The organism is Nodularia harveyana UHCC-0300, from assembly GCF_034931085.1.
Classification (GTDB): Bacteria; Cyanobacteriota; Cyanobacteriia; order Cyanobacteriales; family Nostocaceae; genus Nodularia; species Nodularia harveyana.
The window spans coordinates 1-57,671 of sequence record NZ_JAYGHG010000010.1 but is presented as its reverse complement, the minus strand read 5'-3'; the positions used below and the strand labels follow the sequence as shown (position 1 = coordinate 57,671).

Sequence of the window (57,671 nt, the reverse complement as noted above, 5' to 3'; positions counted from 1 at the left end):
TTTAAGTTTTGACTAGGAACTTCATCTAAGCCATCTAGTAAAATTAGTAATTTACCTTGTTCTAAAGCCTTAGCTGTAAATTTCTCTGGAACTGGAAATCCGCAAATACGAAATTCTTCAATAATAAATTTTTTAATATCAATCTCACTCGATGCAAACCTTTTCAATTCAATAAAAACCGGAATACAATCATGTTGAAATCCTCCTTTTTTACCTTTGAGTGCTTCCAATCCCATTTTTCGTAAAAATGTAGATTTTCCCGCACCTGGTCCACCCAAAACCATCAAATATTGTTTTTTATTTGCAACTTCAATCCCTACTTCTTTCTGACAGTCCTGAGAATCAAGCTTCCGACTTTTCCCTTCTCGATATAATTCTTCTAATTTTTCAATAGATTCAAAACCACGAATAGCATCATCATTTAAAAACTGCACTGCTGTATACACAGATTCCAGCTTCACAGGTTCACGCATTCCCAAAACTTTGAGAATACCGTGTCTTTCCTGATAATTCTGTCCATATTGGTGGGAAGCACCAAAAATCAGTTGTTTTGTATTTTCATCCAGGTTTTTACCAAACATTCCCAGAAATTTACCACCAGTTCCCCAAAGAGATTGGAAAATGGGAACAGCGACACCGCTAACCGCAGATGCTAATAAAGGTTCAAATCCTGTCATAATCCTGAAATTAGTGAATATACCTCAAAATATAACTTAATCAGAAAAATGAGTCGCATTTAAAAGAGGATTTAGGGGTTGAAATTTAATTTCAAATATGTTATTATAAATTTGATAAGGAAGAACCATCATAAAATAATTAAGTGCGTGACGCTACTCCTAAGACAATTTGAACACCTGACTCTGCGAGGTTTTTGTGAGTCGTGATTTTTAGGCGATCGCATAACATAGGATTATAACTGACTTCAAAACAGCAAATATATGCTAGAAGCAACTGAGTCTAGCTACTTACCTGTTTATCCAAATTTTGGTGAACATCTGACAATCAATTAAAAAAGTGAATATAGTCTGCTGTGGTCTAAACTAGAAAGTCTACGCTTTTGTGGAGGTAGCTAAATTCCAGCGATCGCCCGATAATAGCATCAATGCCTGTTTCATCTGCGTAGCTATAGAGTTATAAAATTGTCCTATAATTATGTAGTATTGCTAGCCTAAATAGACTGCGATCGCATTACGATTTAGTCACTTTTCTGTTTTAAAAGTTTTATTCTAGAAAATTCTGGTTAAGATAGTATATCTGTTCTACTCAGACTCCCACCCCAAGATTCCAGACATCCATATAATTCCTATATTTAGAGGTTCCTAATGGCGATTAACACCGATACTTCCGGCAAAGAAAAAGCATTAAATATCGTACTCAACCAGATTGAGCGCAGCTTCGGTAAAGGAGCAATCATGCGCCTGGGCGATGCAACCCGGATGCGAGTAGAGACAATTTCCACAGGGGCCCTCACCTTAGACTTAGCATTGGGTGGAGGATTACCCAAAGGACGAGTAATTGAAATTTATGGGCCAGAAAGTTCTGGTAAAACCACCGTAGCCCTACACGCCCTCGCAGAAGTCCAAAAAAATGGTGGTGTCGCCGCCTTCGTTGATGCTGAACACGCCCTTGATCCTACCTACGCTGCGGCTTTGGGTGTAGATATTGAAAACTTGTTAGTTTCCCAACCTGATACAGGAGAATCCGCTTTAGAAATTGTGGATCAGCTAGTGCGCTCCGCCGCCGTTGATATTGTCGTCATTGACTCAGTAGCCGCCTTAGTACCTCGTGCCGAAATTGAAGGTGATATGGGTGACATCCACGTTGGTCTTCAGGCCAGGTTAATGAGTCAAGCCCTGCGTAAAATTACTGGTAATATAGGTAAATCTGGCTGCACAGTCATCTTCATCAACCAGTTGCGGCAAAAAATCGGTATTACCTACGGTAGCCCAGAAACTACAACTGGTGGTAACGCCTTAAAATTTTATGCTTCAGTCCGCTTGGATATTCGCCGAATTCAAACCTTAAAAAAAGGTAGTGATGAATTTGGTAACCGAGTTAAAGTCAAAGTCGCCAAAAATAAAGTAGCCCCACCCTTTAGAGTCGCGGAATTTGACATTATCTTTGGTAAAGGAGTTTCCACCTTGGGCTGCTTAGTTGACTTAGCCGAAGAAACAGGCGTAATTGTTCGCAAAGGAGCTTGGTACAGTTACAAAGGTGATAACATTTCCCAAGGTCGAGATAACGCTATTAAGCACTTAGAAGAGAAGCCTGATTTTGCTGCCGAAATCAAGGAATTGGTACGTCAAAAGCTAGATATGGGTGCTGTTGTTTCCGCTAATTCAGTATCCAAGGCTAATGAAGAAGAAGAAGATAGTGAATTAGAAGAAGAAGAATAAAACTTATACACAGCCTGTCAATACGGCAATATCCCATAACAGACTGGACTAATATCAGTTCAGTCTTTCCTATTTCCAATTATAATAAACCGCGTTTACCATTAGGTCGGATTGTCATCCAATTAGTTTTCGCTAACTCCAGCTGCTCATCAGAAACCCTCGCACCAGTCAGGTTAGCACCACACAAATTAGCTCCTCGGAGATTAGCATTGCTGAGGTAAGCATCACTGAGGTCTGCGCCACGCAGGTCTGCGCCTTCTAAATTAGCATGGTTGAAGTAGGCTTTGCTAACATTAGCATCCCTGAGATTTGCTTTAGTCAGACTAGCTCTACCAAAGTCACTATTGTGGAGATTAGCACCTTGGAGATTAGTACTTTGGAATTGGGCGGAATGAAAATTTGTTTCAGATAAGTCAGCACCCGGTAATTTCAGAAAACTTAAATTGTGCAGAGCAAAATCTCGTCTTCCTTTTAAATAAGCCGTAAGTACACTTTGGGCATCCAATTTCCGCTTTTGATAATTTTTACGCTGTGAACCGAGATTAGAGTTATTTCCCAATTTTGGGGATTTTCCCTTGTAAAGTCCATGACGCACTCCGTCTCCTTCTGCATTCTTGGCTCGTCTAGCCCGAATTGCTGCAGCTACTTGTGCTGCACTTCCTCCACTATTAGACCCAGCAGGGTTTTGGGGTGAAATTTGAGGATTATTTGGATGGGGATGTATTGGATCTTTCAGACTAGGATCGGATTTAACCAACAAACCCTGGGCTAAACTGTCTAAATAGGGTTCTATATCTAAAGCTCTTAATACTTCCTCTGCTGACTGGTAGCGATGGCGTACTGACACATCTAACATTTTTCGCAGTACATTTTTGAGATGATCATTAGCTTGCACCAAATGCTCCCATACAATTTCCCCTGTTTTGGGATTGTAATCTAAATCTTTAGGTGTTTTACCACTCAGTAGATAAATACAGGTTACCCCCAGGGCGTAGATATCACTGGCATACACTGGACGCATTGCCATTTGCTCTGGAGGGGCGAAACCAGGAGTACCAATGGCATAAGCTGTTAATGCTGTTTGTTCCGATGGATTTAATGCAGCTTGGCTGACTTGATTTTTGACAGCGCCAAAATCGATCAGTACCATTCTGGCATCTTGAGTCCGGCGAATCAAATTGGCTGGCTTGATGTCACGGTGAATTACTTTCTGCTCGTGGATGTATTGCAACAATGGCAAAACTTCACTCAAAAACTGCTTGACTCCCGCCTCGCTTAAAGTACCATTCAGCTTTACCTCTTGTTGAAGAGTCGCACCACTAATATATTCTTGAATTAAATAGAATTGTTCTTTTTCTTCAAAATAATCGAGTAACCTTGGTAATTGGGGATGATTACCAATCTTACCCAGGGTTTTAGCTTCCCGCTCAAATAACTCTCGCGCCATCTGCAAAATGTGTGGTGCGTTTCCTGAAGGACGTAGTTGCTTAATTACACAACTTGGTTCTCCGGGTAAGGCCTGATCGTTAGCTAAAAATGTTGCTCCGAAGCCACCTTGACCTAATGGCTTGATCACACGATAGCGATCGCGCAATAATAATGGTGAGCCACAAGACTGACACCTATGGCTATATGGGACGTTTTCTGGATTTGGACAGGTAGGATTTAAGCAATAGCTCATGCACTGTCAACTCGCTGCACGAATAATGACTGGAAGCGTTACACACTCCTTTAATTATTAACACTCACCATTCAGTCTTGCTAGGTGATTTTTGCGGTAAATTCCCAGAGAATTTACTCAAGTTAACTCGGAATTACGCAAAAAAATTATCAAAAAAAAATTGCCTATGATACTTACACTCTCAAATAGTGTCTAGGCTCCATTCTCTAAAAAACTCAATATTTAGTCCCCATATTCTAATCTATCTCAATATCACTAGTAAATATACTTTATTTTAGGCGGTTATATAAATTTTTTTAACGGTTTTATTGCCTGACAAATTCACTCATCTCCGCTATAGTTGAATATATGTTCATGTGTTTGCTATAATCAACCAAAAGTGAAGGAGAAAAATATGACTACCATCAACCAAATGAAATGTGCTTGTCCCAATTGCCTTTGTATCGTTTCACTAGAGGATGCCATCAATAAAGATGGTAAATACTATTGCTCTGAAGGCTGTGCTGAAGGTCATAAGACCATTAAAGGCTGTAATCATAACGGCTGTGGCTGTTAACAACCTGCACAGCATATAGACGGATGGCAATTCCGCTATCGCTGGTTAAACAATGCTGAGTGCTGAGTAAAGATACCCACTCTAGGGCTAATCATCTAAATCTTAATTATTTTTCTACTCAGCACTCAGAACTTATAGACTAGATAGCACTTCTCGCGCAGCAGCCAAAGTCTGTTCAATATCGGCTTCGGTGTGAGCCAAAGAGGTAAAACCAGCCTCAAACTGAGAAGGTGCTAAATAAACACCGCGTTCTAACATACCTCGATGGAAGCGACCAAATTTAGCCATATCTGATTTTTTGGCATCTTCGTAGTTATGAACTGGCCCAGAGGTGAAAAATAAGCCAAACATAGCGCTAATGTTACCACCACAAACTTGGTGACCAGTTTCCTGGGCAATTTGCACCAACCCATCTGCTAACTTCTGAGTAATTTGATGGAGATACTCATAAGTACCAGGCCTCTGTAACAATTCCAAAGTTTTAATCCCAGCCGTCATTGCTAAAGGATTACCCGAAAGAGTTCCTGCTTGATAGACAGGACCGGCGGGAGCAATCATGGACATAATATCCCGACGACCACCATAAGCTCCCACTGGCAAACCACCACCAATCACCTTACCCAAGGTTGTTAAATCTGGTGTGACACCAAATTTTTCCTGAGCGCCACCGTAAGCAATCCGAAAGCCTGTCATTACTTCATCAAATACCAGTAACGCCCCATGTTCATGGGTAATTTCTCGTAAACCTTCCAGAAAACCTGCATCAGGAGTAATAAACCCAGCATTGCCCACTACTGGTTCTAGAATCACACCAGCGATTTCGTCGCGGTTTTGTTCAAACAGGGCTTTAACAGCTTCTAAGTCATTGTAAGGAGCTGTCAGCGTACTGCTAGTGGCTGCTTTAGGTACTCCTGGTGAATCTGGTAAGCCCAGTGTAGCCACACCAGAACCAGCCTTGACTAGGAACATATCGGCGTGGCCGTGGTAGCAGCCTTCAAACTTAATGATTTTCTCCCGGTTGGTGAAAGCCCGCATTAATCGCAGCACTGCCATACAAGCTTCAGTGCCTGAATTCACAAATCTCACCATTTCGATGCTAGGAACAGCATCAATTACCATTTCAGCCAGTACATTTTCTAGTAATGAAGGAGCGCCGAAGCTAGTACCTTTTTCTAAGGCTTCATGGAGGGCTGCGATTACTTGTGGATGGGCATGACCACAAATAGCTGGTCCCCACGTCCCTACATAATCAATATATTTGTTGTCATCTACATCCCAAATGTATGCGTCTTTAACATGGTCAAAAACAATGGGTTGTCCCCCTACTGATTTGAAGGCACGAACTGGAGAACTCACTCCTCCTGGCATAAGATTTTGGGCGGCGGCAAAGATTTCTTGTGATTTGGTGGTTTTAATTGTGGTATTTACCAAAACTCTCTCCTTAATGTGGAAAATAAAAAGCTCTATCTTAGGATAGGGTGAAAAACTGTTTAGAAATTTTACCTTATAGCGTTATCCGTACTAAGAAACTCAGAATATATTATCTTAGTCCAATCTAGGCTAGCTTTGAGAAATCGACACTAATTCGCACTATCCTGGTTTTAACTTGCCTATCCATTAGTGTGGTCAAGATGGAGTTTGCTAGAGATATGAATGCTTTTATTTGAACTAAATGATTAAGTTTAATTTTACAGAAGCATACCATCTGCTCTATTCAGAATGGTATCGTGAATCCATGAATAATGTTTAATCAAAAAAAATTAACTGGTATGTTTTCTACTGATCCGCATTCACTAGTACAGTCTATTCCTGTTGATCAGATTTCCTATGATGAACGGGGTTTGGTGCCGGCAATTATCCAAGATTATTTGGATGGCACTGTGTTAATGATGGCGTGGATGAGTCAGGAGTCATTACAAAAGACTTTAGACACTGGAGAAACTTGGTTTTGGAGTCGTTCCCGTCAGGAGTTATGGAATAAGGGGGCGACTTCTGGACATATTCAAAAAGTCCAAAGTATTCGTTATGACTGCGATAGTGATGCATTGCTGATTGGAGTGGAGCAGCTAGGAGATATTGCCTGTCACACTGGTGAACGCAGTTGTTTTCATCAGGTAGACGGTAACATTGTTCCTCCACCAGGGGATACATTATCTCAAGTATTTCAGGTGATATGCGATCGCCGTGACCATCCTGTAGAGAGTTCTTACACCTGTAAGTTATTGGCTGGTGGCGATAACAAAATTTTAAAGAAGATCGGTGAGGAAAGCGCGGAGGTCGTAATGGCCTTTAAGGATAATGAGGATGATGCGATCGCCGGCGAAGTCGCCGATTTACTCTACCATACCCTAGTTGCCCTAGCACATCATCAAGTCGATTTGAAGTCAGTATATCGCAAATTACAAGAACGTCGGCGATAGAAGAAGCAGGGGAGCAGGGAGCAGAGAGCAGGGAGCAGGGAGCAGGGAGCAGGGAGCAGGGGAGCAGGGAGCAGGGGAGCAGGGAGCAGGGAGCAGGGAGCAGGGAGCAGGGGAGCAGGGGAGCAGGGAGCAGGGAGCAGGGGAGCAGGGAGCAGGGAGCAGGGAGCAGGGAGCAGGGGAGCAGGGAGCAGGGGAGCAGGGAGCAGGGAGCAGGGGAGCAGGGGAGCAGGGAGCAGGGAGCAGGGAGCAGGGGAGCAGGGAGCAGGGAGCAGGGAGCAGGGGGGAAAAAATTTCCCAATGACTAATGACCAATGACTAATGACCAATGACTAATGACCAATGACTAATGACTAATATTTTGTAATTCTTATCATTCTCGAAAATTTTCCTCACCAATTCCACAGGGTTTCCACAGCAATACTGGTAGTTTTCCACAGGTGTTCTACGAGCTAATCAGTAATTGCAGCTTTCCTGGGGATTGTTGATTCCGAAAAGCCAGGAGCCTAAGTTACTGAGTTATTGTAAAGTTAAGTAACACAAATTGAGCCATAACCCTGATTATTGCGTCAATATTTGTTTTACATCCCACCGGATGTAACATTTCGTAGCATTGACAAACCCACCCCCTCTTGGCGCACAATGATGCGACTGGCTTTTATATTCTGTTCAACCACTGACACCAAAAATCACCTCAAATACTAGTGGTGATTGTCAGGTAAATGCAGAACTATCTCAGTTGAACCTCCTATCAGTGCCAGCAACTCGTCTCTCTTCATTGACCTCAGAGAAGGAAAAACTCATGAACACAACAGTTAGTCTATTGACAGAAATTCCGGGAACACTCGATGAATCCCTCAAAAATTACTTAGAAACCCACCCCGATTGGGATCAAAAGCGAGTCATGACTGCTGCTTTGTCCCTGTTTTTACTTCAAAATGGGGAGAGCGATCGCCGCGCCGCTCGTGTATATTTAGAAACCTTGTTTCATAATTGTTAAAGATAAATGCCCCTGCACCAATTAGCCAGCCATCAAAATGCTGGTAAGTCGGTGGGGAAAACATTTATGACTATTTGATTCTGGCTCCTGCCTGAGCATCTCATAGATGTAGATCAAAGATGGCAAGGGCAAGATCAATTAATAGCCTATTAATCTCAAAATACTTATAGCTAAAGTAGGTAGGCTGGAAAACTTACAAGTTTGTGATTGGCAGTAAAATAAAGTAGAAGGAAGCAACAACCCTAATGGGAAGCTACACAAATGCCAAAGTCAGAAACTTTCGACATTTTGTCACACAACAGAGTGTATGCCTCCGTACCTACTTAGTTACTTAATCAAGCATTAACCATCGAAAACTCCACATCTCAGATAACATACTCAGGAATGGGTTTCCAACTTTGGCGAGTGCGTAGGGCATTCAAACTTATATCCTACACCACGTACAGTTTGAATTAACGCTGGTTGGCTAGCATCAATTTCAATTTTCTTGCGAATTTGACCGATGTGTACATCTACAACCCGTTGATCACCAACATATTCATAATCCCAAACCTCTTGAATCAGTTCTGCACGCCGCCACACCCGACCAGGATGGCTAGCTAAAAAATGTAATAAATCAAATTCTAAAGCAGTTAAGGGTATCGATTGGTTGTTCAGTGCCACTTCCCGTCGAGCAGGATCAATCATTAACTTTTCAAATACTAGGCGCTTTTGTTCAGCAGTAGTCACAATTCGCTGTCGTCTCAAAATTGCCGCTACTCTAACTTCTAACTCTCCCAACCCAAAAGGCTTGGTGAGATAGTCATCAGCGCCTTTAGAAAAACCGCGAATTTTGTCGGCTTCGTCGGCGCGGCTAGTCAGCATCAACACAAAAACACCATTACGACTTTGCATTTCCTGGCAGAGGTTAAAACCTATGACATCTGGTAAATTTACATCTAAAATTACCAAATCAGGGTTAAATTGCTCAAACAGGGCTAAGGCTGTTTTACCATCCTCAGCAGCCTCTACCTGATAGGTCTGCTTAATCAAAAAGCGTTGGATTAAATTTCTGACCGCAGGGTCGTCATCAACTACAAGAATCTTGGCGGGAGCCATGACCATCACTTTGCACAAAAATTCCTAAGATTAACATGAAGTAGAATTGCGTAAAAACGCAGTTTCCACTTTGGGGTTTATTTAAAACTCTACAGGGGTAAGGAGTGCATTTCCTGATTATCCAAAATAATAGTGTAATCAAAATTATGAAAAATCAAACTACGAACACTTTATTAGTCACACATATACTTAAATGCAGGTATGATAATTATCAAGGTTGAAGCATCCTAGACAGATATTTTTCACATTTGCTACAGCAGTTTGCTAACATCCTAGAGTTTATTTTCCCAATTTAGGGAAGATTTAAAACTTTTTAACTTTAAATCCATATTGAGATACATACCACAATCTATTGAGAGATTAATTCCAGTAAATTTCCTTAAAACACTCTAAGATATTAACTTTTGAACAATAAAACTCATTTTTTTGGGTCAAAAATGGCTAAAAAGCATTTCTAGCTCAAGTTCCACAGTCAAGGGCGCATTGAGTTAGGGCATGAAGGTATACACGGAGTGATAGCAATATGTTAAAGTTGACTTAGTTAAAAATTCCCGGTCAATCCAACTTAGCCATGCTAATATCCTGGTAGGGCATAGAAATGGGTTGATACGTTGGTTTCAATCAAGAGAAAACCTCAAACTGTTTTTCCTGCAAATAAGACTGCCGCTGACTAAGGCTAAAGAAAGTATAAACTCCCATGAGCGATCAAAATCCCTACGAGAAACTTGGGGTATCAGAAGATGCTAGCTTCGATGAAATTCAGGATGCTCGTAATCGCCAATTGGAGCAATACAATGGCGATGCCAAGAGTTTAGAGATCATTGAAGTAGCTTACGATGCGATTTTAATGGATCGCCTACGGATGCGCCAGGAAGGTAAAATCAAAGTACCTGAACGAATTAGGTTTCCAGAATTGCGAGTGCAATTGCCTGCAAAGGAAAGTCCCAGTCCCCAACAGCAGTCCCCTATATGGCTGCAACGAATGCTCGACCAACCCGCGCCTACAGATATACTGTTACCTGGAGCTTGGTATTTGGGTTTAAGTGCCATCAGTGTATTTATTCCTCAAATTTTACAGTTAGCTTTATTAGCAGGTGTAGGAGTCACTGTTTACTTCCTCAAACGCAAGGAAGAAAAGTTTGGTAGAGCAGTTTTACTCACCCTGGTGGGTTTAATTTTCGGTTTAATTGTCGGTGGACTACTTGCTAGCTGGCTGTTTTCACAAATAAACTTGGTTCAGTTAACATCTGAGCAGTTCTCTACAGTATTCACATTTATATTGTTGTGGCTCATTAGTAGTTTTCTACGTTAAGCCAATGAGTATTTGGGACTGTATACTCACAAATAGAGATACCTGACCAAAAATCTAGGGGGAAATCAATGAATTGTTCCCATAGAACATTTCGGAAACGGCATATTTAAGTGTCGTCAATTTTTAATGGTAATAGAATAGGGTTTCAAGAAGAAAATTGTAGACAGAGAGTCAACAGATTTACTCTACCTGATCAAAGTAATGGTCATATATTATCTTTCTAGCAGGCGTTATTATCAAGTGACCCCTGCTGGTTTAATTTTTAAGATCATAAATCTTGTAAACATAGAAATTTGTCCGATTAAACGACTAAAATCTTTAATCTGCTGTTTTTTCTGATACAGGATTAAAAACAAAGTATAAATATAACTGATAAAGTAGTTTTTTGATGGATTCTTGAATTTATCAGGAACTTTTGACTAGCCAAAAAGATTTACTGGATTTGAAAGTTGAATATCTGGTATTTTTGCTCCATTGTCGATACTTCCTTTTCTCATGCGAGATATCAAAATCGTGACAGTTCTGGGATGTTATTTTTTTTGGGATAAAAAATGAGTCTTCTTAACCGATAGTAGCATCTTTAGTTAATGATGATACAGATAGTCTTTTTTCTGGCAACGGTACTCAGGAAATATACTAGCTTTGATAGAATGGACAAAGCTGTTATGATTCTCAGAAGAGTGTCAAAAAATGCGATAATGGAATTATAATTCTAGGGAATAAATTAATTATTTCCGTTTAACTAAAAAATAAACATATTCATTTGGTTGTAGTTGCTAAATTTTAATTTGATTTAATTGATATATGTCAGATATTTTCGATAGTTAAAATTTGAGTAATTTTTATGTAAAACTCGGCATTTATTTTGATAAAAATATCTACTGTGTACTGCTATTTATCTATGAAATAATTAATCATATACGCTTTTATTCTTAATTCTGAAAATTCTATATTGGCTTGATAAATCATGAAAATTTCATCATAATTTTACTGCTTGTTTAGTCAATATTTATTTTAGTTTTTACCATGAATCAACTAATTTCCGCGATAAAGGTCAAAAATCTCAGATGTTATTATAATACCCAACAGATACTTGAAGATATATCAATTGATATTTACCAGAATAAAGTAACGGCAATTATTGGAACTAGTGGTTGTGGAAAGTCTACTTTTATTAAATGTCTTAATCGGATGATTGAATTAGAAGGAAAAGTACGGGTTGAGGGTAGGGTGGAATTTTATAATCAAAATATTTATGAGCGTCGGGTGAACTTAAATCGACTCCGCCGCCAAGTGAGTATGGTATTTCCTAAGCCGAATCTTTTCCCGATGAGTGTTTATGATAATGTGGCTTATGGAGTCAAAATATTGGGATGGCATCCTAAAGCAGAGTTAGATGCGATTGTGGAATATGCTATTAAGGATGCAGACCTATGGGACGAGGTGAAGAATAAATTGCATAGGTCGGCTTTAGACCTTTCTGGGGGTCAACAACAGCGACTATGTATTGCTCGTGCTTTAGCAGTGAAGCCACAAGTTATATTGATGGATGAGCCGTGTTTTGCTCTTGATTCTACTGCTAGTATGAAAGTTGAAAGTTTAATTCAAAGTCTGCGCTTCCGTTCAGAATTAACAATTGTGATTATTAGTCACAATTTACAGCAAGTTAAGAGGATGTCTGATTTCACAGCTTTTTTTGATAGTAATGAAAGTCGGGTTGGTGAAATGATAGAATTTGGGACGACAACAAAAATTTTTAGCAACCCTGTTGATATTCGTACTCGTAATTATATTTTTAGTAATTTAAATTGATATTTTTTTTGTATAAATGTTAAGTTTTTTAAAGTTTAGTAGTGGGTTTGTAGTTAATTTGATGACGACAGATATCGCTATAGTTGAGTTAAATTTAAAGTATTAGATTTAGGCAGGTTTACGATTATTAGTTGTTTTTCGCTAAATATAATATAGTATAAATTACCATCTCTGATGATGGTCTAAAGGCAGCTATCTTAATTGAATATATCAGCCTTCCAGGGGCGCGGTTGTCGTTCAGGCAAAATATATTGAGGCTGGAAGGGTTTTAAAATGTGTTTTTTAGGAAATGCTTTCTTCTCGACTCCCCACTATTTACTCCTTAGTCCCTGTATTTCTTAAGAGTTATGTCAAATGAAAAACGGTTGCTAACTACTTATGACTCTGAATTGATTACGCAACTGAGTATTGCTGTTTGTAATGAAATTCTGCCAATTTTAGATCAGCATCCTGAGTTGGTTGTTGTCAAGTACCAAAGTATTAACTGGAAACAAGCTCAATATCAATCTGCGCTGATAGCTGGATTAAATAAAAAAATTAGCAAGTTAGCAAATCATCAGATACTGATGCCGAAGATTAAAGAATATTTGCAACTTTTTCTAGTTCCGATTTTTTTTAATTCTCCAGTTTTTCATCATCTAGAAGTTGTTATTCGTGAATCAATTGCTAGACTAAATTTGGTTGAGTTAAATAGCCCAGATATTTGTCAGCCGCTAGCAGTATCAGAGAAGAGTAAAGTTTGTGTTGATTCTGGGGCGATCGCCATTTTACTCCTAGATGCAGAAAATTTGCAACTCAATAGTGAAATGGAGAAGTTTTTAACCACAGTTTCTAGCTATCCCCTACAAGTTAAGATTGCCTTTGCTAATTGGTCTAAGATGGGTAAACAAGATGTGGAATTACATCAGCGTGGTTACGAATTGATTCACGTTCCTGTTGGTAAGGATAATGCTGACGGTAAAATGATTGCTTTGGGTTCGTCAGTTCACGAACGTTATGCCAATGCTAAGGAAGTTATAGTTTGTTCGTCTGATAAAGTGATGACAAATCTGTGCAACCATCTTCAGCAAAATGGCTTAATTGTTTATCAGGCGATTAAAAAAGGGGATTTTCTGGTAGTATTGAATAGTGCCACAGGGAAACAAATTACCCAATTACCCAATTCTTCTGCTGAGATTCCGACTATTGAGCAATTTCTTCAACAAATCAAAGAGTTAATCAAAGCAGAGCAAGAAGAACATAAAATTTATTGGGTGAAACTTTCGAGTCTTTCTAAACTTTTTAAAAGTAAATATAATTTAACTATTAGTCAGGTAGTTTCTCAGCATTTACCTGGGAAAAAAGCTAGAGATATTTTTATTAACTATCCGGTTGATTTTGCTATTCACCAAGTTGATGCAACTTCAGAATTATATGTCACACTGTTTGAAATTAATCAGGAAGATACTTCATTAAGCGGTGGTAATAAGTCTGAATTATTGTCTGGGATTAATTCGTCGGCAGATTTGGAAAAAGCTCTCCAGGATATTATTAAGGAGTTAGTTCTGAAGGCTCCTGATAGCTATATTGATATTAGCCTTTTGGGTGGTGGATTTAATCAGATATATGGTAAACCGATAACTGAGCAAATCAAATCTTTAAAGTTGAATGGTAATTTTATTAAATTTTTGCAGTCCTGTAAATGTTTTAATTTGAAGCAAACTGATAAAGGATGGCAAGTTGCTTTACGACAGAAGCAGAAAACTCATTAGTTGCAGAATATCTGTAAAAAAGGGAATAATCGGTTTCAATCCCTGATAGGGATTATTTGTGGTTTCAACGCTTGGCTTTTGAAAAATAGAGAAAAGAAATTTTGTTTCAATCCCTGATAGGGATTATTTGTGGTTTCAACTTTGGTAGACCCTAGAATTATGTAATGTAAATTGTTTCAATCCCTGATAGGGATTATTTGTGGTTTCAACGCCCACATCTGGAAGCATTGATATATTTAGTTTTCAAGGTGCTGTTTCGTCAACCTAAAGTGAATATAGCCTTTCAGCGTTCGGGGTGTCAATAGACGGATAAAAAAAAATCCCTGAAAAGGTATTGCTGCAAGGGTTTGGGGATTTGCGTCAACCTCAATTTAAGTATGAGAGGGTTCAAAGCCAGACGAGGTATGGATTTCAGGCGTAAATTTTTCAATGTTCAAAAAAACACCTACTGGTTGACGCAAGTTGAACACACAAAAGTGATAGGAATACTTTTATTAAGAGTGCCTAGCCATAGACTAATTACCCTATTTACCCGTAATGAAGTGAGTGGTTGTGTTATGGATAGAGACTAAAATGTATTGAGAAAAATCCTGAGTGGAGGATTGAGTATGGTGGGGGTTATGGGAACTTTTGCACTAGACGCAAGCAAGGCTTGAGAAGATAAAACCTCTAGTTCTGTTGGATTATTTTACACTCAGCAAGTCATGCCTTTGATTAAAAAATCTCGGAGGTTTTAGACTTGAGAGTATCAAGGTAAGTTGTCAGTGTATTTGTTGTGATGTATGATTAACGAGTAAAAACTTGATAATGAGTGAAGTAGTAGAGATAAATCCATTACTTATTCATTATGATATATGATTAATGAGTAAAAACTTGATAATCTGGCGGAAAAGACAAAAACTACAGATAGGTAAGCTGTTGTGCTGGATTTTCAGGATTTATGAAAATTGATCACGTTCATTTCTATATAGAAGATGCTGTTGTTTGGCGGGATTGGTTTGTACACTACCTGGGGTTTACAGCAGTAGAGAGTAGTATCAGTTCGGTTGATACTTGTACGCAGGTAGTTAGTAATGGTGTTGTACGCTTTTTGTTGTCTTCAGCTTTATTACCGACGAGTCCGGTGGCTGAGTTTCTGCGCGAACATCCGCCTGGGGTAGCAGATTTGGCTTTTGCTGTGGAAGATGTGGAGGGGGCGATCTCACTGGCGGAAAGTTATGGTGCGAGAGTAATTGAACCGATTCAAGACAAACAGTTTGGTGATGTCTTTCGCAAGTGTGGCAAAATTGCGGCTTGGGGTGGGTTGACTCATACGTTGATTTCTAACTCAGGAGTGATTACTGATGATGCAGAAATCACAGATCATACTTTTACGGCTATAGATCACATTGTGCTGAATGTGGCGGTGGGTGAATTGGAGTCTGCTGTTGCTTGGTATGCGAAGATTCTGGATTTTCAACCGCAGCAAAGTTTTAAAATTCAAACTGACCGTTCTGCTTTATATAGTCAGGTGATGGTTTCTGGGAATGGTAGCGTACAATTACCGATTAATGAACCGGCTTCTCCCAATTCCCAAATTCAAGAGTTTCTGGATGTGAATCGGGGATCGGGAATCCAACACATTGCTTTGGCGACTCCGAATCTGATTGGTGCGATCGCCCAATTTCGTTCCCGTGGTTTATCTTTACTCTCGGTTCCCCAAACTTATTATTCACAGCTTCAACAGCGCCGTGGATTCCCGCTATCAATGGGAGAACTGGAGGCGATCGCCAAACAAGAAATTTTGGTGGATTGGAAAGAAAATGCTGAAAATGCCGTTCTACTCCAAATTTTTACTCAACCGATTTTTGGAGAACCCACTTTTTTCTTTGAGTTTATTGAACGCCGTTATCAAGCCAAAGGTTTTGGGGAAGGGAATTTCCGGGCTTTATTTGAAGCCATTGAAATGGAACAAATGAAACGCGGCACTTTGATATAACTAATTAGTCAAAAAATGAGATAATTGTTATAAAAGTTTACAAGTTTTGTTGATGCTGAGACTAATTACCGACTTTGACGGACCAATTATGGACGTATCTGAACGGTATTACCGTGTATATCAATTTTGTTTGGAGAATATCCGCAATCCTGAACAATCTGTGCAAGAACTGACCAAAGCCGAATTTTGGCAACTAAAGCGATCGCGGGTTCCGGAAAGAGAAATTGGAGTAAAATCTGGTTTAGATGCCACCCAAGCCCAAGAATTTGCCCAATTACGGCGAAAAATAGTACACACAGATACTTATTTTAAGTATGACCGCCTGATTCCTGGTGCTGTAGAGACACTGGTAAAAATTCAGCAAGCGGGAATTGACTTGGCGGTGATGACAATGCGTCGAGTTAGAGAATTAGATTATGCCTTGACAAAATACGATTTAGCCAAGTTTTTTCCAGAAAATCGCCGTTATTGCCTAGAAAACGACTATGTGAAAACTAGTGATGTTGAAGATAAACCCTTGTTGATGCAACGGGCTGTAAAAGAACTTCCGCCTGTAAGTGAGACTTGGATGGTGGGGGATACGGAAGCAGATATTGCGGCGGCGAAACAATATAATATTAAAATGATCGCTGTGGAATCGGGTATCCGCGATCGCACACAATTAGAAATTTATCAGCCAGACTTAATAGTTAAAGATTTGAGTACAGCAGTCAAACTCATCCTCGAATCTCAACCATTGGAAATTAGCTAAGACTAAGATAAGAGAAGCTTTACATTTCTTAACTATTTCAATTTATTAGCACCATGGCGAGAGACTTACGAGGATTCATTAAAATTCTGGAAGAAAAAGGACAATTGAAGCGAATTTCAGCTTTAGTTGACCCAGAATTAGAAATTGCAGAAATTTCCAACCGGATGCTGCAACAAGGTGGACCAGGATTAATATTTGAGAACGTCAAAGGTGCATCCTTCCCGGTAGCGGTGAACTTGATGGGAACCGTAGAAAGGATATGCTGGGCAATGAATATGCAGCATCCAGAGGAATTAGAGACTTTGGGTAAAAAGCTGAGTATGCTGCAACAACCAAAACCACCGAAAAAGATTTCCCAAGCCATAGATTTTGGGAAAGTGCTGTTTGATGTGGTGAAGGCTAAACCAGGAAGAGATTTTTTCCCGGCTTGTCAGCAGGTAGTAATTCAAGGAAATGACTTAGATCTAAATAAGTTACCGTTGATACGTCCTTATATTGGTGATGCTGGCAAGATTATCACCCTGGGATTGGTAATTACTAAGGATTGTGAGACGGGTACGCCGAATGTGGGTGTGTATCGTTTGCAACTGCAATCTCCAAATACCATGACTGTTCACTGGTTATCAGTGCGGGGTGGGGCGAGACATTTACGCAAAGCTGCGGAACATGGTAAAAAATTAGAAGTGGCGATCGCCCTGGGTGTAGATCCTCTAATTATTATGGCAGCTGCTACCCCCATTCCTGTAGACTTATCAGAATGGTTATTTGCCGGACTCTATGGCGGTTCCGGTGTCAACTTAGCCAAGTGTAAAACCGTAGATTTAGAAGTTCCCGCAGATTCAGAGTTTGTCTTAGAAGGGACAATTACACCGGGGGAAGTATTACCCGATGGACCCTTTGGTGATCACATGGGTTATTACGGCGGTGTGGAAGATTCCCCATTAGTGCGGTTCCACTGTATGACCCACCGCAAAGATCCCATTTATTTAACCACCTTTAGCGGTCGTCCACCCAAAGAAGAAGCAATGATGGCGATCGCCCTGAATCGGATCTATACTCCTATTCTGCGGCAACAAGTCTCCGAAATTGTGGATTTCTTCCTCCCAATGGAAGCTTTAAGTTACAAAGCAGCGATTATTTCCATTGATAAAGCATATCCTGGACAAGCGCGACGGGCAGCATTAGCATTTTGGAGTGCCTTACCCCAATTTACCTACACCAAATTTGTCATTGTCGTAGACAAAGATATAAACATTCGTGATCCCCGTCAAGTAGTGTGGGCGATTAGTTCCAAAGTTGATCCCAGCAGAGACGTATTTATTTTACCCAATACACCCTTCGACACCTTAGATTTTGCCAGCGAGAAAATTGGTCTAGGTGGAAGAATGGGAATTGATGCCACTACCAAAATACCACCGGAAACAGATCACGAATGGGGTTTACCCTTAGAATCCGATCCCGATATAGCCGCAATGGTAGACAAACGCTGGGCTGAGTATGGTTTAGCAGATTTAAACTTAGGGGAAGTAGATCCCAACTTATTCGGCTACGATATGCGGTAGAAATTATTAGTTCCCCCCTCGCCGGCTATGAGCTACGGTGTACACACAAGTGATCTGATCCCCCTAAATCCCCCTTAAAAAGGGGGACTTTAAGAAATTTCCCCCCTTCTGAAGGGGGGTTAGGGGGGATCGAAAGGCTGTTAGGCAACTTGATAAGACTTGTGTGTACACGATAGCCTCGCCCGCCAGGAGGGAGATTAGAGTTATTTTTTGGATTTATAGTGGAATTTGCGGAACTACCAAGCGTTGGAGTTTTTACGTTTATACAGTTCTCCTGTAAATGGCTGCACACCAATCACGGGATAAGCATCGTCACTGGGGCTAAAAATCCGCATCATAGCCTCAGAAATATACTGCATGACGCTGATGAATATATTTGAAATAGCCATATTGGACTCCTTGTTTGAGTCGTATTTAATTGTTCTCTAATCTTAGCGCAGATATTCTCAACTAGATTAAAATTGCAATGTATTGACAATATCTACAATAGTAGGACTTACGGAAAAATTACGGAATAATTAACCACAGAGACGCAGAGGACACAGAGAAATCAGGATTTGAGCGAGCTTTTGCGTAAGTTCTGAATAGTTCTTTGCTTATCTTTGTAATACTTGAGGGAATGCGTAAGTTTACGCTTTAATTTCTATAATAAGTTATTGAGCTAAATCTGAACACAGCCCAATTTTATCCTTTAATATTGGTTGAAATCACTATTAAGATATATTAAATATTAGCAGATTACTCCATGAATGTATTTTTTCTACCGGGGTAAATACCAAGAAATGAGTGATTTTATGGGTAAACTTGACATTATTTATAGTAAAATCTACCATAATAAAAGCAGCATTCTTTTAAGGACGCTCTTACATGGCAACTTTTCCAAACCGGGATGGCATCGGTAAATCAGAATTAACTCTGTGTGCGGACGATTACAGTCTACTTACGGATCTTTACCAGCTAACAATGGCGGCTTGTTATACAGGTGAAGGTGTAGAACAACGACGGGCTAATTTTGAATTATTTGTGAGACGCTTGCCAGAAAATTTCGGCTATTTAATCAGTATGGGGCTAGATCAGGTTTTGACCTATTTAGCAAACTTCCGCTTTAGTCCCACCCAAATACAGGCATTACAGGAGACAGGCATTTTTGCTCATGCTACGCCCAAGTTTTGGACACTGTTAGCTGAAGGGTGTTTCACTGGGGATGTTTGGGCAGTACCAGAAGGAACAGCCGTATTTGCTAATCAGCCATTATTGCGGGTGGAAGCACCTTTGTGGCAAGCCCAACTGGTGGAAACTTACTTACTAAATACGATTAATTATCAAACTTTAATCGCTACTAGGGCGGCACGTCTGCGTGATGTGGCGGGGGAGACAGCGACTCTGCTGGAATTTGGCACGAGAAGGGCATTTAGTCCCCAAGGTTCTTTGTGGGCGGCGCGGGCGGCTTTAGCTGGGGGTTTAAATGCTACCTCTAATGTGTTAGCAGCGTTACAACTGGGAGAACAGCCTAGTGGTACGATGGCTCACGCTTTAGTTATGGCACTATCAGCAATGACAGGTAGTGAAGAACAGGCTTTTACGGCTTTTCATCGCTATTTTCCCGGTGCGCCATTGTTAATTGATACTTATGATACTATGGCTGCGGCCGAGCATTTAGCCGCAAAAGTGAATGGTGGAGAAATGGAATTAGCTGGGGTGAGGTTGGATTCTGGAGATCTAGTCAGTTTGTCAAAACAAGTGCGATCGCTTCTTCCTGATGTATCAATTTTTGCTAGTGGCGATTTAGATGAATGGGAAATTGCCAGACTCCAGGCTGCTGGTGCAGAAATTGATGGCTATGGGCTGGGAACTCGACTAGTTACAGGTGCGCCTGTGAATGGAGTCTATAAATTGGTGGAAATAGATGGGATTCCAGTAATGAAACATTCTAGTAGTAAGGTGAGTTATCCCGGACGCAAGCAAATTTTTCGCTCTTTGGTAGGAGGTCAAGTCAAAACTGATACTTTAGCTTTAGCAGATGAAAGCAATATCTCAGGATCTCCTTTGTTGCAGTTGGTAGTCCAGAATGGTCAACCTTTGCATCCGCCAGCTAGTTTACAGGAAATTCGCCAACGCACTGCGGCTAGTGTGGCTAGTTTACCGGCGGAAACTCGCCGTTTAGATGCGCCTGTGGAGGTGGATGTGGCAATTTCTGCCCGGTTGCAGGAGTTGATTTTAAAGACGGAGAAAAGAACCGCAGAGGTAGTTCGTAATTCGTAGTTCGTAATTCGTAGTTCGTAATTCGTAATTCGTAGTTCGTAATTCGTACAGGACTTACGCAACAATTGCCAAAAATCTTGATTTATCGAACCGCCAAGCCGCCAAGAACGCCAAGAAAACGTAGATTATGCGTAAGTCCTGTCGTAATTCGTAGTTCGTAATTCGGACTGATTCTTCTTTGAAAATTGGGATAAATTATGAGAATTGCTTTGTTTGGTACGAGTGCAGATCCGCCGACGGCTGGACATGAGAAGATTATCAGGTGGTTGTCTGAGAATTATGATAGGGTAGCTGTTTGGGCGGCTGATAATCCGTTTAAGTCTCACCAAACGCCTTTGGAACATCGGGCGAGGATGTTGCAGTTGTTGATTACGGATATGGCTACGCCACGGCGTAATGTTGCTTTGGAACAGGATTTGAGTAGCTTCCGAACTTTGGAAACTGTGGAAAAAGCCCAGTCTCGTTGGGGTGGTAAGACTGAGTTGATTTTGGTGGTTGGTTCTGATTTATTACATCAGTTACCGCGCTGGTATATGATTAAAAGTTTGTTACAGCAAGTGCAACTGCTAATTGTGCCACGTCCAGGATATGCCATAGATGAGTATAGCTTGCAGACGGTGCAAAGTTTGGGCGGTCAAGTTGCGATCGCTAACTTAACTGGTATAGATGTTTCTTCCACCGCCTATCGTGAACATGGAGATACTGAAGCCCTGACTCCCCCCATTATCGCTTATATTCATCAAGAGCATTTGTACAAATGCCAGGACGCAACCACAAAAAGTTACCAACTCCGTTAAATAAACAACCTTGTGTCGAATCCGAGATGCAACATTTGGCAGATTTTAAAGTCGGTGTTGATAATGTTATTTTCTCTGTAGATACTGCCCAAAATCGGCTGCTAGTTCTTTTAGTCATGCGACAGCAGGAACCATTTTTAAATTCTTGGAGTCTTCCGGGTACTTTGGTGCGTCAAGGGGAATCTTTAGAAGATGCTGCTTATCGGATTATGGCGGAGAAAATTCGCGTGAATAATCTCTATTTAGAGCAATTATACACTTTTGGCGGACCCCACCGCGATCCACGAGAAGCTAATGATAGTTATGCTATCCGTTATCTATCAGTTAGTTACTTTGCTTTGGTGAGGTTTGAAGAAGCAGAATTAATTGCTGATAAAGTCTCTGGGATTGCTTGGTATCCAGTTAAAGATGTGCCGCAATTGGCCTTTGATCATAATCAGGTTTTGGCTTACGGACATAGACGTTTAAGAAATAAGTTAGAGTATAGTCCGGTGGCTTTTGATGTTTTACCCGCTACCTTTACTTTGAATGATTTATATCAGTTATACACTACAGTTTTAGGCGACAACTTTGCTGATTATTCTAACTTTCGGGCGCGTCTACTTAAGTTAGGTTTTTTGTCAGATACGGGAATTAAGGTATCACGGGGTGCTGGTCGTCCGGCGACTTTATATCGTTTTGATGCTGAAGCTTTTGCACCTTTTAAGGATAAGCCTTTGGTGTTTATTTAATATTTCTGGATGTAGCCGAATTATATCCGGAAGCAAACATTAGCGAAGTTTCTCTCCTTGAAAAGTAAAGCCGGAGTTTAGGGGAGTTTGCTCACTAAATACGATTAATTAGAAATAGGACTTACGCAACAATTGCCAAAAATCTTGATTTATCGTTCGCGTAGCGTGCGCGAAGCGCATACCGCCAAGCCGCCAAGAACGCCAAGAAAACGTAGATTTTGCGTAAGTCCTGAGAAATTGATGGGGTGTTATTTTACTTGTTTATTCTCTGCTATAAATATTCATGATGAAAATTGCGATCGCTCAACTTAATCCAACTATTGGTGACTTGTCTGGTAATGCTCAAAAAATTCTAGAAGCCGCCCAAGCTGCTGCTGCTAAAGGAGCGCGTTTATTATTAACACCAGAACTTTCTTTATGTGGCTATCCCCCCAGAGATTTATTACTAAATCCTAGTTTTATCTCAGGAATGGCGACGACTTTAAAAAAGCTAGCTACAGATTTACCGACGGATTTAGCTGTATTGGTAGGAACTGTTTCCCCAAATTTAAAAGCCCATAGCACTGGGGGTAAAAGTTTATTTAATAGTATCGCTCTGTTAGAAAATGGACAGGTAAAACAAATTTTTCATAAACGGCTTTTACCTACTTATGATGTCTTTGATGAAAATCGTTATTTTGAATCAGGTGTACAAGCTAGTTATTTCACCCTCGATAATATTGATATTGGGGTGACGATTTGCGAAGATCTATGGAATGATGAGGAATTTTTAGGTAAACGTAGTTATGCAGTTAATCCCATTGCTGATTTAGCAATTCTGCGTGTGGATGTAATTGTAAATTTATCCGCTTCACCTTACAGTGTCGGTAAGCAGCAGTATCGAGAATCTATGCTCAAACATAGTGCGGTGCGGTTTGCCCAACCAATTATTTATACTAATCAAGTCGGGGGAAATGACGATTTAATTTTTGATGGTCGCAGTTTTGCTTTGAATCGTCAAGGTGAAATTGTCTGTCGTGCGAATGGTTTTACCACTGATTTAGCGATAGTTGAATTTGATGAGGCGCAGCGAGATTTACTAGCGGCTGATATTGCACCGATACATGAATCAGAAGCAGAGGAAATTTGGCAAGCTTTGGTTTTGGGACTGCGCGACTATGCCCAGAAATGTGGTTTTTCTAAAGTGGTGCTGGGTTTAAGTGGGGGAATTGATTCGGCATTAGTAGCGGCGATCGCCTCTGCTGCTCTTGGTAACAAAAATGTCCTCGGTGTTCTTATGCCTTCTCCCTATAGTTCCGCCCATTCTGTCAGCGATGCTTTAGCATTAGGAGAAACGTTGGGGATTGAAACCAAGATTTTAAAGATTGGGGAATTAATGCAAGGGTTTGACCACACCTTAGCTGATTTATTTGTAGATACTGAATTTGGCATTGCTGAAGAGAATATTCAGTCCCGGATTCGAGGTAATTTATTAATGGCGATCGCCAATAAATTCGGTTATCTCTTACTATCCACCGGTAATAAATCAGAAATGGCAGTGGGTTACTGCACCCTTTACGGTGATATGAATGGCGGCTTGGCTGTCATTGCTGATGTTCCCAAAACCCGTGTTTATGCACTTTGTCATTGGTTAAATCGGGATACCGAAATCATCCCCCAAAATATTCTCACCAAACCCCCTAGCGCCGAACTCAAACCAGGACAAGTTGATCAAGATTCTCTCCCCGCCTACGAAATCTTAGACGACATCTTGCAACGCTTGATTCACAATCACCAATCAGCAGCCCAAATGGTGGACGCAGGACATGATCCGGTAATTGTCAATCGCATTATTCAAATGGTGGCGCGGGCTGAATTTAAACGCCGACAAGCACCCCCAGGATTAAAAATTACTGATCGCGCTTTTGGCACTGGTTGGCGAATGCCAATTGCTAGTAATTGGGCTGCTGTGAACAATGTCTATCAGACTAAAAACAGCCCTAAATCGTAGTCCTTGGTGGCGGGATTAAATTCCCTCATGCCTTGATAACTGATACTTCGACTACGCTCAGTACAAGTAACTGATAACTGATAACTGTTTACTGATTCACCCTCCTAATTCCCGCAACATCCCATCTATTCTGTTCACACTCAGGGAATCATTGCTGCGTTGATATAAGTTACGGGCTTTTTGCAGTAAGCTTTTGGCACGGGGAATTTGTCGTCTCTGTTTATACATCAAAGACATAAACTCATAAGTTTGGGCATTATTAGGGTCTAGTTTAATTGCTTCTCCGTAAGCCCAATTCGCTGCTGTAAAGTCTCCCAAACGGGCTTGAGTGACACCCAATCCCAAATAAGCATTTAAATTGTTACGGTTGAGTTGGATGGCACGACGGTAAGAATCTTTTGCGCCATTCGTGTCACCCAAATTCACTTTGATGTAACCGACAGCGTAATGAAAATCACTATTATTTCCATCAATGGCGATCGCCCGACGATAAGAAGCTAGTGCAGGTTGAAAATTTCCTAATTGGGCATAAAGATAGCCAATACCAGAATGAATTTTAGCATTCCTTGGCTCGATATTAGCAGCCTGTTGATAAATGGCGATCGCCCCATTATAGTCCTTAAGTGCCACCAGTTTCTTGCCTTCCTCAAACATCCTCTTTACTTGCGGGTTTGCGGTTTGCGCTATTAACACCTGAGCTTCAGCTACCATTGGAATGCTAACAGCACCAAATCCTAAGCTGAGAACGCCAATTATCAGTGATATACGTTTGTACATAGTAAACTTCCTAAAACTTTATGGGACTTTTTTTGTACATTAAAACAAAAATTTTCAAATTTGAAAACTTCTTGATTTACTTCACAGCCAATAAATTGTTAATTCAAATACTTTTTTACAGCAACAAACCTCCTGAATTTATATTAAATTCCAGATTGATTATTATAGAGTATTCAGTATATCTCAACAATGAATTTGTGGGAGGACAAAATGCCTGTTTTTAAGATTTTTTTCCCATAGAGTTCCTGCGAAACCAACAAAAGGTATCTGACCTTGCTATGATCCCATTAGAGAATATACGGATGCAGAAGAGGGAAACACACTTAACCTCAACCACAAATGTAATGACTTTGCTATTTACGGAGCTAATTTATGATTATCACAACAACTGATGTCATTCAAGGGGCGATAATTGAATCATATTTAGGGATTGTGACGGCGGAAGTCGTCTATGGTAGTAATTTCCTCCGCGATTTTTTTGCCGGTATTCGAGATATTATTGGTGGTCGGACTGGTAGCTATGAACGTTTATTTGAGGAGGGTCAACAAAAAGCAATAGAAGAATTAAAACAACGCGCCCAGCGTTTAGGAGCAGATGCTATCATTGGGATTCAATTTGATACTGGCACAATTAATGTTGATCAGAGCGGAGTTTTGTTAGTGATTACAGCCACAGGTACTGCTGTAAAAATGGGTTAACTAGTGAATGGTATGATCTTCATATTTAATAGGTAATGACTGCTCCTATTTTTTCATGAATATCAGCCTTATGCTTTGCGATAGAGACGTTATATATAACTAGGACTTACGCAAAAACTCTCTCAAACTCAGGTTTCTCTGTGTCTCTGTGGTATGCGGTTGGTGATACCTTATCTCTAATTTGTGCGTAAGTTCTAATAACGTCTCTAGATAAATTTAGATATAGCAACCGCCAAGGACGTTAGGACATAAACTGATCATAAAAGTTAGATACTGAAAGGCTTTTACCCTACTCCCTACTCCCTACTCCCCTGCTATAACTACCAAAACTAGATTGTGGAGAATCTCATATTTACCATTTTAAATATGCAGCTTCAATTCCTTGTTCCCGCTTGATTTTGGCATCCTTTTCAAACCAACTAATGACTTGTTGTGTTGTTAAATCTTCCATCGCCACACCGTATTCTTGGGCGATATACTTTAAAAGTTTCAGGGATGAAATTGTTAATCTGGTTAAAAACTTTTCGGGAGAAGCCAACAAAGCTGCATCAACTTGTGCTGACTCTTCTAATGTGAGAAATTGGGTTGTTGGTTGCTGCGGTGGTGTATCCATATAGTTAGTTTTAAACCTAGTTAAATATTGATTTATGGACAATAGATAATTATTGATTAGTAAAAAGCCTTACTACTCAAATATTAGCCATGATTTAAACTGAATGTGATTGTTCTGGTAGGGCTTGAATTAAATAGCCGCAACGATGTTCACCATTGATAATCCAATGAGTGCGCTCTACGTGACAATCTGGTAGCACCGCCGCAAACATTTCTAATTCATGACCGCAGATACTAGGGAAAGATTCGGCGACATTAGAAATGGCGCAGTTATGTTCCATGAAAATAAAGCTATCCTCTTGTGAGGATTCCACAGAGTGATACTCCGCCATGAATCCTTCTGCTTTTCTGAGATTAACTAAATTAGCTACACGCTCTTGCAGTGATCCGTTACCCAGGCGATCGCGGTATTCTTGAGCTTTACGCTCCCACTGTTTTTGTAAAATCGAGCTAACTTGGTCACGTCCTACAGTTTCGGCTAAAGTGTCCAGCAGCGACACCGCAAATTCACCATAGCGATCGCTTTGAGAATCATTTAAACTCCGTTGCAAGCGCGATCGTCCCCGACCACTTAACTTATATATATGTTGCGGCCGCCCCATCCCCACTTGTACAGACGTATACAAAACTAACTCATCCGTCTCCAAATCCTTCAAATGACGGCGAATTGCTTGCTTGCTCACATCTAAAACTTCCGCTAACTCAAAAGCCGTTGCTTGCGAGCGTTGAAGCAGATACTCCAGAATATCTTGCTTGGTTGAGGTCTGGTGAGTAATCTCCATTTTCTCTACAAGACGCTCCGCGAACGTCCCCCACAATTTTTTTTTCAGAAAATTTGACTTTAACAACATTCTTGTTGTTAATTTAGCGTAAAATGAAAATAAATTAAACAACGTATTTGTTGTTTTACTCCCCAACTCCTATTGTAACAGCCCTGTAACCACTAGGTCACACCCAAAGGGAAAAGGCTCAAACACAGCCCGTCTCCCATCCTTAAAGAGATTTTCGTAAACAGATTCCACAATTACTGTTCTGAACACAAGAGATTAATAACGATGAGTGCCACTGCCAAAACCTTAGTCAACCAACCCTACAAGTACGGCTTTATCACCGATATCGAAGCCGACACTATCCCCCGTGGACTAAATGAGGACGTTGTTCGCTTGATCTCCGCCAAGAAGAACGAGCCACAGTTCATGTTAGATTTTCGCCTCAGATGCTATCGTCAGTGGCTAAAAATGACAGAACCAACTTGGCCAAGTGTCAACTATCCCCCCATCGACTATCAAAATATTATCTACTACTCCGCCCCTAAAAAAAAGAAAGCCCAGCTTAACAGCTTAGATGAAGTAGATCCCACCCTCCTGGAAACCTTTGAAAAATTAGGTATTTCCCTATCAGAACAGAAGCGCCTCTCCAATGTCGCCGTAGATGCAATTTTCGATAGCGTTTCTGTCGCTACCACATTTAAAGAAAAACTCGCCGAAGATGGAGTTATCTTCTGCTCAATTTCCGAAGCTTTACAAGAACATCCCGAACTTGTCCGCAAGTACCTGGGTAGCGTCGTCCCCCCAGCAGACAATTATTTTGCAGCTCTTAACGGTGCTGTATTTAGTGATGGCTCATTTGTCTATATTCCTAAAGGCGTAAAATGCCCAATGGAACTATCGACATATTTCCGCATCAACTCCGGTGATACAGGACAGTTTGAACGGACTTTGATTGTCGCCGAAGAAGGTAGCTATGTTTCCTACCTCGAAGGTTGCACTGCGCCCATGTACGACAGCAACCAACTCCACGCAGCAGTGGTGGAACTAGTCGCCCTGGACAACGCCGAAATCAAATACTCCACAGTCCAAAACTGGTACGCCGGCGACGAAAAGGGTAAAGGTGGAATTTATAATTTCGTGACCAAACGTGGTTTGTGTCAAGGTGTAAATTCTAAAATTTCCTGGACTCAAGTAGAAACAGGTTCGGCCATTACTTGGAAGTATCCTAGCTGTGTATTAGTAGGTGATAATTCCGTAGGTGAATTTTACTCGGTGGCGCTGACAAATAATATGCAGCAAGCTGACACGGGAACAAAAATGATTCACGTTGGTAAAAATACTCGCAGCACGATTATTTCTAAGGGTATATCTGCGGGAAATTCTAGTAATAGTTATCGCGGTTTGGTGAAGGTGAATCCCACTGCTCAGGGCGCGAGAAATTATTCTCAGTGCGACTCAATGCTGATTGGCGATAATGCCCATGCTAATACTTTCCCTTATATTCAGGTGCAAAATAACTCTGGGAAGGTGGAGCATGAAGCCTCTACTTCTAAGATTGGGGAAGATCAATTATTTTACTTCGCTCAACGGGGTATTTCGCAGGAGGACGCTATTTCGATGATGATTAGCGGTTTCTGTAAGGATGTTTTTAATCAGCTACCTATGGAGTTTGCTGTGGAAGCTGATAAGTTGTTGAGTCTGAAGTTGGAAGGTAGTGTTGGGTAGTTGGTGTTAGAGGAACGAACCGCAAAGGGCGCAAAGTTAGCGAAGTTAAGAGAAGAGAAGGGAAGAGAAGAAAGAAGATGATTATTGAAAATAGTGATGTTGTGCTGTCGGTTAGGGATTTGACGGCTAGTGTTGATGGAACTCCGATTTTGAAGGGTTTGAATCTTGAGGTTCGCTCTGGGGAAGTTCATGCGATTATGGGACCGAATGGTTCTGGTAAGAGTACTTTTTCTAAGGTTCTGGCTGGACACCCTGCTTATGAGGTGACTGGTGGTGAGGTGATTTTCCAAGGTCAAAATTTATTGGAAATGGAACCGGAGGAACGTGCTAGAGCGGGTGTGTTTTTGGCTTTTCAATATCCGTTGGAAATTCCCGGTGTAAGTAATTTGGATTTTTTACGGGTGGCTTACAATTCTCGCCGCAAGGCTCAGGGTTTGGAGGAGTTGGATGCTTTCGATTTTGATGATTTGATTGAGGAAAGGTTGGATGTGGTGAAGATGAATCCTTCTTTCTTGAATCGCAGTCTGAATGAGGGTTTTTCTGGTGGTGAGAAGAAGCGCAATGAAATTTTGCAAATGGCTCTGCTAGAACCAAAGTTGGGTATTCTGGATGAGACTGATTCCGGTTTGGATATTGATGCTCTGAGAATTGTGGCTGATGGTGTGAATCAATTGGCTAATCCAGACAATGCCACAATTATGATTACTCACTATCAACGATTACTTGATTATATTGTGCCGGATTTTGTCCATGTCATGGCTCATGGTCGCATTCTTACTAGTGGTGGTAAGGATTTGGCGCTGGAATTGGAAGAGCGCGGTTATGAATGGGTTTTGGAAGCTGCTGAGGTGGGTGTGTAATGACTATGCAAGTTTCTCCTAATCCGGTGACTGAATCTACTACTCTGTTGGATAATGATGATTATTTGATTGGGTTATTAAGTGAGGTAATTCTCTCGAAAACTGCAAATTCTTTGCTGGAATTACGCCAAGATGCTGCTGCTAGAGTTCGTCATTCTACTCTCCCCAATACTCGTAATGAGGAATGGCGTTTTACTGATTTGTCGGCGCTGCGTCAGGTGCAGTTTCATCTGGACAGAGAGTTACAATCAGTTGATATCTCGTCTTTGATTTTACCGGAGGCTGTTAACAGTCGTTTGGTGTTTGTGAATGGTGTTTATACGCCGGATTTATCTGCTGTTGAAGATTTACCTTCTGGTTTGGTGGTAGGTAATTTGGCGGGTTTTTCTGAGTCTCAGCAGCAGAATTTTCAACCATATCTGGCTCAAGCTGAGGGTTCACAGGAGGTTTTTACTGCTCTCAATACTGCGGGTATCTCTGATGCGGCGGTGATTTGGGTGGAAAAAAATGTGATTGTAGAAACCCCTATTCATCTGTTGTTTGTGAATAGTGCTGGGGAGAAGGCGACGATTTCTCAGCCCCGGTGTTTGGTGGTGGCTCAGTCTGGTGCTAGTGTGACTGTGGTGGAAGAGTTTATTAACCACAGAGGCGCAGAGGACGCAGAGGGGGTTTATTTCACTAATGCGGTGACGGAAGTTTGGCTGGGTGAAAATTCTCAGGTGAATCATACGCGGGTGGCGCGGGAAGGTGCAGAGGCTTTTCATATTGGGAAGACTGCTGTGACTCAAGCTCGTGATAGTCGCTATACTTGTCATGCTTTGACTTTTGGCGGTCGGTTATCGCGCCACAATTTGGAGGTTTGGCAAACTGGTGAGCAAACTGAAACGACTCTCAACGGTTTGACGATGATTTCTGAGAAACAAGTGGGTGATACTCATAGTGCGATCGCACTGAATCATCCCCATAGTACCAGCAAACAATTACATAAGTGTATTGTAGGCGATCGCGCCCATGCAGTTTTCAATGGCAAGGTTTTTGTACCGAAACCCGCACAGTTAACAAATGCAGGTCAGTTAAATCGCAATTTGCTACTATCACCAAAGGCGAGAGTTGATACTAAGCCCCAGTTGGAAATTACCGCCGACAACGTAAAATGCGCTCATGGTGCTACCGTTAGTCAGTTAGAAGATGATGAAATCTTTTATCTCCAAAGTCGGGGAATTAATGAAAATGATGCCCGTAAGTTGTTAATTAATGCTTTCGCTGCGGAAATCATCAACCAAATCCCACTCCAATCTCTCCAAGAAATCTTATTAAACACAGTCAATAGTCTCAAGTCTGCGACTAATCACTAATATTTCCTTAATGCTACAAACCCCCAGATTTATCTGGGGAATCAATCCCAAATCCTAAATCCTCAAACCTATAGATTTATCTGTGGAGTCAATCCAAAATCTAAAATCTAAAATCTAAAATTGCTTGACTAATAACCCATGACTTTCACCTCTACCAAAACCCTAGCAGATCAAGTTCGCGCTGACTTCCCTATTTTGCATCAGGAAGTTAACGGAAAGCCTTTGGTTTATCTAGATAATGCGGCTACTTCCCAAAAACCCCTGTTCGTCTTAAATGCTTTACGGGATTATTACACACAATATAATTCTAATGTCCATCGTGGCGCTCACGCTCTCAGCGCCAAAGCTACAGATGCTTACGAAGGTGCGCGAGATAAAGTCGCTAAATTTATTAATGCTGCGTCACGTCAGGAAATTATCTATACCCGCAACGCCAGTGAAGCCATTAATCTAGTAGCTTACAGCTGGGGAATGAACAATTTGCAACCAGGAGATGAAATTATTCTCTCGGTAATGGAACACCACAGTAATATTGTTCCTTGGCAATTTGTCTCACAAAAAACCGGGGCGGTGTTAAAGTTTGTCCAATTGACACCAGAAGGTAGTTTTGATTTAGAACAGTTTAAAAACCTGATCTCAGAGAAAACAAAATTGGTTGCAGTCAGCCATATTTCTAATACCTTGGGTTGTATTAATCCAGTAGCAGAAATTGGAGAAATTGCTCACAGATACGCTGCAAAATTCTTAGTTGATGCTTGTCAAAGTGTACCCCATACCCCTGTCGATGTCCAACAAATTAACTGTGATTGGTTAGTTGCTTCCGGTCATAAAATGTGCGCCCCCACTGGCATCGGGTTTTTATATGGTAAATTGGAAATCTTGGAATCTATGCCGCCATTTTTAGGTGGTGGTGAAATGATTGCCGATGTCTATTTAGACCATTCCACCTATGCAGAATTACCTCATAAATTTGAAGCCGGTACACCTGCAATTGCGGAGGCGATCGCACTAGGCGCAGCAGTAGATTATCTTACTAACATAGGTATGGATAAAATCCACGCCTACGAAGCCGAACTCACCGCCTATTTATTCCACCAACTAGCGCAAATACCCCAAATTCAAATTTACGGACCCCAACCCAACGCCCAAGGGGAAGGGAGAGCCGCTTTAGCTGCATTTACCGCCGCAGATGTCCACCCCAACGACTTATCCACATTATTAGATCAAGAAGGTGTCGCCATTCGGTCTGGTCACCATTGTACTCATCCCTTACACCGTTATTTAGGTTTACCGGGAACCGCAAGGGTAAGTTTATCTTTCTATAACACCCACGCCGAAATCGATATTTTTATCAAAGCTCTGAAAGAAACCCTGGACTTTTTTGCTGGGTTCCGAGATTAAATCTCAGGTGGGTAATTCCCACCTTTTTTATTGGGTGCTGCAAAACAGAAGTAGTCGGGTAGCAGCGCCAACAGAATATACAGATGGGGACTGGGTTCAGATCCTTCTTGACATCTGCTATAATTATTGGCTCTTACTTAAGTTAGATTTTTTTATTAATTGTCTTATGCTAAGATTTTATACATAATTCTTGAACTAATATATTGTACCCTTACCTCTAACACATCAATAAAAGAGCCATTAGCCAGTACACAACAACTAAATTAAATGATTAGGAAAGGGGTTTAATGAGAAGTGGAAAGCCCAAATATGCTGAACTACCTAAAGTAATCAGCTTTCTCAATCCCTCTAAACTAGTAGTCTGTCAACTCAAAAATGATGGGTGAACAAATTAAATCTGTCCATTTTTCTTCTTCCTGAGCGCTCTTTGTGTCCTTTATGGTATGTGCTTCATTCACCCTGGGCTTAAAGTCAAGCTTTCCCTTTAGCGATACATTCCTTTATTAGTCAATTAATTTTTAACAGACCACTAAAGTATTGAGAGCAATCAGTAAAAACCCTAATTAACGATGAATCGACCCATAAAACCCGACTCAACCGTACAGGTTAAAAAAAAACATTATTAAATAGACTTGTCTTAAATAAGAGATCAAAATCACAAAAACCCTTTAAATTACTGCCAAGTTTCTCAATTGTTAGCCTTTTTTCATTTGCCCTGGCCATTGGCTGGCTCACTACTTTCTATTATCAGCAGGCTATACAAAACTTAGTCAATACTAAGGAGGAGAATAATGTCATCCTCACTAAACTGCTGGCGAGGACTCTCTGGCCAGAGTATGGGTTATTTCTTACCTCTACTCAAAACTTGAGTGATGAAGCGCTAGTGGCAGACCCTAGAATTAGTCAGATCCGGAGCGCGGTGCTAACCCACGTTGAAGGTTCCCCAGTGGAAAAAGTCAAGATTTTTGACTTGCAAGGGCGGACGGTGTTCTCAACAGAGTTGGCTCAAATTGGAGATGTAGCCATGTCCTCTGCTTTTAAAAATGCTACATTAGGCCAAGTTACCAGTCAACTTGGGCATCGAGATACCTTCACAGCCTTAAACAGCCATATTGAGAATCGTCATTTACTCGCCAGCTATATTCCTATTTATAATTATCAGGCTGATGGAGAAATTGTCGGTGTGTTTGAGGTTTACACTGATGTTACTCCCTGGTTGGAACAGATTGGATCAATCCAACGCCAGATTCTGACTAGAGTTTCTCTAACTTTGATAGTTCTTTATGGTGTACTCTTTCTCTTCGTCTCCAGGTCCGATGCTTTACTGCAAAAGCAACAAGAAAAACTGCTAGAGTCTGAAGCCTCCTCTCGACGGCAATCCAGTTACTTAGAAGATACATTAACGGAACTAAGACAAGTCCAGACTCAGTTACAGCTGGCTTTGGAATCCTCGAATACAGGACTTTGGGATTGGAATCTGCAAACTAATGAGGTCAGCTTTGCAGAAAAACAGTGGAAAGAATTTCTTGGCTATGATTTAACAGAACCCCTTGAAAATAACCTGACTGAATGGGAAAACCGCATCCATACGGAAGATAAAGCCCAGTTGTATGCGGATATCACAAAACATCTGCAAGGGGAAACCGAAACCTATGAAAATATCCATCGTATCCGGTGCAAAGATGGCACATATAAATGGAATTCAGTTCAGGGTAAAGTGGTGGAACGAGATCAAGACGGCAAACCAGCCCGGTTTATTGGCACTCACACTGATATTAGCGATATTAAACGTTCCGAAATCGTCCTCACAGAACTCAGCGAAAAACTGAAAAAATCCCAAGAAGTTGCCCATTTAGGCCACTGGTCATTTGACCTTGTTACCGAAAAAATCACCTGGTCAGAAGAAATTTTCCGCATCTTTGGCATGACCCCAGACCAAGGTGAACCCAGTTTGTCTCAGCATATCCAGCAATTTCACCCAGAAGACCGTACCTTCTTTTTAGAACGATTTACTGCCGCCAGAGAAGGTAAACCCCAGGATTTCGATTGTCGTATTCTGCTTGATGATGAAATTCGCTACATCAATAGCCGGATTGAATTGGAATTTCAGGACGAAAAATTGGTAAAAATGTTTGGGGTCATCATGGATATTACTGTTCGCCGAATCGCAGAAATAGAACTCGAACGGTTTTTCACGATTTCTCTCGATTTACTTTGCATTGCCGACAGTGGCGGGCATTTTCGCCGCCTGAATAAAGCTTGGGAAAGTATATTAGGCTATTCTATCTCAGATTTAGAAGGCAAAGTTTTCTTAGATTTTGTACATCCTGACGATCTCGATTTAACATTAGCGGCCATTTCAGATTTGAAGGATGGCCACACAATTATGAAATTCGTAAACCGCTATCGTACCAAAGATGGGAATTATCGTTATATTGAATGGCTGTCGATTCCTCAAGAAGATTTGATTTATGCTTCTGCGCGAGATATGACTGAACAGATGAATACCCAGACTCAACTAAAAGCTATCCTTGATCGCACCCAAGTGTTGAATCAACTCAGTACAGAAATTCGTAACTCCTTGGCTTTGGATAGTATCCTAGAAAGTTCGGTCTGTGCTATCTTTGAGCAACTGAATCTGGATATTTGTGCATTTGCGTGGTATAATCCCGATGCTAAAACAGCCCAATGGGAAGTGGTGCAAGAAACGCGAAACCCACAACTTTGCAGCTGGTTAGGCTCTTATGAGCTTGAGGAGTTTCCTCTGCTATTTCAGAATATTTTTGAAGAAAAAATTTATACCCTCGATATCCAAAATTCACAAGATAATCAAGACCCAGAGCTAAGGTCTTTTTGTGAATCGATGAAGATTAATCTTTATCTGGCTTTACCAATTCACACCGAGGGTAAAATAGGTGCGTTTGAGATGGGACGAATTGATGGGAGTCTAGCTTGGAAACCTGATGAAATTGATCTATTACAAAATCTAGCGACTCAGGTGGCGATCGCCATTAAACAAGCCGACCTTTATCAAACTTCCCAAGCCAAAAGCAAAGAATTGGAAAGAGCCTATGAAGAATTACAACAAACTCAAATACAACTGATCCAATCGGAAAAGATGTCCAGTTTAGGTCAACTGGTAGCAGGTATTGCCCATGAAATTAACAATCCCGTTAGTTTTATTTATGGCAACCTAGAACCTCTGGAAGAATATGCTAAAAATTTATTACATATAATTGAACTTTACCAAACTTCCTATCCCACTCCCTCAATAGAAATCATGGAGGCAGTAGAAGAAGTTGATTTAGAGTTTATCATTAAAGACTTACCTAAAACCCTTCAATCAATGAAAACAGGTGCATCACGTATTCAAAATATTGTGAAATCTCTACGCACCTTTTCACGCTTAGATGAAGCTGATCTGAAGCCAGTAGACCTACATGAAAATATTGATAGCACCCTCATGATTTTACAAAGTCATGTAAATGGTAGGATGGGCAAACCAGAAATTGCTGTGATTAAGAACTATGGCAACCTGCCTAAATTAGAATGCTATATTGGCTTGCTAAATCAGGTATTTATGAACCTGCTGATGAATGGTATTCAAGCCATTGAAGAACGGCAAATTATCGGGGTTCATCCCACTTATCAGGGCATGATTACTATCACTACAATGGTAGAACCATCAAAGGCTATTTTAATTTCAGTGCAAGATAACGGCATAGGCATGAGTAAAGAGGTTAAAGATAACATTTTTAATCCCTTTTTTACAACTAAACCTGTTGGGAGAGGCACGGGGATGGGATTATCCAATAGCTATCAAATTGTGAGAAACAATCATCAAGGAGAATTACTTTGTGATTCGGCTTGGGGTCAAGGTACAAATTTTACAATTCGATTGCCGTTGCGACAGGATGTCTCGAAAGTTTTAAAACGAAGCAGCATTGATGACCACAACGATAAGTAAACTGAATTTAAGTCTTTTTAAGTATTATTGGAGCTATCCTCATATTGTATAACTTTGGCATAATCACCCAAGGCTTCACAGGTGAACTTTAAACTAGTAAAAGCCTCTTTTTCAATAGTCTTATCATTCAATTCTCTCGCTAATAGCAACCGTTCTTCATAATATTTACTAGCCTTTTTATAGTCACTTAATGCTTCACAAGCCACCCCTAAACTACCAAGAGACTGTTCTTCAATTTGGTGGTCTTTTAATTCTTTTGCTAATTGCAACCGCTCTTCATAATACAAAATAGCCTTGCCGTAATTACCTATAGCACAGCAAGCATTACCGAGATTTTTAAGTACCTGAGAAGCCTGGCGAATATGTTTAAGTAAACGTGCTGTTCTTACACATTTTTCATAGTACGCAATGGCTTCTGTATAATTGTCTAAGGCATAATAGGTATTACCTATATTTTTTAGCACCTTTTCCATTCCCCGAATGTCTTTAATTTCTTCAACAATTTTTAAACTTTGTTTTTGATAGACAATAGCTTGTTTAAATTTACCCACAGCTTTATATACCAATCCCAAATTATTTAATGCTGCAAGTTGACTCTGCTTATTTGATATCCGATGGGTAATTTCTAGACACTGTTGCAGATACTTAATCGCTTGTTTATAGTTTCTCTGGTGACGGTAAGCATTACCTAAAAGAGATAATACTTGCATCTGGATCATTAAATCTTCACCACTCTCTGATAACGCCAAACAATGGTGACAATAAGCAATTGTCATTGTGTAATTTCCAGATACATAACTGACAAGTCCTAAAACAGAAAGTGTTTCCTCCTGTTTTTGTATATCACCAGCAGCCTGAAATAAATCTAGCGCTTGTCGTAATGATTTTAATGCAGCTTTTAATTCACCGGCTTTTTGTTGTTTAACTCCTTGATGTAGTAACTGTGATCCTTCCGATACATCTTGATCAGTTTCCTGTGGAAGCACCATTTCTCCCAAGGAATTTTCTTCTAATTCCTCTGTAATATTGTTGTATTTACTGGAACTTAAGTGCGGGTTTATACTATTTTTGATTTGAGTGTCTGACATCGACCAATTCCTGTTAAGTTTTGTAATAAACTTAGTGTTCCCAAAACCGTAGTTTTAGTTTCATTAGCGAAAGAATAGAGAGATTGATTATGCAAAGAATCATGGAACCAGAAGTTATGGATACCTGGGAAGAGGCTATTGACTATGATACAATGAACTTCGCTGAGGTGAATAGGGCTTTTGCCTTAGATGCGATCGCCTTAAATCCTAACCCACAATCTTTCGTCTTAGATGCGGGAACTGGAACAGGTCGTATTCCCATATTAATCTGCAAAATCAATCCTCAATGGCAAATTTTAGCTATTGATTTAGCTGCAAATATGTTACGAATTGCTTCAGAAAATATCCAGCAAGCCAACTTACAACAACAAATTACTTGTGAATTAGTTGATGCCAAAAACTTACCCTATACAGATGGGGTCTTTGATATGGTAATCTCTAATAGCCTTGTGCATCATTTACCCGACCCACTGCCTTTTTTTCAAGAACTCAAGCGCGTTACCAAACCGAATAGCGGTATTTTGATTCGTGATTTACTGCGACCAGCTAATCAAGTAATCTTGAACACTTTAGTAGAAAGTGTCGGGAATGAATACAATTCTCACCAGAAAAAATTATTTCGTGATTCTCTCCAAGCCGCACTCACCATAGATGAAGTGGAACAGTTGGTTTCATCCGTGGATTTAGTTGGAGTTAAGATATATCAGTCAAGTGAGCTTCATTGGACAATTGAACGTGCTGGAACTTTTTGATCAAACGAAATAATTACACAGTTTTATCTATTCATTGGTGTTTTGGTATTCCAAACCTGCTCAAATTCGGCTTTGGTAATGCCAAACTCTTGAATATCCTTTTCACCTAAAGGTTTATCACATAACATTCCATGATTATCGGAAAAATGGCTCCCATCATAAAATAATACGTTACCATTTTCGTAAACTTCTATTTGTCTAACAGCACAAAGATCATGTCCGATTTCCATAAAATAAGTGCTTGTACCCCAAGTATCATAGTCACCGCCAAGGGATTCATCCCAAAACCATTTACAATACTTCTTGAATTTGCTTGATAGTGACATAATTCCTCGACTCCTGTAAAGGATTGTTGCTTTCCAGCTACTATAATGAGAATATACTTTGCGTATGTCTAGAGGAGCGCCCCTGGAAAACTTATACAAAGGAACGCACTACCAGAACTCGATGGCTATTAAAGATTAGTGTTACCCCTTGAGGATCTTTAGCTAAGTAACTGTTTCGCACATCTGCCAAAAACAGCATTAATAGCTATGACTCTATTCTAACTTATTATTTCCCAACTATAGACTATTACTATGGCGCAGAATTTCTCGAACTTCCATTAAAATTAGTCCCAAGATATTTTTACCGCTACCATCAGCACCGCAGCCCCAATAGTAGTCAATCGGTGAATTTTCCACAATTTCCTGATTATCTGTAGCTAGTAGTATTTCCCGGATATCTCTATGAGTTTTAAATTTACACAGTACAGCTTTTCTCATGATATCATCCTTCACTTTTTCCCAGTCTGGGCGTAGGGGACGACTTCTTTCCCTCCCCATTTTCGCTGCATCTTTAGGGGTTGAAACTAAGCGTATTTTCTCTAGGTGGAATGTACCTATAAATTTTTGTGCTTGAAAATAGTGTTCACTAGTAGACCAATACAAATTATCCAACTCAAAACCGTGGGGCGAAAAGTTGGAGAAACAGCCATATTCTTCATTGGAAGTATAGAAATAAATTGTCATAAATTTTAAAGATTAAGTTTTATGAAACACTATTAGCTGAATTATTACTTTTTGACAAAGAATATTTGTAGATTTTATCTTGGTTTTAATTAGTTTTAATTGGTAAGTTAATCATAAACTCTGTTCCTTTGCCTAATTCCGACTTAACTGTTATTTTACCTTTATGTTGTTCAATAATCTGGTAACAGATACTTAAACCTAAGCCAGTTCCTTTACCCACTGGTTTAGTAGTAAAAAAAGGATTAAATAACTTATTGATGATTTCTGGAGAAATCCCAGAACCATTATCTTTAATTACTACTGTAATATTAGAGTCATCTAACATATATGTCTCTATATTAATCTGCTTATCTGGTTTATTCTTATCTTCCAGTAGCACATCTATCGCATTACTGACAATATTCATAAATACTTGATTTAATTGAGCCGGATAACACTCAATAAAAGATAAGTTACCATAATTTTTTACTACTGTTATTTCCTGTTTAATTCTATGATTTAGGATTAATAAAGTATTATCAATTCCTTCGTGAATATTCACTTCCTTCACAGTTGCTTCATCTAGACGGGAAAAATTACGCAAAGATAAGACAATTTCCCGAATACGTTGAGCGCCTATTTTCATGGAAATCAGCAGATTAGATAAATCTTGAGTCATAAAATTTAAATCTATATCTGCAATTGTTTGGGCAATTAGAGCATTTGGCTGTGGGTACTCTTGCTGATATAAACTTATTAAGTATAGTATATCTTTAATATAGTCGTTGGCACATTCGATATTACCATTAATAAAATTAATGGGATTATTTACTTCATGAGCTATACCTGCTACCATTTCTCCTAGAGAAGACATTTTTTCCGTTTGGATTAATTGTCCTTGGGTTTCTTTCAAGTCTTGTAATATTTTTTGCAGTTCCTGGGTGCGTTCTTCTACCCGTTGCTCTAAAGTTTGGCGTGCTAATTCTAGTTCCTGGGTGCGTTCTTCTACCCGTTGCTCTAAAGTTTGGCGTGCTAGTTCGAGTTTTTGTGTATAATCTCCTACCCACTCAACTAATTGATTCAGTGAAGTAGCTAAAGTCCCAACTTCATCATTACTATTAATATTAGCTCTCAGTTGAAAATTTGATTCTTGGGTAATTCTAATCGCAACTTTGGTCACGAGTTCTAGGGGATGAGCAATTAATCTAGTTGTATATAGTGCGAGTGCTGCGGCGATCGCAACTGATAGTAGCATACTAATAAGTATAACTTGTATCCGCAGTTTTTGAGCTTTTTCAAAGCGATTATTTGCCTCTTGTTCTTGAATGTCAGCATGACTTATAATCTGAATTAGCTCGTCGGAAAGTTGGTCAAATTTTACATTGATATTAACTCGCTCTATTTGCTTAATTAAAATTATTAAATCTGTATCACGAGAGTTGACTTGTTCTCCTAAGAGGTTATTTGATTCAACTTGGTTCCAAAATACTGATACTGTTTGGCTATATAATTTTGTGGTAACACGGTAATTTTCTAAAAGCGAATTAAATTGTCTGTTATCAATTTCTAATTCCTGGTGATAAGTTTTAATAAAAAGCTCGATATTATCTAATTTTTGATTGACTTCCAATGTTTGATTTGTAAATAAATTTTTTTCAAATTCAAACCAAATTGAATTACTTAAAACACTAGCTAAACGCTGTGGATGTAGCCTGATTCTAGATACTGAAGTTTCTAGGTTTTTTAACAAAGATTGCTGCTTATGGTAGAGATTTAATTGTTTATAAGCGTATACTTCACTGTTATATGCAATTCCTAAACCGATAATTGTACCTGTAAATGAAATTCCAATGGCTATACTGTAACCATAAACAATTTTCTTAGCAATATTCCAGCGATTAGTTAAGTTATTGAGCCAGGCAACTTTTTTTTTGAGTTTATTGTTAGATTCTTTAATCATTTATACTTAATTTGATTATAGGAAATTTCCCTGTCCTATTTTTTGATAAACTTCTCGAATGACGTTGTAATCTGCATCATTGGCTGGTGTAAATCTAGAGCCTTTGTAAGGTTGGTTTACTTCAGATACTAGTAAGCTTTCTAGGAGTTGATCTTGATGTTCTAGTATACGCGATCGCACAATTTCTATCATCTTATCAGGCCATTGATTATTCATCACAAATACATCACTAGGAAGCAATTTTCCCTGAGCTAGGATAGAAAAATCTTTCGCAAATAACCCTTGAGAATTTAAAATTCTTTGGTATCTATCTGATGCAATTGTCCAAGCATCTACCTGGCTTTTGTTTAAAGCTTGTATTCCCTGATCACCTAAGATCACAATCTTCACATCACTATTAGGATCTAATCCGGCATCTATCAGCATTTTGATGGGAGCTAAATGTCCAGAAGTTGAACCGATGCTGCGCATGGCAATTGTTTTGCCTTTGAGTTCAGCTAATGTTTTGATATTGCTATCGGCACGGACAACAATTATAGGATGATAGTTATTGCGTTCGATAGCAACGATGGGAATAGCTTTAGCGCGAGAATTTAAAACTACGTATTCTGATGGTCCGGCTAAAACGATATCTACCTGACCAGATCGTAATGCGGTGGCGGCGGCTGTACGATTTTCTACGGGGAAAAATTCGATGGGTATACCCAATACTTCTGCTAAGGTGGTACGAAAAGCGCCATAATTTATCTGTAAATCTTCAAGACCCTTAGCATCCGCTACTGCAAATTTTAGACTTTTAGATGTATATTTTTCTAGTTCGTTGGAACTACTGTTGAGAGAGTTACACCCTGTTACAAAACCGCCTATGAATAGGAGGAAATTACCAATTAATTTACGCCTTTTCATAAATATGATGTTATGAATATTTACAATCCAATGTTTTTTAACAATAGACTCATTAAGTTTAAGAGGTCTTTTTGTTAATACCCACTGTAGAATTACTGAGATTATACCTCATTAATATCTAGCCAAAAATAACATTATCTAAGCATATTTTTATAGTCGAAAGGTTAAGGAAAGGTTATTGAATTATGATTATCAAAAAAATGTTTCAAACAATAAACTATTCTCAATGTTTTTCGCAATAGTTGAGGGAATTTGTGGAGCTAACTGAATACAACTTAAAGACTTATATAACTATAAAATGAATAATTTAATTGGGGAAAGTTTAGTCTGAGAGGAAAGAAGTATAAGCACCAGGAAAAATTTGAGTTCAAGGCGATACTAGTGGCTGAGATGGTATTGAAATATGTTCTCAAACTTCAGCTAATTCTCTGGGTTCGTAGTGACGGCAACCTTGACAAGGACCACTGGGGTTAACGGCACAGCGCATATAGCCAGAACGAGCATTAAATTGACAACTGATATCACCAATCAGGTAGCCAACACCTTGTAAATAATAGCGATCGCCCAGAGTGGGTCTGGGATTTTCTCCCAAGGGTCTTCTGTTGAAATTCATCCTAGCAGCTTGTCTCATCCGGAGGCGTGTGCGCCAGTGGGTTTTGCGGATTATCCAGAGGGAAAACAAGGAAGGTAACAAACCCAGGATAATTACTAAAAGTGTCTTCAAAACCTAATTTTGACCTCTACGACTACTCTTTCCTGATATTACAGCTCATTTTTTCCGAAAGCAGTAATGAGGAGCAAGATATAGGACTTCTATTTGAATTGTGAATAAAATTTCGTATTCCCTGACACTGAGCGGCTTGTACTGAGCGCCGTCGAAGTAAGTCGAAGTGCTATTCCCGGCTATAAATCGAGTTTTAGGGGCAACTCTTGGGTAAAATGCACAAAGTTAACAATAAACATTGTGAAAACTCACTAATCAGCGCCAGCGCGGGAGGTAAGAAATGGCATTGACTGGAATCAGAATTGTCTTAGTGGAGCCAGCAGGCCCCATGAACTTAGGGTCAATCGCCAGGGTAATGAAAAATTTTGGTTTATATAATTTAGTACTAGTTAATCCCCAATGCGATCACCTGGGGGAAGAGGCCATGAAAATGGCAGTTCATGCCAAAGATATTTTAGAATCTGCGGTATTAGTCACGACATTACCAGAAGCATTGCAGGGATGTGTGCGAGCGATCGCCACTACAGCCCGTGTACGTGATTGGGAAACACCTTTAGAAAATCCCCGCACAGCCCTCCCTTGGTTACTAGAATCACCAGAATCACCAGCCGCCTTGATTTTTGGTAGAGAAGACCGGGGTTTAAGTAATCAAGAATTAAATTATGCCCAGAGATTTGTCCGTATCCCCACCAGTGATAATTATGCATCCCTGAATTTAGCCTCAGCCGTGGGTATCTGCTGCTATGAACTGGGACAATATACAGCACCAGCCACAGCTACACCCCCCATACCCACTGAACAAGCATCTTTGGATATTGTGGAAACCTACTACCAACAATTAGAATCTTTACTACTAGATATTGGTTATTTGTATCCCCATACAGCCACTACTCGCATGGCCAAATTCCGCCAATTGTATAATCGCGCTCACCTCCAAACTCAGGAAGTAGCAATGTTGCGAGGAATTTTACGACAAATAACATGGGCTGTGAAAAATCAGGGTAATCATGAAAACTCATGATTGATAATTTAAAATATACAGAATTATTCCCCCCGAAAATAGTTAAGATAGCTTAAACTAAACACAAAAAGTTTACTAGCTAGTACAGGTGATTTCCGCCTCTAGCTACTTCCAGAGTCAGTTTTGGTTCAGGAGTCTGCTGCAAAATCAGCGAGTGGGTTACAAGGAGTAACAGTGTCAGAGTCAAGTGACAAACTAAAAAATTTCTCGCCGGGTCAACCTACCAACCGCCGCCCGCGTCAGAGTAAAGGCCAAAAGGTAGGCAAGAAAAAAGTAAAATTACCACTACAGCAGCAGCGTTCTACCAACCCGGAAGTAGCTTTAACGCGGCTAAATCAGCATAATATGCCTCGTGCAAATCCTCATGGGGTACGCAGGTCAAAACCAGGGCTAGTTATGCCAGCAGCTGTGAAACCGATACCGTCGATGAATCGGATGATTTCACCACTCCATCCCCAGACAGTGACGGTAAAGACAGTGCGAGTACAGAAGCCAGGAATGCCCAAAATGGGGAGACGAGTTTCACGCAAAACACGGTTAAAGCCAATGGCTAGAACCATGTTATATGCTTTGCGCTTGTTAATTGTGGGTGTTGGTATCGGTGCCATTGTGGGGACAATTTTATCAGTTCTAGACCCGGCGACTCGTATGCCCAGTAATGCTGCGGCGCATAATTTGGGACAAAATCAGCCACAACTGCCCTCCAATGCGGCGGGTTTATACTTATCCCAAGAAATTACCCCTTTAAAAAATGCCATTCAAAATTTAGCGGCGACTAACTCCAATCTCACGCCTGGGGTTTTCTTGGTTGATTTAGAAACTGGTGGTTATGTAGATGTGAATGGTTCCGCCACTTTCTCTGCGGCTAGTACGATCAAAGTGCCAATTCTCATTGCTTTTTTCCAAGATGTGGATGCGGGTAAAGTCCGCTTGGATGAAATGCTGACAATGACAAAAGAGATGGTGGCTGGTGGTTCGGGAAATCTGCAATACCAACAAGTGGGAACCCAGTATAGCGCCCTGGAACTTGCGACTCTCATGAGTACCACCAGTGATAATACCGCCACTAATATGCTGATTGCCCGACTAGGAGGTAAGGAAGCGCTGAATCAACGTTTTCAAAGTTGGGGGTTATCGGCTACGGCTATTCGCAATCCTCTGCCGGATTTAACGGGAACAAATACGACTAACCCCAGGGAATTGGGAGGTTTGATGGCGATGGTCAATCAAGGAAGTTTGGTCAGTATGCGATCGCGGGATATGATTTTAGATATTATGCGCCGCACAGAGCGAAATCATCTTCTACCCTCCGGTTTAGGCAGTGGTGCGAGGATATACCATAAAACAGGTGATATTGGCACAATGCTGGGTGATACGGGTTTGATTGACATCCCCACTGGTAAGCGCTATATCGCTGCTGTGATGGTACAACGCCCCAATAATGACCCGGAAGCTGAAAAATTGATTACCGCTATTTCTGGGGCTGCTTACAAACAATTTAGCCAGAGTCCTGCACCCAATCCCCTGATGAATCCCCCAGCACCTAACAATCTGGGTAATACTATTCCTCCCAGTGGTAATCCCGCCCCATTCTCAACTCCCCAGACTTTTCCTTCAAGATAAGTTTTAGTGGGAATGGATTTCAACTTTTTTGATATCGCATTCCGGGAAGTTGGGAAACTAAACCCATCAGTTCTAACTGTAATAATCCACTAGATACTCCGCCAGTATTCATCCCTGTTTTTTGGACAATTAAATCCAAAGATGCAATGTCACAGGCGATCGCATCCATGATTTGTTGCAGTTCTGGTGATAAATCCGGCAGATTTAGCAGATTTAACTGTTGGGGAATTGGTGCAGTGTCAATGGTATCAATTTTTGGTATGGCTCCCAGCATCTTTAACAGTTCATCTAATTCCCTCAGCACCAAAGAAGCACCTTGATTCAGTAATTTTAAACACCCTTGAGAGGGATAATCATCGACTCTTCCCGGTAATGCATACACATCTCTGCCAAATTCATTCGCATAAGTAGCCGTAATTAACGCCCCAGACTTCACAGGCGCTTCCATCACCAAAGTCGCACGGCTTAAACCAGCAATAATCCGATTCCGGCGGGGAAAGTGTGTGCGATCTGGTGGAGTTTTGCTGGGATATTCACTCACTACTAAACCTTGACTCAAAATCTGCTGGTATAAATCCCGGTTTTTGGGCGGATAAATCACATCTACACCAGTTCCTAAAACTGCGATGGTTCTACCGCCGGCTTTCATTGTCGCCAGATGGCTTTCTGTATCAATTCCCTCGGCCATCCCCGAAACTACCGTAAAACCATTTTTAGCCAAAGCTGTGCTAATTTGCCGTGTCCAACGGATGCCATAATCTGAAGGTTTGCGTGTCCCCACAATCCCCACTAGGGGTTTTTGTCCCAGATTTTCTTGTAGTTCCACTGCACCACGATAGTACAACATGGGCGGGGGACTGGGAATTTCTAGTAATAATCGGGGATAATCTGCGTCCGATGGTGTCCAGAAATGGGGGTTTTCTTGCTGGTGTTGGATGAGTAATTTTTGGGGATCTAAACGCGATCGCTGTGCAACTACTTTTTCTAATGTCTGCAAACCAAAACCTGGAACTTGTCTTAACTCGGCGGTGCTAGCATTCCAAGCTGTGGTTAACGTGCCAAAATGCTGGTGTAGTCGTTGTAGTAACACCGGGCCAACCCCAGAAATTCGCGTCCAAGCCAGCCAATATGCTCTTTCTTCTCCCACTATGCCATCCTCACAACTGATTTGAGTATTCCCCATTAGGTTTGTTTCTGACCACCAGGAAGTAAAAAAGCCAAAGCGTTACCCTAGATATTGAGTAGGTAGATGGAAAAAAACCGAAATATCTCCCTGTTCCCTGTTCCCTCTTAGATAAATCATGACACCAGAAGAAATTGCAGGTACACTCAACAAATTATTTAACGTATCAGAAATTCAAGCGATCGCCCCAGGTTCATGGCAAATAGACACCGCCAGTTTTCGGCTTTTAATATTGCTCTCTGAAGATTATACATGGTTAAGAATTTTATTACCGATTATCCCCGTCTCCGAAGCCCAACCGTTTTTAGCCCAGTTTTTAGAAGCCAACTTTGATCACACCCAAGAAGTCCGCTATGCTTTATTTGATGGTGTGATTTGGGCAGTGTATCACCACAGTAGAGAAACTTTAGTCAGTGCAGATTTCACCAGTGCGATCGCCAGAGTCATATCCTTATACGAAGATGGCTTAGATCATGTCTTCAATCGTCTCATTGAAAATCGCATTCGGCAGATTATCACAACAGCAAAACAGCAAGGACAATCTCTACAAGCCACCATGCAAAATTTAGACCGTTTTTATGCCGAAGGATTATTAGGAGAAATTAACCAAACCCCAGAAGCCAGAGAACAAGTATTAACAGCTTGGCAACGTCAACTAGAACGCCTGTGGAACGAAATCGACATTAAACCCGAATAAATCCCCATAACCTATGGATATTATTGAAATCCTCAAAGAAGACTATCAAAGATTTCCCACCAATCAAACATATAGCATTTACGATCAAAACGTTTATTTCCAAGACCCATTAACTAAATTTCGGGGAATTAAACGCTATCAGAAAATGATTAAATTCATCCAGACATGGTTTATCAATCCCCAAATGGAAGTACATAATATTCAACAATTAGAAAACACCATCAAAACCGAGTGGACATTGAATTGGAATACACCCCTCCCGTGGAAACCCCGAATTTCCATCTCCGGTTGGAGTGAATTAATACTAAACCCAGAAAACTTGATTATTTCCCACATAGATTATTGGCACTGTTCACCCCTAGACGTAATCAAACAACATTTCTGATGCTAAAACCCAATATCTAACAAAACTGAACATTTCCCAGGCTATGTATGCTCGAACAGCACTTATTTTCGGCAAACAGGAGATAATGTAAATAAATGTAAATAATCCCGAGGCAGGACGTAATCATCCATGCGCGTAATTTTGATGACAGGCAAAGGTGGCGTAGGTAAAACCTCCGTTGCAGCCGCCACTGGACTCCGTTGTGCAGAACTAGGCTATCGCACATTAGTTTTGAGTACAGACCCCGCCCACTCCTTAGCAGACAGCTTTGACCAAGAAATGGGACACGCACCGCGAGAAATTCGTCCCAATTTGTGGGGTGCAGAACTCGACGCGCTGCAAGAACTAGAGGGAAATTGGGGTGCAGTGAAGCGTTACATCACCCAAGTTTTACAAGCCAGGGGTTTAGAAGGAGTTCAAGCCGAAGAATTAGCCATCTTACCAGGCATGGATGAGATTTTTGGCTTAGTAAGGATGAAACGCCACTACGACGAAGGCGAGTATGATGTTTTGATTATCGACTCCGCACCCACCGGCACAGCATTACGGCTGCTGAGTTTACCTGAAGTTGGCGGTTGGTATATGCGCCGCTTTTACAAGCCATTTCAAAATATATCCGTAGCACTTCGACCTTTGGTAGAACCTTTCTTTAAACCAATTGCGGGTTTTTCTCTCCCAGATAAAGAAGTCATGGATGCACCTTATGAGTTTTATGAGCAAATTGAAGCCCTAGAAAAAGTTTTAACTGATAATACACAAACCTCAGTGCGCCTCGTCACCAATCCCGAAAAAATGGTGATTAAAGAATCTCTCCGCGCCCATGCCTATCTGAGTTTATATAATGTGGCGACAGATTTAGTCATCGCTAATCGCATCATTCCCCAAGAAGTCACAGATCCATTTTTCCAACGTTGGAAAGAAAACCAGCAGCAATATCGGCAGGAAATACATGATAACTTCTTGCCTCTACCCGTCAAAGAAGTGCCGCTTTTTTCTGAAGAAATGTGTGGTTTAGCTGCCTTAGAACGGTTGAAAGAAACTCTCTACGCCGATGAAGACCCAAGTCAGGTATATTACAAAGAAACAACTATTAGAGTTGTGCAAGAGCAAAACCAATATAGTTTAGAAATTTACTTACCTGGGATTGCTAAAGACAAAATTCAACTGAGTAAGAATGGTGATGAATTAAATATCACTATTGGCAATCATCGCCGTAATTTAGTATTGCCACAGGCTTTAGCAGCACTGCAACCAGGGGGAGCCAAAATGGAAGAAGACTATCTCAAAATTCGTTTTACTGACAGTGTAAGAGCTTAATTTTGCTGATAGTTTAATGCATAGATAAAAAGTCAAAAGTAGAAAATCTCTGCTTTTGACTTTATTAATAGATTCTATGAATATTGATCATTGATATCAGGCTTGAGCAATATCCATTTTTTAAACCTATCCTTTCCTCCTCTGTGTCCTCTGTGTCTCTGTGGTATGCGCTGCGCGCACGCTCCGCGAACGTTTCCTTCTAAACATCAGGACTTACGCAACAATTGCCAAAAGTCTTGATTTATCGAACCGCCAAGCCGCCAAGAACGCCAAGAAAACGTAGATTATGCGTAAGTCCTAAACTTATGGAAATTCCTATTTATCAGCTAACTTCTAAGTTGTACCGGCATAGCTAAATAGGTCATTTTCAAACCTCCCAAGGGGGTAAAAATTACCGGAGTTAGAGCTTGATTGAGGTGCATTTGAATTTCTGAAGATGGTAATTCTTTCAACCCTTCCATTAAATATTTAATGTTAAAAGCAATTTCGATATCTTCTCCGGATATTTGTGCCGGAATCGACTCTCTACCGCTCCCCACATCTTGAGCTTCACAGGATAAAGTAATTTCCTGAGCGGCGTTGTTAATGCTGACTTTGACAATATTATTCTTTTGGTCGGCGAGAACGGCGATGCGTTCTAAAGTGCTGATGAATTGTTTACGCTCGATGGTTAATTGGCGCTCAAATTGGCGGGGAATTAGTTGCTGATACGCGGGATATTGTCCATCTAGGGTGCGGCTGGTTAAGCGTTGATTTTGCCATGCAAAGACTACTTGACCTTGATCTAAGTATAGGGCGATCGCCTCATCAGCAGCAGCATTATGAGCCAACATCCGTTGGAGTTCCCGCAAGGCTCTGGCTGGGACTGTCACCTCTAGTTGATTACTATCAGCCAAGGGGCGCTCGTTGGTAGTTTCGATGACTGCTAGGCGGTGTCCATCAGTGGCGGCAAATTCTAGGGTATCCTGTTTAACTGTTAAATGTACTCCCGTCAGGACTTGCTTGGTTTCATCACCACTGGTAGCAAATAATGAACCTCGTAAACCTTCAATTAGGGCGGCTGTGGTGAGTTCAATGGCTTGACTATTGGCAATTATGGGAAGTTCGGGAAATTCCTCGGCTCCCATAGCTCGGACTTGATAATGTCCACTCTTGGGGGTGAGGGTGACAATTAAACCTTCGCCGGTGGCTGTTTCCGCGTCTAGGGCTGATTCATCGTCTAAGGTTACTTCCCCTTCTTGCAGTCGTGAGGTGATGTCTACAAGTAGTTTAGCAGGGAGAGCGATCGCACCGCCTTCTAATACCTCGGCATCAAAGCTGGTACGAATACCCAAACTCAGATCAAAGGCGGTTAAACTAACTTGGTTGGTTTCAGCATCTGCTTGTAACAGTACATTAGCCAATACTGGATGAGTGGGGCGTGATGGTACGGCTCGGCTAACTAATGACAGGTTGGTACTAAGATCGCTTTGGGTGCAAACTAATTTCATAAGGGATGGGGTTATTTATTTGATGTTAGTTGTGGAAATTGTGGAAAACTTGTGGAAAACTCTCAGACTTTTTCCACAGGCTAAGGATACTTGACTGAAGTTTTCCCCGAAAAATGATGATTTTTCCACAGTTCAATTTAATCTTAATCAGTTTTTATACTTCTCTTAATATTCTGGTGAACTGCTTTCCAATTATGCCAGTGATAGTTGTGGAAAACAATTTTTTGCTTTGCAGAGGATTTTGGTCAGTTGAAAGCCAAATATTTGATTGAAATTACTGGCGGTGTTGTCTGCTATTCATATTGATGCGATCGCTCAATTGACGTAGAGTTTGTGCTAAAGTGCGATCGCTCTCACGTAGTTGGGCAATTTTATCACAGCTATAAATCACCGTTGTATGGTCTTTACCACCAAATTCCTCACCAATGCGCGGTAAACTCAGTCCAGTGTGTTGGCGCATGAGATACATTCCTATTTGACGCGCCCAACTAATTTCTCGTCGCCGAGAATTACTTTTCAAGTCATCAATTGATATAGCAAAATTATCACCAATCACCGATAAAATCACCTCCGGGGTAGTTGCGACCTTCTCACTTTGTCTTTCCAAAACTGGGGTGATATTCTCCACCGTCATCGGTAAACCCCAAATAGAAATATAAGCTAGCGCTCGAATCAAAGCCCCCTCCAACTCCCGAATATTATTCGTGTAGTGAGAAGCAATATACTCAATCACATCTTTAGGGAGACGAATATTTTCGTATTCAGCCTTTTTCTGAAGAATTGCCATTCTCGTTTCTAAATCTGGAGTTTGCACATCAGCAATTAAACCCATAGAAAACCGAGAACACAGACGTTCTTGCAACTGGGGAATATGACTAGGAGGACGGTCGGAAGCGATGACTACTTGTTTACCAGCTTCATGTAAAGTATTAAAAGTATGAAAAAACTCTTCTTGGGTATACTCCTTACCCTCAATAAACTGAATATCATCTACTAACAATACATCAGCCGCCCGATAATGTTCTCGGAAACTTTGCATACTATCATTACGAATAGCTGTAATTAAATCGTTAGTAAATTGTTCTGTGGAGACATAAAAGATTTTACAATCTGGAGAAATGCGAGAGCGATAATGACCAATAGCTTGCATAAGGTGAGTTTTGCCTAAACCCACACCACCACATAAAAATAAAGGATTAAACTCCTTCCCCGGCGATTCCGCCACCGCTAAAGCTGCTGCGTGAGCCATACGATTGTTAGCGCCAACCACAAAGCGGGAAAATACATACTTAGAGTTTAAGTCTGTAGCTGGTGTGTTTTTTGGTGGTAAATTATCCGTATTCATAGGTTCCCCAGGTAATTCCTCACTAACTTTTGGTGGCTCCAAATTACTAAATTCCTCACCCTGAGCCACTGTAATGTAGATTTCCACCGGATGACCCAGAATATCTTGGACTACTTTAGCGATAGTGTTGATGTAATATTTTTGTAACCAATTACGCGCAAAAGGGTTAGAAGTAACAATTACCAAGCAATCATTTTCTAACCTCTCAGCATGAGCAGTTTTAATCCAAGTTTCAAAGGTGGGACGGGATAACTCTAACTGTAGGCGCTTCAGCACCTGACTCCAGAGAATTTCAATGGGAATTTCCATGATTTACCACCTTTGCTACTAATGGTCACAATAGAAGAGGTCAGAAAACACTAATTTTCGTATTTATCAGTTATCAACCTGAAACCAGCCTTTGAATTGTAATCATTCTGGGACATACCCGGTAGGGAATATCCTACCACCCACTGACTAGCACGGAGACCTAAAGACAAATGGATAAAACAGAGCATAACTTGAAAGTCGCAGATATTGATGGCTGGGTTCTGTCCCACAGGCGAAAATCCATCAGTATCATCAAGTGGATGCTACTCAGTGGGGTAGCAGTGGTGTCCCTTAGTGGCTGCTCTTTTCTCGGAAACCCACTCAGAAATGCTTCTCAATCTCCTGTGGGGACTGAAAATAAGAATAATCGCGGTCAACTTCTCACTACCCCAGCAGTTACCTCTTCATCGGTTGAAGATCCTAACTTTGTGGTCGCGGTGGTGCAAGAGGTGGGAGATGGAGTAGTGCGGATTGATGCGTCAAGAATAGTACAGTCTAGTCGCAGGCCAAGTGATCCCTTTTTGCGGCGATATTTTAGCACTCCTGAACCGAGAACGCGGGTAGAGCAAGGTAGCGGTTCCGGATTTATTATTAGTTCTTCTGGTCAAATTTTGACTAATTCCCACGTCGTCGATGGTGCTGATGCTGTAACTGTCACCCTCAAGGATGGGAGAACTTTTGATGGTAAAGTTTTGGGGGAAGATCCCCTTACAGATGTAGCTTTAATTAAAATCGACGCTAATGATTTGCAAATTTTACCTCTAGGGGACTCTGATAGTTTGCAACCAGGAGAAGCGGTTATTGCTATTGGTAATCCTTTAGGGTTGAATAATACTGTCACCTCTGGGATACTCAGCGCTACAGGGCGTTCTAGTAGTGATATTGGGGTGAGTGACAAGCGGGTTGATTATATTCAAACCGATGCGGCGATTAATCCCGGTAACTCTGGGGGACCATTACTCAATTCCCGTGGGGAGGTAATTGGGATGAATACCGCAATTATTCGTGGCGCTCAAGGGTTAGGATTTGCGATTCCCATTAATACAGTACAAAGAATTTCTGAGCAATTAATCACTAAAGGTAAGGTTGATCATCCTTATTTAGGTATTCAAATGGTGACGTTGACACCGGAACTTAAAGCCAATATCAACAAAGATCCTCGTAGTCAGTTGAATTTGAGAGCCGAGGAGGGGGTTTTATTGGTTAATATTGTAGCGCGATCGCCCGCATCTTTAGCAGGATTACAATTAGGGGATGTGATTCAAAGCATTAATAACCAACCTGTAACCAAAATTGAACAGGTACAAACCCTGGTAGAAAATAGCCAAATTGGTATCCCTTTACAAATACAAGTAGAACGCAATGGCAAAGTTATTGCAGTAGCCGTTAGTCCAGCACCTTTACCCCCACGCATAGAAGGTTAAATTTAATAATTATGCCGGAATTAATGCCAATCATCCAATTAGGTAATCCCCTATTGCGCCAAAAAGCAACTTGGGTTGAGAATACTCAAGATGAACACATTCAAAAGCTAATTGACGACTTGAGTGTAACAGTTGCAAAGGCTAACGGTGTGGGAATTGCTGCACCCCAAGTAGCCGCATCCTATCGTTTATTTATAGTAGCTTCCCGCCCTAATCTCCGGTATCCCCACGCCCCGGTAATGGAACCGACGGCGATGATAAATCCCAGAATCATTGCTCATAGTTCTGAAGTTGTGAAAGGTTGGGAAGGTTGTTTAAGTGTTCCTGGGATTCGAGGTTTAGTACCCAGATTTACAGCTATTGAAATAGCATATACTGACCGCAATGGCAAGTTACAAAAACAAGAATTAACTGATTTTGTGGCGCGAATTTTTCAACATGAGTACGATCATCTTGATGGTGTAGTGTTTATAGATCGGGTTGAAAATTCTGGAGAAATGATCACTGAGGATGAATATCAAAAACATCTGATTAATCATTAGGAATTACGCATAGTCTACCTTTTCTTGGCGTTCTTGGCGGTTCAATAAATCAAGATTTTTGGCAATTGTTGCGTAAGTCTTGATCATAATTAATTACTAATGAAATTGTCTGGGATAGGATGTTGTCAGATTACCCGAAAATTTATCGTGCAGTATATAGCATTTTTAGGCGATCGCGCCACTGCTGACGCTCAGACTCATTCAATACCAATAACCAGGCGATAATCAGGTAAATCAGCGCTGCTAAACTCATTTCAATACCTAAGCCTATCCATCCCCAAGGTGTATGACTTTTAGCAATGTACCAAATTACTAAACCATAAGGTATTCCCACTGCTAGAGGTTGAACAACTGCCAAAAAAAGTTGTTTTACAGATGTACTAAAAACTTCCCGCATTAATAGAGGCAATTGCCATAAACTAACAGTTGTAAAGGCAATAAAAGTCCCTAATAGTGGTCCGATAATCCCCAAAAAGCGAGTACAAATAATACTAGCAATAAAATTAATTCCAGCCGCTAATATACTAGGTAAAACTAATTTAGGTTGATTACCAGTACCACTAAAACACCATCCCCAGAGGGATAAAATTCCTAGTAAAAACCCATTAGAAACAGCTAAGAAAGTGACACCATCGCCACCAAAGCGGTCTTCTCCTACCCATAATCTGATAAAATGATGATTGTAAGCTGCGATCGCCACCATAAAAGTTACTCCCATCACAGCTACTAACCGCGTCAGTTCAATTAGCCGAGCATTGAATCTTTCCCTTTCTCCTTTAGCATAGAGATCAGCAAGAGCCGCCCAAGTAGCATTCCCAATCCCTTGTATTTGTGATTGTGCCAGCGCCGCTAAACGTTGGGTAACAAAAAAAGGTACTACCGTAGCCGGACTAAGGCTATAAGAGATAATAATATTGTCAGTAAATAAGCCTACTTGACCCGAAAGATTCAGAGTAAATGCTGACCAATTCAGTTGCCACAATTTTTTCTCAATGGGCTTTTGGGCTTTACTATCCATAATCGCCGAAAAAACATCTGGATAGCGACGCAAACCATCCCAGCACATCAAAACTTGAAAAGCAACACCCCCCGCCAGTGCAGCTATATATTGTCCGGTAATGCCAAATCCCCCCCGTGCCAGTAGCAGAGCCAAACTAGTAATAATCAGGCTTTGAAATATGATAAACAGGTTAGCAAAATAGCTGCGTTGACTAGCATCTGCTAACAAACGAAAGGGGGTTAATGGCAACAAAAAGATGCCGATAAATGCCAACCAATAACCTGTTTGCAGTTCCCCTACTAAAACCCCTTCAACTGGTACAAGACGAGTGATGAACAAACCCAGACCCACACCCGCCAATACCATCACTATCATGATTTTCAGGTAGGCTCTGATTCCTGTTGCTAGTGTCAGGCGAATTTCTTTTGGATCTCCCATACCCACTGCTTTTGCTAGCAGTGCCATTAATGACCCGCTAACACCCAATTCCAGGAGATTGAGATAATTTCCCCAGTCATTAGCAGCCCGAAATGCTCCGTAGCGTTCATCACCAAGCCAACTCAGTAGCAGAGGTGTACTAATTATACCTATACCCAGTGTCATCACCTGTAACATAATTCCAGAGGAAAAGTTGACCACTGAGCGTCCGGTTCGTTGCATTGTATTTGTATTAAAAGTATTAGATATCAGAAAAGATAAAAGAAACAATTACCAGCAAAATCATTATATTACTGACTGCTCTAGTCTAGATTTATCAGTCCAATTTACTCCTTCTCTGATTACTTTTGCCGGTACTCCACCAATTAAAGAATGAGGTGGACAAGATTTAGTCACAACTGCACCTGCTCCCACAACTGAACCTTTGCCAATTGTTACACCCTTTAAAATAGTGACATTACAGCCAATCCAGACATTATCTTCAATTACTATTGGGGCTGAATAGGGAGGTAAACCAAATCCATGACCATCATCATCAATGATTGTGACTCCAAAGGAAATAGCACAGTTTTTACCAATCATAATAGAGTTTTGAGCAGCTATACGACTGCCATCATTAATATAAGAATTGCTGCCTATACTCAGAGAAGCAGAATCCCCAACAGTTAATGTTACACCTCGTCCTATTGTGCATCCATTTAAAGTCAATATTGCATGAGAGCCACCGACAATTACAGTCGTATCATTTACTGGTGTTGATGTGCCTAACAAGGGGATACCAACATAACACACCTCATCGAATGGCTGAATAATAGTATCTGAGCATATACTTATTTGAATTTTACCCCGACAGACAAACATACCAGTTTTTTTCGCAGCAGAATTTAGACGCAACTGGGCAAGGAAGTTAAAATTCAAGGCTTTACGAATCAAAAGATATATCATAGAAATTCATTAAATAGTATTTATTTTATGGGCAATCATAACTATATTATCAGCGTAATCAAGACACAAAATGCGAGTAATTGTACAGAGTTTTCCTCTCTTATCAGGTACATCTTAGCCCCCTCATCGCTTGCGGGGAGAGGGAAGCAATTGCAAGGGTTTCAGCTATTTTATATTTTGTTACATAGTTATGTTTATTTTTGCCTACCTACCTGACGGGGGGACAAAATCATCTACAAGACAGACTCTATAAGCCTCATAGCTCTTAGACCTTTTTGATAATACTTAAGTTTATTGCGATTTAATTTCATTAATTTCGTGACTAAATCTATACAGACATCGTTGAAATTGACCCAAGTTTGACCATATAAGCCGATATAAAAACTACTATGTCTCCGTTCCGTTCGACCATATTCTTTGATGCGAGCAATATATTTCTGTATTCCTTTACGTTTGATATTTTGACCCTGAATTGTTGCAGAAGAATAAGCAATGGCTATCAATAAAACTAGAAAAATAAAGCGTTCACCTGTTACATTAGTATCCTCTAAATTATAGCCTCCCTTTTTAAAATCTCTAAACATTTCTTCAATATCAAATCTTTGTTTATAGGCAGAAATAGCTGACTCTAACACCTCAAAGTTCGTTAAGATAAACCATCCTTCTTTCGGAGCTACTCCGTTGATTTTACGTTTCCATTTACAAGCAACATTAAAGCTCATGAAACCGCGAGTCTTTGTTACCTTCACACCTTTAATAAAAAATGATACTCCTGGTTCTAATCCCAGACTGTTTACCCCTCTTCTGTCACTTTCCGGAATAAGGAAGTAGTTAAGGAGCTAAATCATCCAGAATCATAAAAGGGTTTAAATTGATTCATGGCTGCAATTAAATTATTGAATCCCAGTAACAACTGTGAATTAGGGAAAATACTTGACCAGGGATAAATTAACCAAAATAGTAAAAGTGGTTGGATAATGAGACGCAGATTATTTAAAGTATTCTTCCATCCGGATTCGTGATTCCATTGCGGATGATTAGAAAAATCAACATCACTATTTTCTTGTGCTTCAGTCTCAAGTTGACGAGATTGATTTAAGCCTAAGAAGACTGGAGAATTTAAACTAATCATCGTGTAAACACAAAAAATAATCTCCCACCATCTCTCAATATGTTGGAAATTAGTGAAACGGTAATCTGTCCAGCCTAGTTCTTGTTTACACTGTCGAAACCCATATTCTACCCAGGTTCTTAATCCATATAAATTGCCTAA

The 57,671-nt window shown here is 40.5% G+C and carries 47 protein-coding genes and 2 pseudogenes (1 of these 49 running past the window's edge); 28 read left to right on the top strand and 21 right to left on the bottom strand.

All coding sequences use genetic code 11. The annotated features are described in order from the left end of the window. A protein-coding gene (locus VB620_RS08845) for an NACHT domain-containing protein (protein ID WP_323195776.1) crosses the window boundary here: on the bottom strand, window positions 1-677 show its 5' end (the start). 1,465 nt of this gene lie to the left of the window's left edge; 677 of the gene's 2,142 nt are visible here — the first part of the coding sequence; it begins with the start codon at window positions 675-677; the stop codon falls past the left edge of the window. Window positions 678-1,322: 645 nt separating this feature from the next. Between VB620_RS08845 and recA the strand changes: the two genes are divergently transcribed. Next, on the top strand, window positions 1,323-2,396 hold the full coding sequence (gene recA / locus VB620_RS08840; protein ID WP_323195775.1) for a recombinase RecA: 1,074 nt from the start codon (window positions 1,323-1,325) through the stop codon (window positions 2,394-2,396). A gap of 79 nt (window positions 2,397-2,475) precedes the next feature. On the opposite strand, the gene VB620_RS08835 is transcribed toward recA, so the two are convergent. After that, a complete protein-coding gene (locus VB620_RS08835; RefSeq protein WP_323195774.1) occupies window positions 2,476-4,077 on the bottom strand; it encodes a serine/threonine-protein kinase in 1,602 nt (533 codons plus the stop codon). A gap of 394 nt (window positions 4,078-4,471) precedes the next feature. On the opposite strand from VB620_RS08835, the gene VB620_RS08830 reads away from it, so the two are divergent. After that, on the top strand, window positions 4,472-4,633 hold the full coding sequence (locus tag VB620_RS08830) for a metallothionein (protein WP_323195773.1): 162 nt from the start codon (window positions 4,472-4,474) through the stop codon (window positions 4,631-4,633). Window positions 4,634-4,765: 132 nt separating this feature from the next. On the opposite strand, the gene hemL is transcribed toward VB620_RS08830, so the two are convergent. Then, window positions 4,766-6,064: a glutamate-1-semialdehyde 2,1-aminomutase gene (hemL, locus tag VB620_RS08825; protein ID WP_323195772.1), complete on the bottom strand. Its 1,299-nt coding sequence runs from the start codon at window positions 6,062-6,064 to the stop codon at window positions 4,766-4,768. Window positions 6,065-6,402: 338 nt separating this feature from the next. Here hemL and hisIE point away from each other — a divergent pair, with 338 nt between their 5' ends. Both hisIE and VB620_RS08815 read left to right on the top strand, forming a co-directional pair. Continuing rightward, window positions 6,403-7,053, top strand: a complete 651-nt coding sequence (gene hisIE, locus VB620_RS08820) for a bifunctional phosphoribosyl-AMP cyclohydrolase/phosphoribosyl-ATP diphosphatase HisIE (protein ID WP_323195838.1) — start codon at window positions 6,403-6,405, stop codon at window positions 7,051-7,053. Between the two features lie 799 nt (window positions 7,054-7,852). Continuing rightward, a complete protein-coding gene (locus VB620_RS08815) occupies window positions 7,853-8,050 on the top strand; it encodes a DUF2811 domain-containing protein (RefSeq protein WP_323195771.1) in 198 nt (65 codons plus the stop codon). Window positions 8,051-8,428: 378 nt separating this feature from the next. Here VB620_RS08815 and VB620_RS08810 read toward each other — a convergent pair whose 3' ends face one another. Beyond that, a complete protein-coding gene (locus VB620_RS08810) occupies window positions 8,429-9,148 on the bottom strand; it encodes a response regulator transcription factor (protein WP_323195770.1) in 720 nt (239 codons plus the stop codon). Window positions 9,149-9,845: 697 nt separating this feature from the next. Here VB620_RS08810 and VB620_RS08805 point away from each other — a divergent pair. From VB620_RS08805 to VB620_RS08780, 6 genes are all read left to right on the top strand, one after another. Next, on the top strand, window positions 9,846-10,460 hold the full coding sequence (locus VB620_RS08805; protein WP_323195769.1) for a CPP1-like family protein: 615 nt from the start codon (window positions 9,846-9,848) through the stop codon (window positions 10,458-10,460). A 1,026-nt stretch (window positions 10,461-11,486) separates the two neighbouring features. Further along, entirely contained in the window at window positions 11,487-12,272 is a 786-nt protein-coding gene (locus tag VB620_RS08800) for a phosphate ABC transporter ATP-binding protein (protein ID WP_323195768.1), read from the top strand. Window positions 12,273-12,619: 347 nt separating this feature from the next. Then, complete coding sequence (locus VB620_RS08795) at window positions 12,620-14,023, top strand: NYN domain-containing protein (protein WP_323195767.1); 1,404 nt, start codon at window positions 12,620-12,622, stop codon at window positions 14,021-14,023. Window positions 14,024-14,963: 940 nt separating this feature from the next. Further along, the gene (gene hppD, locus VB620_RS08790) at window positions 14,964-16,001 is read left to right on the top strand and encodes a 4-hydroxyphenylpyruvate dioxygenase (protein ID WP_323195766.1); all 1,038 of its coding nucleotides are present in this window, start codon (window positions 14,964-14,966) and stop codon (window positions 15,999-16,001) included. A gap of 52 nt (window positions 16,002-16,053) precedes the next feature. After that, entirely contained in the window at window positions 16,054-16,752 is a 699-nt protein-coding gene (locus VB620_RS08785; protein ID WP_323195765.1) for an HAD family hydrolase, read from the top strand. A gap of 53 nt (window positions 16,753-16,805) precedes the next feature. Beyond that, window positions 16,806-18,314, top strand: a complete 1,509-nt coding sequence (locus VB620_RS08780) for a UbiD family decarboxylase (protein WP_323195764.1) — start codon at window positions 16,806-16,808, stop codon at window positions 18,312-18,314. A gap of 236 nt (window positions 18,315-18,550) precedes the next feature. On the opposite strand, the gene VB620_RS08775 is transcribed toward VB620_RS08780, so the two are convergent. Then, window positions 18,551-18,703, bottom strand: coding sequence for a nicotinate phosphoribosyltransferase (locus VB620_RS08775; RefSeq protein ID WP_323195763.1), 153 nt, complete (start codon window positions 18,701-18,703; stop codon window positions 18,551-18,553). A gap of 478 nt (window positions 18,704-19,181) precedes the next feature. Between VB620_RS08775 and VB620_RS08770 the strand changes: the two genes are divergently transcribed. The 4 genes from VB620_RS08770 (at window position 19,182) to VB620_RS08755 (ending at window position 24,094) form a co-directional block, all read left to right on the top strand. Beyond that, complete coding sequence (locus VB620_RS08770; protein ID WP_323195762.1) at window positions 19,182-20,576, top strand: nicotinate phosphoribosyltransferase; 1,395 nt, start codon at window positions 19,182-19,184, stop codon at window positions 20,574-20,576. Between the two features lie 197 nt (window positions 20,577-20,773). Then, the gene (locus VB620_RS08765; RefSeq protein ID WP_323195761.1) at window positions 20,774-21,373 is read left to right on the top strand and encodes a nicotinate-nucleotide adenylyltransferase; all 600 of its coding nucleotides are present in this window, start codon (window positions 20,774-20,776) and stop codon (window positions 21,371-21,373) included. Further along, the gene (locus VB620_RS08760) at window positions 21,334-22,104 is read left to right on the top strand and encodes an NUDIX hydrolase (protein ID WP_323195760.1); all 771 of its coding nucleotides are present in this window, start codon (window positions 21,334-21,336) and stop codon (window positions 22,102-22,104) included. The genes VB620_RS08765 and VB620_RS08760 overlap by 40 nt, the downstream gene beginning before the upstream one ends. A 286-nt stretch (window positions 22,105-22,390) precedes the next feature. Beyond that, the gene (locus tag VB620_RS08755) at window positions 22,391-24,094 is read left to right on the top strand and encodes an NAD+ synthase (RefSeq protein WP_323195837.1); all 1,704 of its coding nucleotides are present in this window, start codon (window positions 22,391-22,393) and stop codon (window positions 24,092-24,094) included. A 96-nt stretch (window positions 24,095-24,190) separates the two neighbouring features. On the opposite strand, the gene VB620_RS08750 is transcribed toward VB620_RS08755, so the two are convergent. After that, window positions 24,191-24,871 carry a tetratricopeptide repeat protein gene (locus tag VB620_RS08750; protein WP_323195759.1) on the bottom strand — a complete coding sequence of 227 codons (681 nt, stop codon included), beginning with the start codon at window positions 24,869-24,871 and terminating at the stop codon, window positions 24,191-24,193. A gap of 372 nt (window positions 24,872-25,243) precedes the next feature. Between VB620_RS08750 and VB620_RS08745 the strand changes: the two genes are divergently transcribed. Beyond that, on the top strand, window positions 25,244-25,570 hold the full coding sequence (locus VB620_RS08745) for a YbjQ family protein (RefSeq protein ID WP_323195758.1): 327 nt from the start codon (window positions 25,244-25,246) through the stop codon (window positions 25,568-25,570). A 352-nt stretch (window positions 25,571-25,922) separates the two neighbouring features. On the opposite strand, the gene VB620_RS08740 is transcribed toward VB620_RS08745, so the two are convergent. Then, window positions 25,923-26,183, bottom strand: coding sequence for a hypothetical protein (locus tag VB620_RS08740; RefSeq protein WP_323195757.1), 261 nt, complete (start codon window positions 26,181-26,183; stop codon window positions 25,923-25,925). 94 nt (window positions 26,184-26,277) lie between these two features. After that, the gene (sufR, locus tag VB620_RS08735) at window positions 26,278-26,964 is read right to left on the bottom strand and encodes an iron-sulfur cluster biosynthesis transcriptional regulator SufR (RefSeq protein ID WP_323195756.1); all 687 of its coding nucleotides are present in this window, start codon (window positions 26,962-26,964) and stop codon (window positions 26,278-26,280) included. Window positions 26,965-27,237: 273 nt separating this feature from the next. Here sufR and sufB point away from each other — a divergent pair, with 273 nt between their 5' ends. The 5 genes from sufB (at window position 27,238) to VB620_RS08710 (ending at window position 36,260) form a co-directional block, all read left to right on the top strand. Beyond that, entirely contained in the window at window positions 27,238-28,677 is a 1,440-nt protein-coding gene (gene sufB, locus VB620_RS08730) for a Fe-S cluster assembly protein SufB (protein WP_323195755.1), read from the top strand. A 77-nt stretch (window positions 28,678-28,754) separates the two neighbouring features. Next, window positions 28,755-29,537 (top strand): Fe-S cluster assembly ATPase SufC, encoded by a 783-nt coding sequence (gene sufC, locus VB620_RS08725; RefSeq protein ID WP_323195754.1) that lies wholly within the window; start codon window positions 28,755-28,757, stop codon window positions 29,535-29,537. After that, a complete protein-coding gene (gene sufD / locus VB620_RS08720; protein WP_323195753.1) occupies window positions 29,537-30,892 on the top strand; it encodes a Fe-S cluster assembly protein SufD in 1,356 nt (451 codons plus the stop codon). The genes sufC and sufD overlap by 1 nt, the downstream gene beginning before the upstream one ends. A gap of 138 nt (window positions 30,893-31,030) precedes the next feature. Next, window positions 31,031-32,293 carry a SufS family cysteine desulfurase gene (locus VB620_RS08715; RefSeq protein ID WP_323195752.1) on the top strand — a complete coding sequence of 421 codons (1,263 nt, stop codon included), beginning with the start codon at window positions 31,031-31,033 and terminating at the stop codon, window positions 32,291-32,293. 919 nt (window positions 32,294-33,212) lie between these two features. Then, window positions 33,213-36,260, top strand: a complete 3,048-nt coding sequence (locus tag VB620_RS08710) for a PAS domain-containing protein (protein WP_323195751.1) — start codon at window positions 33,213-33,215, stop codon at window positions 36,258-36,260. 17 nt (window positions 36,261-36,277) lie between these two features. On the opposite strand, the gene VB620_RS08705 is transcribed toward VB620_RS08710, so the two are convergent. Further along, window positions 36,278-37,348, bottom strand: a complete 1,071-nt coding sequence (locus VB620_RS08705) for a tetratricopeptide repeat protein (protein WP_323195750.1) — start codon at window positions 37,346-37,348, stop codon at window positions 36,278-36,280. 89 nt (window positions 37,349-37,437) lie between these two features. On the opposite strand from VB620_RS08705, the gene VB620_RS08700 reads away from it, so the two are divergent. Next, complete coding sequence (locus VB620_RS08700) at window positions 37,438-38,100, top strand: class I SAM-dependent methyltransferase (protein WP_323195749.1); 663 nt, start codon at window positions 37,438-37,440, stop codon at window positions 38,098-38,100. Window positions 38,101-38,123: 23 nt separating this feature from the next. On the opposite strand, the gene VB620_RS08695 is transcribed toward VB620_RS08700, so the two are convergent. From VB620_RS08695 to VB620_RS08675, 5 genes are all read right to left on the bottom strand, one after another. After that, window positions 38,124-38,426 (bottom strand): hypothetical protein, encoded by a 303-nt coding sequence (locus VB620_RS08695; RefSeq protein WP_323195748.1) that lies wholly within the window; start codon window positions 38,424-38,426, stop codon window positions 38,124-38,126. 237 nt (window positions 38,427-38,663) lie between these two features. Continuing rightward, a complete protein-coding gene (locus VB620_RS08690) occupies window positions 38,664-39,110 on the bottom strand; it encodes an NADAR family protein (protein WP_323195747.1) in 447 nt (148 codons plus the stop codon). An 85-nt stretch (window positions 39,111-39,195) separates the two neighbouring features. After that, window positions 39,196-41,049 (bottom strand): sensor histidine kinase, encoded by a 1,854-nt coding sequence (locus tag VB620_RS08685; protein ID WP_323195746.1) that lies wholly within the window; start codon window positions 41,047-41,049, stop codon window positions 39,196-39,198. Window positions 41,050-41,064: 15 nt separating this feature from the next. After that, a complete protein-coding gene (locus VB620_RS08680) occupies window positions 41,065-41,955 on the bottom strand; it encodes a phosphate/phosphite/phosphonate ABC transporter substrate-binding protein (RefSeq protein ID WP_323195745.1) in 891 nt (296 codons plus the stop codon). Window positions 41,956-42,364: 409 nt separating this feature from the next. Further along, window positions 42,365-42,679, bottom strand: a complete 315-nt coding sequence (locus VB620_RS08675) for a DUF6464 family protein (RefSeq protein ID WP_323195744.1) — start codon at window positions 42,677-42,679, stop codon at window positions 42,365-42,367. A gap of 280 nt (window positions 42,680-42,959) precedes the next feature. Here VB620_RS08675 and VB620_RS08670 point away from each other — a divergent pair, with 280 nt between their 5' ends. Continuing rightward, window positions 42,960-43,700 carry an RNA methyltransferase gene (locus VB620_RS08670; RefSeq protein ID WP_323195743.1) on the top strand — a complete coding sequence of 247 codons (741 nt, stop codon included), beginning with the start codon at window positions 42,960-42,962 and terminating at the stop codon, window positions 43,698-43,700. A 174-nt stretch (window positions 43,701-43,874) separates the two neighbouring features. Next, complete coding sequence (locus tag VB620_RS08665) at window positions 43,875-45,323, top strand: serine hydrolase (protein WP_323195742.1); 1,449 nt, start codon at window positions 43,875-43,877, stop codon at window positions 45,321-45,323. 19 nt (window positions 45,324-45,342) lie between these two features. On the opposite strand, the gene dprA is transcribed toward VB620_RS08665, so the two are convergent. Beyond that, window positions 45,343-46,470 (bottom strand): DNA-processing protein DprA, encoded by a 1,128-nt coding sequence (gene dprA / locus VB620_RS08660; RefSeq protein WP_323195836.1) that lies wholly within the window; start codon window positions 46,468-46,470, stop codon window positions 45,343-45,345. 154 nt (window positions 46,471-46,624) lie between these two features. Here dprA and VB620_RS08655 point away from each other — a divergent pair, with 154 nt between their 5' ends. The 3 genes from VB620_RS08655 to VB620_RS08645 all read left to right on the top strand — a co-directional run bounded on the left by VB620_RS08655 (window position 46,625) and on the right by VB620_RS08645 (window position 48,905). Then, entirely contained in the window at window positions 46,625-47,203 is a 579-nt protein-coding gene (locus VB620_RS08655; protein WP_323195741.1) for a hypothetical protein, read from the top strand. A 13-nt stretch (window positions 47,204-47,216) separates the two neighbouring features. Further along, window positions 47,217-47,588 carry a DUF2358 domain-containing protein gene (locus VB620_RS08650; protein WP_323195740.1) on the top strand — a complete coding sequence of 124 codons (372 nt, stop codon included), beginning with the start codon at window positions 47,217-47,219 and terminating at the stop codon, window positions 47,586-47,588. 129 nt (window positions 47,589-47,717) lie between these two features. Next, window positions 47,718-48,905 carry a TRC40/GET3/ArsA family transport-energizing ATPase gene (locus VB620_RS08645; RefSeq protein ID WP_323195739.1) on the top strand — a complete coding sequence of 396 codons (1,188 nt, stop codon included), beginning with the start codon at window positions 47,718-47,720 and terminating at the stop codon, window positions 48,903-48,905. Window positions 48,906-49,231: 326 nt separating this feature from the next. Here the strand turns inward: VB620_RS08645 and dnaN are convergent, their stop codons facing one another. Both dnaN and dnaA read right to left on the bottom strand, forming a co-directional pair. After that, window positions 49,232-50,395 (bottom strand): DNA polymerase III subunit beta, encoded by a 1,164-nt coding sequence (dnaN, locus tag VB620_RS08640; RefSeq protein WP_323195738.1) that lies wholly within the window; start codon window positions 50,393-50,395, stop codon window positions 49,232-49,234. A 274-nt stretch (window positions 50,396-50,669) separates the two neighbouring features. Next, entirely contained in the window at window positions 50,670-52,049 is a 1,380-nt protein-coding gene (gene dnaA, locus VB620_RS08635) for a chromosomal replication initiator protein DnaA (RefSeq protein ID WP_323195737.1), read from the bottom strand. Window positions 52,050-52,219: 170 nt separating this feature from the next. Here dnaA and VB620_RS08630 point away from each other — a divergent pair, with 170 nt between their 5' ends. Beyond that, entirely contained in the window at window positions 52,220-53,473 is a 1,254-nt protein-coding gene (locus VB620_RS08630) for an HhoA/HhoB/HtrA family serine endopeptidase (protein ID WP_323195736.1), read from the top strand. An 11-nt stretch (window positions 53,474-53,484) separates the two neighbouring features. After that, a complete protein-coding gene (gene def, locus VB620_RS08625; RefSeq protein ID WP_323195735.1) occupies window positions 53,485-54,015 on the top strand; it encodes a peptide deformylase in 531 nt (176 codons plus the stop codon). A 142-nt stretch (window positions 54,016-54,157) separates the two neighbouring features. Here the strand turns inward: def and VB620_RS08620 are convergent, their stop codons facing one another. The 4 genes and pseudogenes from VB620_RS08620 to VB620_RS08605 form a co-directional block, all read right to left on the bottom strand. Beyond that, the gene (locus VB620_RS08620; RefSeq protein WP_323195734.1) at window positions 54,158-55,675 is read right to left on the bottom strand and encodes an MATE family efflux transporter; all 1,518 of its coding nucleotides are present in this window, start codon (window positions 55,673-55,675) and stop codon (window positions 54,158-54,160) included. A 63-nt stretch (window positions 55,676-55,738) separates the two neighbouring features. Next, a complete protein-coding gene (locus tag VB620_RS08615) occupies window positions 55,739-56,398 on the bottom strand; it encodes an acyltransferase (RefSeq protein ID WP_323195733.1) in 660 nt (219 codons plus the stop codon). Between the two features lie 233 nt (window positions 56,399-56,631). Beyond that, window positions 56,632-57,195, bottom strand: a pseudogene (locus VB620_RS08610) (IS4 family transposase); the annotation flags it as partial. 47 nt (window positions 57,196-57,242) lie between these two features. Further along, window positions 57,243-57,671 (bottom strand): annotated as a pseudogene (locus VB620_RS08605) (IS701 family transposase); the annotation flags it as partial.

Excerpts from the sequence above, each read along its gene's own strand:
- recA (WP_323195775.1), top strand. The coding sequence starts at position 1,323 with ATGGCGATTAACACCGATACTTCCGGCAAAGAAAAAGCATTAAATATC.
- VB620_RS08835 (WP_323195774.1), bottom strand. The coding sequence starts at position 4,077 with ATGAGCTATTGCTTAAATCCTACCTGTCCAAATCCAGAAAACGTCCCA.
- VB620_RS08830 (WP_323195773.1), top strand. The coding sequence starts at position 4,472 with ATGACTACCATCAACCAAATGAAATGTGCTTGTCCCAATTGCCTTTGT.
- hisIE (WP_323195838.1), top strand. The coding sequence starts at position 6,403 with ATGTTTTCTACTGATCCGCATTCACTAGTACAGTCTATTCCTGTTGAT.
- VB620_RS08815 (WP_323195771.1), top strand. The coding sequence starts at position 7,853 with ATGAACACAACAGTTAGTCTATTGACAGAAATTCCGGGAACACTCGAT.
- VB620_RS08810 (WP_323195770.1), bottom strand. The coding sequence starts at position 9,148 with ATGGCTCCCGCCAAGATTCTTGTAGTTGATGACGACCCTGCGGTCAGA.
- VB620_RS08805 (WP_323195769.1), top strand. The coding sequence starts at position 9,846 with ATGAGCGATCAAAATCCCTACGAGAAACTTGGGGTATCAGAAGATGCT.
- VB620_RS08800 (WP_323195768.1), top strand. The coding sequence starts at position 11,487 with ATGAATCAACTAATTTCCGCGATAAAGGTCAAAAATCTCAGATGTTAT.
- VB620_RS08795 (WP_323195767.1), top strand. The coding sequence starts at position 12,620 with ATGTCAAATGAAAAACGGTTGCTAACTACTTATGACTCTGAATTGATT.
- hppD (WP_323195766.1), top strand. The coding sequence starts at position 14,964 with ATGAAAATTGATCACGTTCATTTCTATATAGAAGATGCTGTTGTTTGG.
- VB620_RS08785 (WP_323195765.1), top strand. The coding sequence starts at position 16,054 with ATGCTGAGACTAATTACCGACTTTGACGGACCAATTATGGACGTATCT.
- VB620_RS08780 (WP_323195764.1), top strand. The coding sequence starts at position 16,806 with ATGGCGAGAGACTTACGAGGATTCATTAAAATTCTGGAAGAAAAAGGA.
- VB620_RS08775 (WP_323195763.1), bottom strand. The coding sequence starts at position 18,703 with ATGGCTATTTCAAATATATTCATCAGCGTCATGCAGTATATTTCTGAG.
- VB620_RS08770 (WP_323195762.1), top strand. The coding sequence starts at position 19,182 with ATGGCAACTTTTCCAAACCGGGATGGCATCGGTAAATCAGAATTAACT.
- VB620_RS08765 (WP_323195761.1), top strand. The coding sequence starts at position 20,774 with ATGAGAATTGCTTTGTTTGGTACGAGTGCAGATCCGCCGACGGCTGGA.
- VB620_RS08760 (WP_323195760.1), top strand. The coding sequence starts at position 21,334 with ATGCCAGGACGCAACCACAAAAAGTTACCAACTCCGTTAAATAAACAA.
- VB620_RS08755 (WP_323195837.1), top strand. The coding sequence starts at position 22,391 with ATGAAAATTGCGATCGCTCAACTTAATCCAACTATTGGTGACTTGTCT.
- VB620_RS08750 (WP_323195759.1), bottom strand. The coding sequence starts at position 24,871 with ATGTACAAACGTATATCACTGATAATTGGCGTTCTCAGCTTAGGATTT.
- VB620_RS08745 (WP_323195758.1), top strand. The coding sequence starts at position 25,244 with ATGATTATCACAACAACTGATGTCATTCAAGGGGCGATAATTGAATCA.
- VB620_RS08740 (WP_323195757.1), bottom strand. The coding sequence starts at position 26,183 with ATGGATACACCACCGCAGCAACCAACAACCCAATTTCTCACATTAGAA.
- sufR (WP_323195756.1), bottom strand. The coding sequence starts at position 26,964 with ATGGAGATTACTCACCAGACCTCAACCAAGCAAGATATTCTGGAGTAT.
- sufB (WP_323195755.1), top strand. The coding sequence starts at position 27,238 with ATGAGTGCCACTGCCAAAACCTTAGTCAACCAACCCTACAAGTACGGC.
- sufC (WP_323195754.1), top strand. The coding sequence starts at position 28,755 with ATGATTATTGAAAATAGTGATGTTGTGCTGTCGGTTAGGGATTTGACG.
- sufD (WP_323195753.1), top strand. The coding sequence starts at position 29,537 with ATGACTATGCAAGTTTCTCCTAATCCGGTGACTGAATCTACTACTCTG.
- VB620_RS08715 (WP_323195752.1), top strand. The coding sequence starts at position 31,031 with ATGACTTTCACCTCTACCAAAACCCTAGCAGATCAAGTTCGCGCTGAC.
- VB620_RS08705 (WP_323195750.1), bottom strand. The coding sequence starts at position 37,348 with ATGTCAGACACTCAAATCAAAAATAGTATAAACCCGCACTTAAGTTCC.
- VB620_RS08700 (WP_323195749.1), top strand. The coding sequence starts at position 37,438 with ATGCAAAGAATCATGGAACCAGAAGTTATGGATACCTGGGAAGAGGCT.
- VB620_RS08695 (WP_323195748.1), bottom strand. The coding sequence starts at position 38,426 with ATGTCACTATCAAGCAAATTCAAGAAGTATTGTAAATGGTTTTGGGAT.
- VB620_RS08690 (WP_323195747.1), bottom strand. The coding sequence starts at position 39,110 with ATGACAATTTATTTCTATACTTCCAATGAAGAATATGGCTGTTTCTCC.
- VB620_RS08685 (WP_323195746.1), bottom strand. The coding sequence starts at position 41,049 with ATGATTAAAGAATCTAACAATAAACTCAAAAAAAAAGTTGCCTGGCTC.
- VB620_RS08680 (WP_323195745.1), bottom strand. The coding sequence starts at position 41,955 with ATGAAAAGGCGTAAATTAATTGGTAATTTCCTCCTATTCATAGGCGGT.
- VB620_RS08670 (WP_323195743.1), top strand. The coding sequence starts at position 42,960 with ATGGCATTGACTGGAATCAGAATTGTCTTAGTGGAGCCAGCAGGCCCC.
- VB620_RS08655 (WP_323195741.1), top strand. The coding sequence starts at position 46,625 with ATGACACCAGAAGAAATTGCAGGTACACTCAACAAATTATTTAACGTA.
- VB620_RS08650 (WP_323195740.1), top strand. The coding sequence starts at position 47,217 with ATGGATATTATTGAAATCCTCAAAGAAGACTATCAAAGATTTCCCACC.
- VB620_RS08645 (WP_323195739.1), top strand. The coding sequence starts at position 47,718 with ATGCGCGTAATTTTGATGACAGGCAAAGGTGGCGTAGGTAAAACCTCC.
- dnaN (WP_323195738.1), bottom strand. The coding sequence starts at position 50,395 with ATGAAATTAGTTTGCACCCAAAGCGATCTTAGTACCAACCTGTCATTA.
- dnaA (WP_323195737.1), bottom strand. The coding sequence starts at position 52,049 with ATGGAAATTCCCATTGAAATTCTCTGGAGTCAGGTGCTGAAGCGCCTA.
- VB620_RS08630 (WP_323195736.1), top strand. The coding sequence starts at position 52,220 with ATGGATAAAACAGAGCATAACTTGAAAGTCGCAGATATTGATGGCTGG.
- def (WP_323195735.1), top strand. The coding sequence starts at position 53,485 with ATGCCGGAATTAATGCCAATCATCCAATTAGGTAATCCCCTATTGCGC.
- VB620_RS08620 (WP_323195734.1), bottom strand. The coding sequence starts at position 55,675 with ATGCAACGAACCGGACGCTCAGTGGTCAACTTTTCCTCTGGAATTATG.
- VB620_RS08615 (WP_323195733.1), bottom strand. The coding sequence starts at position 56,398 with ATGATATATCTTTTGATTCGTAAAGCCTTGAATTTTAACTTCCTTGCC.